Source organism: Collinsella sp. AM44-11 (assembly GCF_003467145.1).
Classification (GTDB): Bacteria; Actinomycetota; Coriobacteriia; order Coriobacteriales; family Coriobacteriaceae; genus Collinsella.
This window is the reverse complement of record NZ_QSFE01000002.1, coordinates 115,035-159,221: the sequence shown is the minus strand read 5'-3', so window position 1 is coordinate 159,221 and position 44,187 is coordinate 115,035. Positions and strand designations below refer to the sequence as shown.

The 44,187-nt window shown below is 58.8% G+C and carries 33 protein-coding genes and 1 pseudogene (1 of these 34 cut by a window edge); 13 read left to right on the top strand and 21 right to left on the bottom strand.

What is annotated here, in order from left to right; translation table 11 throughout:
* The 6 genes from DW943_RS02080 to DW943_RS02055 all read right to left on the bottom strand — a co-directional run.
* On the bottom strand, positions 1 to 769 hold a 769-nt coding region (locus DW943_RS02080), incomplete at its 3' end, for a DUF4430 domain-containing protein (RefSeq protein WP_199572728.1).
* Between the two features lie 432 nt (positions 770 to 1,201).
* On the bottom strand, positions 1,202 to 2,965 hold the full coding sequence (locus tag DW943_RS02075) for an AarF/ABC1/UbiB kinase family protein (protein WP_117862043.1): 1,764 nt from the start codon (positions 2,963 to 2,965) through the stop codon (positions 1,202 to 1,204).
* Positions 2,966 to 2,973: 8 nt separating this feature from the next.
* Positions 2,974 to 3,390, bottom strand: coding sequence for a hypothetical protein (locus DW943_RS02070; RefSeq protein WP_117862042.1), 417 nt, complete (start codon positions 3,388 to 3,390; stop codon positions 2,974 to 2,976).
* A gap of 148 nt (positions 3,391 to 3,538) precedes the next feature.
* Complete coding sequence (locus tag DW943_RS02065; protein ID WP_117862041.1) at positions 3,539 to 5,062, bottom strand: C69 family dipeptidase; 1,524 nt, start codon at positions 5,060 to 5,062, stop codon at positions 3,539 to 3,541.
* Between the two features lie 354 nt (positions 5,063 to 5,416).
* Positions 5,417 to 6,271, bottom strand: a complete 855-nt coding sequence (locus tag DW943_RS02060; RefSeq protein WP_117786425.1) for a bifunctional 5,10-methylenetetrahydrofolate dehydrogenase/5,10-methenyltetrahydrofolate cyclohydrolase — start codon at positions 6,269 to 6,271, stop codon at positions 5,417 to 5,419.
* A gap of 2 nt (positions 6,272 to 6,273) precedes the next feature.
* Positions 6,274 to 6,906: a cyclodeaminase/cyclohydrolase family protein gene (locus DW943_RS02055; RefSeq protein ID WP_117862040.1), complete on the bottom strand. Its 633-nt coding sequence runs from the start codon at positions 6,904 to 6,906 to the stop codon at positions 6,274 to 6,276.
* A gap of 377 nt (positions 6,907 to 7,283) precedes the next feature.
* On the opposite strand from DW943_RS02055, the gene DW943_RS02050 reads away from it, so the two are divergent.
* The 4 genes from DW943_RS02050 to DW943_RS10630 all read left to right on the top strand — a co-directional run bounded on the left by DW943_RS02050 (position 7,284) and on the right by DW943_RS10630 (position 11,508).
* Positions 7,284 to 7,886 carry a hypothetical protein gene (locus tag DW943_RS02050; RefSeq protein WP_147324152.1) on the top strand — a complete coding sequence of 201 codons (603 nt, stop codon included), beginning with the start codon at positions 7,284 to 7,286 and terminating at the stop codon, positions 7,884 to 7,886.
* Between the two features lie 243 nt (positions 7,887 to 8,129).
* Positions 8,130 to 8,723 (top strand): hypothetical protein, encoded by a 594-nt coding sequence (locus tag DW943_RS02045; RefSeq protein ID WP_117862039.1) that lies wholly within the window; start codon positions 8,130 to 8,132, stop codon positions 8,721 to 8,723.
* A gap of 305 nt (positions 8,724 to 9,028) precedes the next feature.
* Entirely contained in the window at positions 9,029 to 10,447 is a 1,419-nt protein-coding gene (locus DW943_RS02040; protein WP_117862038.1) for a phosphatidylinositol-specific phospholipase C domain-containing protein, read from the top strand.
* A 38-nt stretch (positions 10,448 to 10,485) separates the two neighbouring features.
* Positions 10,486 to 11,508 (top strand): hypothetical protein, encoded by a 1,023-nt coding sequence (locus DW943_RS10630; protein WP_117862037.1) that lies wholly within the window; start codon positions 10,486 to 10,488, stop codon positions 11,506 to 11,508.
* Positions 11,509 to 11,602: 94 nt separating this feature from the next.
* Here DW943_RS10630 and DW943_RS02030 read toward each other — a convergent pair whose 3' ends face one another.
* Positions 11,603 to 11,872 (bottom strand): hypothetical protein, encoded by a 270-nt coding sequence (locus DW943_RS02030; RefSeq protein ID WP_117564488.1) that lies wholly within the window; start codon positions 11,870 to 11,872, stop codon positions 11,603 to 11,605.
* Positions 11,873 to 12,076: 204 nt separating this feature from the next.
* Here DW943_RS02030 and DW943_RS02025 point away from each other — a divergent pair, with 204 nt between their 5' ends.
* The 8 genes from DW943_RS02025 (at position 12,077) to DW943_RS01990 (ending at position 22,675) form a co-directional block, all read left to right on the top strand.
* Complete coding sequence (locus tag DW943_RS02025; RefSeq protein WP_148326427.1) at positions 12,077 to 13,090, top strand: YhcG family protein; 1,014 nt, start codon at positions 12,077 to 12,079, stop codon at positions 13,088 to 13,090.
* Between the two features lie 63 nt (positions 13,091 to 13,153).
* Entirely contained in the window at positions 13,154 to 13,942 is a 789-nt protein-coding gene (locus DW943_RS02020) for an ADP-ribosylglycohydrolase family protein (RefSeq protein WP_117862035.1), read from the top strand.
* 32 nt (positions 13,943 to 13,974) lie between these two features.
* Positions 13,975 to 14,196 carry a hypothetical protein gene (locus DW943_RS02015; protein ID WP_089572148.1) on the top strand — a complete coding sequence of 74 codons (222 nt, stop codon included), beginning with the start codon at positions 13,975 to 13,977 and terminating at the stop codon, positions 14,194 to 14,196.
* 870 nt (positions 14,197 to 15,066) lie between these two features.
* A complete protein-coding gene (locus DW943_RS02010) occupies positions 15,067 to 16,788 on the top strand; it encodes an N-6 DNA methylase (RefSeq protein ID WP_117862034.1) in 1,722 nt (573 codons plus the stop codon).
* 2 nt (positions 16,789 to 16,790) lie between these two features.
* Positions 16,791 to 17,330 carry a hypothetical protein gene (locus tag DW943_RS02005; RefSeq protein ID WP_117862033.1) on the top strand — a complete coding sequence of 180 codons (540 nt, stop codon included), beginning with the start codon at positions 16,791 to 16,793 and terminating at the stop codon, positions 17,328 to 17,330.
* 182 nt (positions 17,331 to 17,512) lie between these two features.
* Complete coding sequence (locus DW943_RS02000) at positions 17,513 to 20,602, top strand: type I restriction endonuclease subunit R (RefSeq protein ID WP_117862032.1); 3,090 nt, start codon at positions 17,513 to 17,515, stop codon at positions 20,600 to 20,602.
* A 14-nt stretch (positions 20,603 to 20,616) separates the two neighbouring features.
* Positions 20,617 to 22,140 carry a class I SAM-dependent DNA methyltransferase gene (locus tag DW943_RS01995; protein WP_117862031.1) on the top strand — a complete coding sequence of 508 codons (1,524 nt, stop codon included), beginning with the start codon at positions 20,617 to 20,619 and terminating at the stop codon, positions 22,138 to 22,140.
* Entirely contained in the window at positions 22,130 to 22,675 is a 546-nt protein-coding gene (locus DW943_RS01990) for a restriction endonuclease subunit S (protein ID WP_117862030.1), read from the top strand. Before DW943_RS01995 ends, DW943_RS01990 begins: the two co-directional genes overlap by 11 nt.
* On the opposite strand, the gene DW943_RS10560 is transcribed toward DW943_RS01990, so the two are convergent.
* The 4 genes and pseudogenes from DW943_RS10560 to DW943_RS01970 all read right to left on the bottom strand — a co-directional run bounded on the left by DW943_RS10560 (position 22,647) and on the right by DW943_RS01970 (position 26,873).
* Positions 22,647 to 23,780 (bottom strand): restriction endonuclease subunit S, encoded by a 1,134-nt coding sequence (locus tag DW943_RS10560; RefSeq protein WP_199572726.1) that lies wholly within the window; start codon positions 23,778 to 23,780, stop codon positions 22,647 to 22,649. The two genes, DW943_RS01990 and DW943_RS10560, sit on opposite strands and share 29 nt — an antisense overlap.
* On the bottom strand, positions 23,777 to 24,700 hold the full coding sequence (xerA, locus tag DW943_RS10785; protein WP_158566067.1) for a site-specific tyrosine recombinase/integron integrase: 924 nt from the start codon (positions 24,698 to 24,700) through the stop codon (positions 23,777 to 23,779). Before xerA ends, DW943_RS10560 begins: the two co-directional genes overlap by 4 nt.
* A gap of 258 nt (positions 24,701 to 24,958) precedes the next feature.
* Positions 24,959 to 25,393: pseudogene (locus DW943_RS10780) on the bottom strand (restriction endonuclease subunit S); the annotation flags it as partial.
* Between the two features lie 142 nt (positions 25,394 to 25,535).
* On the bottom strand, positions 25,536 to 26,873 hold the full coding sequence (locus DW943_RS01970) for a hypothetical protein (protein ID WP_117862028.1): 1,338 nt from the start codon (positions 26,871 to 26,873) through the stop codon (positions 25,536 to 25,538).
* 218 nt (positions 26,874 to 27,091) lie between these two features.
* Between DW943_RS01970 and DW943_RS01965 the strand changes: the two genes are divergently transcribed.
* Positions 27,092 to 28,273, top strand: coding sequence for a cation diffusion facilitator family transporter (locus tag DW943_RS01965; protein ID WP_117862027.1), 1,182 nt, complete (start codon positions 27,092 to 27,094; stop codon positions 28,271 to 28,273).
* Between the two features lie 12 nt (positions 28,274 to 28,285).
* Here the strand turns inward: DW943_RS01965 and DW943_RS01960 are convergent, their stop codons facing one another.
* The 10 genes from DW943_RS01960 to DW943_RS01915 all read right to left on the bottom strand — a co-directional run.
* The gene (locus DW943_RS01960) at positions 28,286 to 29,275 is read right to left on the bottom strand and encodes a hypothetical protein (protein ID WP_117862026.1); all 990 of its coding nucleotides are present in this window, start codon (positions 29,273 to 29,275) and stop codon (positions 28,286 to 28,288) included.
* 174 nt (positions 29,276 to 29,449) lie between these two features.
* Positions 29,450 to 31,117, bottom strand: coding sequence for a formate--tetrahydrofolate ligase (locus DW943_RS01955; RefSeq protein ID WP_117862025.1), 1,668 nt, complete (start codon positions 31,115 to 31,117; stop codon positions 29,450 to 29,452).
* A gap of 144 nt (positions 31,118 to 31,261) precedes the next feature.
* A complete protein-coding gene (gene ruvB, locus DW943_RS01950) occupies positions 31,262 to 32,329 on the bottom strand; it encodes a Holliday junction branch migration DNA helicase RuvB (protein ID WP_117862024.1) in 1,068 nt (355 codons plus the stop codon).
* Positions 32,329 to 32,949: a Holliday junction branch migration protein RuvA gene (gene ruvA, locus DW943_RS01945; protein ID WP_117735947.1), complete on the bottom strand. Its 621-nt coding sequence runs from the start codon at positions 32,947 to 32,949 to the stop codon at positions 32,329 to 32,331. Before ruvA ends, ruvB begins: the two co-directional genes overlap by 1 nt.
* Positions 32,949 to 33,470, bottom strand: a complete 522-nt coding sequence (gene ruvC / locus DW943_RS01940; protein WP_117862023.1) for a crossover junction endodeoxyribonuclease RuvC — start codon at positions 33,468 to 33,470, stop codon at positions 32,949 to 32,951. Before ruvC ends, ruvA begins: the two co-directional genes overlap by 1 nt.
* A 138-nt stretch (positions 33,471 to 33,608) precedes the next feature.
* Positions 33,609 to 35,594 carry a hypothetical protein gene (locus DW943_RS01935; protein ID WP_117862022.1) on the bottom strand — a complete coding sequence of 662 codons (1,986 nt, stop codon included), beginning with the start codon at positions 35,592 to 35,594 and terminating at the stop codon, positions 33,609 to 33,611.
* A 117-nt stretch (positions 35,595 to 35,711) separates the two neighbouring features.
* On the bottom strand, positions 35,712 to 36,074 hold the full coding sequence (locus tag DW943_RS01930) for a desulfoferrodoxin family protein (RefSeq protein WP_117862021.1): 363 nt from the start codon (positions 36,072 to 36,074) through the stop codon (positions 35,712 to 35,714).
* Positions 36,075 to 36,175: 101 nt separating this feature from the next.
* Positions 36,176 to 39,640 carry a DEAD/DEAH box helicase gene (locus tag DW943_RS01925; protein ID WP_117862020.1) on the bottom strand — a complete coding sequence of 1,155 codons (3,465 nt, stop codon included), beginning with the start codon at positions 39,638 to 39,640 and terminating at the stop codon, positions 36,176 to 36,178.
* A gap of 28 nt (positions 39,641 to 39,668) precedes the next feature.
* On the bottom strand, positions 39,669 to 43,472 hold the full coding sequence (gene dnaE / locus DW943_RS01920; RefSeq protein WP_117862019.1) for a DNA polymerase III subunit alpha: 3,804 nt from the start codon (positions 43,470 to 43,472) through the stop codon (positions 39,669 to 39,671).
* A 175-nt stretch (positions 43,473 to 43,647) separates the two neighbouring features.
* Positions 43,648 to 44,187 carry the 3' end of a UvrD-helicase domain-containing protein gene (locus DW943_RS01915; RefSeq protein ID WP_117583969.1) on the bottom strand. Its footprint extends 3,084 nt past the window's final position, so only the last 540 of its 3,624 coding nucleotides appear in the window; its start codon lies off the right edge, out of view; the stop codon is at positions 43,648 to 43,650.

The window sequence follows — 44,187 nt, the reverse complement described above, 5'->3', positions numbered from 1 at the left end:
ACCAGACGACGGAGTCGCCGTCCTTGAGCGTGTAGCCGCCCGCGCCGACCGCGGAGGCGCTGCCGTTGACGAACAGCTGCCAGTACGCGCCGGTCGCCGGGTCGTAGGCGAGCGTGCGGCCCGCGTCGAAGGGCGACGTGATCGAGTTGAGCGCCCAGCCCCAGGAGCCGTTGGGGTCGTAGTCGGCTTTGAGGCCGGCCTGCTTGAAGAGCTGCTCGGAGAGGTCGGCCGCGGTCGAGCCCTCCTTCAGCGTGATCTGCTGGGCGGCGGCCCAGGTCTGCTGGGCGCCCTTGGCGTCGGTGCCGACGACGGAGCACGTGGCCGCGACCTCTTGGCCTGCGGCTTCGGTAGGCTGAGATTCAGCCTCATCGGAAGCGGCTACAACACTTTTGACGTCCTGTTCGGATGAATCCGGCGAAGCAGTAGAAGCCTCGGCTGCAACAGAATCGTCCGACGCTACGCCGTTGCTATCTGCGGCATTCGTCGAAGCGCCATCGTTAACCGACGCATCGCTCGCGTTAGAGCCGGTTTCAGAAACGGCACCGTCGGCAGCACCATCCGCAGGCGCTGCACCCTCGTCCGGTGTCGCAGCCTGAGCCACAGCCTCGGCAATGCCCTCGGCGCCCTCGGCCCACAGCTGAGCCGGTGTGGTGCCAAAGGCCATCGCGAAGGCCAGGAATGCCACCAGGCAGCGCTTGGCTACACCGCGTGCAATCGCGCCACGGCGATGCAACGAGGCGCGCTCGCGCTCGTCCTCAAACATATCCATTTGTCCCCCCATTGTCTGTACTTGGAGCGTTGCCTTGAGGCTGCCCCACGTCATCGCGCATGTTGCGCTCGAGTTCCCCCATCGGGGTCCCCCTTCCCTCCAGAGCCCTATGCACACCGGCGGCATACGCCGCAGCCGCATGCAAGATGGGAGGCGATCCGACTTAACCTTAACGACTCGGGCACGTCGTCCGATCTGCGACGCGAACATCCCGAGCCAAGAGGAATTACGGTTACTGGTACAGCCGGGGACTTGCACCCCAATTCTCCCAAACGCGCAGGTAAACCGCGCATTCGTGCGTCTCCGCACCACCATCTAGGCCATCGATTATTACCGTCAAAATGGTATCACGCAAAAGGGCCTCGCACGCAGGCGAAGCCCAAGGTAAAAGCTATTGTTTGCGATAGGAAAATGCGGTGACGGTCGCGGCCTCTAGTGCTTGCCGCCGTGACTGTTGAGCCAGATATTGCGGCCCAGCATAAGCGCCAGCACCAGTGCGCTGACGTAGCCCATAAAGCCAATGACCGGGATACCAAACACAACCGGCTCGATGCGCGCGTAGTACACCACCGACGAACCGATAAACAGGCCAGCAATCACAATTGCCATCGACATACGGTCGATAATTCCGCCCAGCTGTCGCAGCGCTTTATCGCTGCTCATGATCTGCGTGTTCACCTTAAGCTGGCCGCGCGTGAGCATACGCGAAGCCAAGCCCAGATACTCGGCCGCCTCGAGCGAACCTTTTGCCGCGCGATAGCTGCTCGCGGCAAGATCGCGTCCCATATCACGCACGCGCGCATAGGTGCTTTTTTCGTTTTTGATGTGCGTCTGGATAATCTGGATCATGTTGACATTGGGCATATACTCGGTCAGCAGACCCTCGAGCGTCACCATGCCGCGGGCGAACATCGTCACCACGCTCGGCAGCTCAACGTCGTTTTTGCGCGCCAGGTTTAACAGCGAGGTCAAAAACTCGCCGATATCCAGATCCTTCAGGTCAAGGCCCGCAAAGTCAGCCACGATAAAGTCAAGATCGGACAAAAAGGCCGAATGATCGAGCTCAGCCGAGTCGCCACGCGTCACGGCGAAGCGCATGAGCGAATCCTTGAGCTTGGGCACGTCACCCTCGGCCACGGCGAAAATCATGTCCTTGACGATACCGCGATCGTGACTCGACATGCGTCCGACCATGCCCAAGTCGATAAAGTAAACGATGCCGTCCTTGAGAATAATGTTTCCCGCATGCGGGTCGGCATGGAAAAAGCCGTCGTCGAGCACCTGCGTCGAGTAGTCCTCGACAATCGCGGCACCGATCATTTCCAAGTCATAGCCCGCGGCCACCAAGCGTTCAGGATCGGCGATCGAAATGCCGTCGACGTAGTCCATAACCACCACGTGCTCGGTGCACAAGTCCAGATAGGATTTAGGGCACGTCACGCCATGAACGCTCTTATGGAACTCGTAGAAGTCGTTGAGGTTTTTGGCCTCGGCCAAAAAGTTGGTCTCCTCGCGAAACGAGGTCCACAACTCCTCGACTACGCCGTGCAGGTCAACGAATTGATCGGTGTTGACGAACTTGGAAACGATACGCACCACCGAGCGGATGATATCGATGTCCTGTGCCATAACCTGCTGCGCACCGGGGCGCTGCACCTTAACGGCCACGTCCTCGCCGGTCACCAGGCGGGCACGGTGTACCTGCGCGAGCGACGCGCTTCCGAGCGGATTGGGGTCGATCGCGTCGAACATCTGCCCCAGGCGCTGGCCGTACTCCTCTTCCAGACACCGGAGCACTACCTCATACGGCACCGGCTCTACATCGGAGCGCAGACGACGCAGCTCGTCGCAAAACCGCTGCGGCAAAATCTCGGAACGGTTAGCCAGAATCTGCCCCATCTTGACGAACATGGGGCCGAGTTCCTCGAGCAGGCGGCGCAAACGAACCGGCGTGAGGTTATCCCACACGCGGTACTTTTTGACCAGGCGAACAATCTGCCCGATGCGTTCGCGACGACCCGCCGGCGTGAGCTGGTATTCCTCGTCCGGCGCCATCGCGTCGGGCTCCTCGGGGACCATATCGACAGCGCGCGGCTTCTTGCGAGCGCCCGAGACGGCGGCGTCGACCTCATCGACAACCGCCGCCTCGTCACCCAAGGGATCTAGATTGTTGTAATCGGTGGTGGAATCTGCCATCTGCGCTGCTACTCGGCCTCTTCGGTATCCTTCGCATCGTCGGGCTCAACGGACTCGACGGGCACCGAGGTCACGTTGTCCTCGACCGAATCGACGATGTCGCGCACATGGGCCAGGAAGGCCGTGCGCTCGGGGGCGGTCATGACGCGGACGCGGGCAAGGATGAGCTCATCGAGCACGCGCTGGGCCGCAGTCTCGCCCTGCATGCCCAGGCGCTCGGTCAGGTCGGAGATGGTGCCACCCGCCTGCTCGAACATATCGGACACGCTGCGGGCGATATCGGGGGTGCCGGCATCCTTGCGGACCTGCTCGCCCTTGGTACCGAGGTCGTCGAGGACCTTCTTGCCGCCCTCGACGGCAACGGCGGCGGCACCGAAGCCCACGTTAATGGCGCCGTTAACAAGCTGATCGAGTTTCATAACCATGGTTGGCTCCAATCATGAACAACTGCATTGGCCTTCTTGTACCCAAGATTGAGTGAACGACACAAAATCGTTTTACCGCCAAGATAGAAATCGAGCGGGGCAAAGCCTTTGACGGCGTTTGCCCCGCTCGTTCGCTGCAATACGGCTTTTACCTAATGTTGTCGTTCATCGCGAAAGAGTTCTTCATGGCGCAGCTCGTGGTGTAGAGCACCTTGCCCAACAGGGCATCGGTCTCCACGCGCATGAGCTCGGCAAAGGCCTCGTTGGCGCGGGCGAGCTCGGCGGGCACTTCGGCCTCGGGCAGCGTGGCTACGACAGCGTCAACGTCGTGAATCTGCTTGTGGCCCATGCCGCCGACCTTCTCCTGGTAGTCCTCCACGGCGCGACCGCACTCATGGAAACGGACGTCGGCCAGCGCGCCGATCAGGCGGTTGGCCCAGTAGAAGTTTTCGGACGTCACGCGAGCCTGCGTGTCGGCAAAGTACTCGGGCATGGTCTCGACGTTGGCGTACAGCGGAACCAGCGCGTTAAACGAGTTGGAGCCAAAGGCCATCCACTGCACGGCGCGGTAGGCCGGATGCGCATAGGGGCGCAGCTGCAGCACAGCGAGCTGGCTGTTGCGGTTGATGCCGATGGGGCGATAGGCGCCACGCGTGGCGGGCGTGCCCTTGCTGCCGTAGCAGTCGTACTCCGTGCCCTGGTAGTGGCTCGAGAGTACGTACTTGATGTCCTCGATGGTCACCTTGCGCTCGGGCACGCGGCTCCAGGGAATATCGTCGCTCTCGGGCGTGTAGTCGGCCTCGGGACCGTCCCACACATCGCTGGGGTTAAGGCAGCGCTGCATATACCAGGCGCGCGGCGTGTTGTAAACGTGGTCGCTGTCGCTGTGCGAGCCAAAGGCCTCGCGCGGGTTAAAGACCGCGGCCGGACCGTCGCCCTCAACGCCCAGCGTCAAGTCCAGATGCCACTCGGCCATCCAAGCGCGCAGGTCGGCGGAGCACATGTGATCGGCCTGGGCGCCCTCGGCGTCATCCAGGTCAAAGCTGTCGATACCCAGCTGGTTGGGCATGGTCACATAGGCGTCATCGGGCACGCGCTTGGCGATCCAGTGGTGACCGCCGATGGTCTCGAGCCACCAGATCTCGTCCACGTCGCTAAAGGCGATGCCGTTGTTCTCGTAGGTGCCATAGCGCTCGAGCAGGTCACCCAGAATGCGTACGCCGTCGCGGGCGGATTTGGCATATGGCAGCACCAGGGTCACCATGTCCTCCTCGCCCAGACCGCCGGGCTGCGCCGGAACATAGCCGTCCTCGTCCTCGTTGCCCTTGGCGGGCACGTAGTCGACGAGCGGGTCGGCGCCGCGAACGCGCTCGTTGGTGGTGAGCGTCTCGGTTGCGGACATGCCCACATTGAGCTCGTTGAAACCGGCCTCGGCCCAGATGCCGTGGCCCGGGACAACATCGGGGACGCTCGTGTAGCGCATGGGGTTATCGGGCAGTTCAACGGTCAGGTGACTCAGGACGCTCGTGTAGACGCGCGGCTGCTCGTCGGGATGCACCACGCGCATACGCTTGGGCTCAAACACCCCGTTGGACGAGTCCTCGTTGCGGGCAACCAACGTCGACCCGTCGTAGCTCGCGTTCTTACCAACCAAAATCGTTGTGCACGGCATGCGCATCCTCCTTGAGCGAAGAAATCAAACGATAACAGTGTATCGCTTCGGCGCAGAAAGGGCGAAACCGCGGCGCTGGCAACCCCTGTGGTCAAAAAATGCCAAATGTGAGTACTGTCACCAATTTAGTAACATCAATTTTGCTACGTATGGGTGCCAAAAGTCTACATTTGTTCAAAAATTAGATGATGTAATTCCTCATAGGTCCAATAAAATAGGCTCTTTATCGATAATAAATATCGTTAGAGAGCCTATTTGACCTAAAGAATATGTGACTATCTTGGCAACAGTACTCATATTTGGCATTTTTTGTCCACGGGGTATAGAGCTAACCCCTCAAACAGCCCAAAACGCCTATTTCGATGCGCGCTCGGCCGCCTCGATCACGTGTTTGGCGAGGATCGCCGTCGTCACAGCGCCCACGCCGCCCGGCACGGGCGTGATGGCGTTAACGACCGGCTCCGCAGCATCAGAATCGACGTCACCCACCAACTTGCCAGCGGCCTCGTCCCAATTAATGCCAACATCAATGATCGTCTGGCCCTCTCGAACCGCATCCACGTCAATCGTACGCGCGCGTCCAACGGCGGCAACCACAATGTCGGCAGCACGGCACTCGGCAGCAAGGTCGTGCGTATGCGTATGGCACGTCGTCACTGTGGCATTGCGAGCCGTAAGCATGGCGGCAACGGGACGGCCAATCACCAGCGACCGACCAACGACCGCGACCTTGGCCCCATCCAGCTCAACGCCGTAATGATCCAGCAAAGCAAGCACGGCTTCGGCTGTGCAGGGGGCAAAACCCTCGCCGCGCCCCGAAAGCGTGGTGAGCAGCGAAGTCGGCGTCATGGAGTCAACGTCCTTGGCAGGATCGAGTGCCGCGGCAACCGCGTCCTCGTCAAGGCCGGCGGGCAGCGGGCGGAACATCAGGCAGCCATGAACAGACGAATCGGTATTGATGTCCTCGATGGCCGCCAACAGCTCGTCCTGCGAAACATCGGCGGGAAGCAAAACGCGGCGAGCCTCAATGCCAACCTTTTCGCAGCGCTTGAGCGCACCGCGCTCGTAGGATAGGTCGTCCTCGCGTTCACCCACGCGCACGATAGCCAGCGTCGGCACAACGCCGCGCTCGCGCAAAGCCACGCAGCGAGCAGCAAGTTCCTCAGTCAAAGCGCGAGCAACGGGGGCACCCTTCAGCAGTTCAGCCATGGCTATCCCCTCTTCCTTGCGGCGTCGGCGGCGCGGCGCGCCAGCGCATCGGCGCGCGGCAACCACATGTCGAGCAACTCATCACACGCCGTCTCGAGCTCCTCAGCACGAGCGCGATCCTTCATAGACGTGGTGTTCGCAAAGAGCGTCAAGCTCGCGCCCCGCATAGCGGAACGGCAGAACACGGCGCCGCACGCCACATCGGACAGCAGCTGACGCGAACCCTTGTCGGCCATGTCCTCGAGCAGCGCCAGTGCACGCCCGCAGGCATCCATAATGCGATACGGCGGCATAGCGGCCACATGCAGCGCATCCTGAATCGCGGTCGCTCGAGCCGGATCGCCACGCGGAATACCGTACGCCGCGGACAACTGCCCATATGCACGAACGTCCTCGGCAACCAACTCGACAAGCTCCTGGGCCAACTCATCTGCCTGGGCAAATGCGCGCGTCAGGTCATCCGCGCGATCGGCAAGCGCAGGATTGGTCGCACCATAACGAGCGACCATTCCACAAAGCGAGGCGCCCAGCGCGCCCACAAAGGCGCTCGCGCTGCCACCGCCGGGAACCGGCTCGCGTGCGGCAAGTGCCTCGGCAAACTCTCGACAGGTTTTATCCATCATCTCTTGGCTCATACGCACGCACCTTCAAGTCATATACATCGGTCAGGCGGCAACCGCCGACCAACCGCATCGAACACGTAATGGTGCTAAGTCTAGCCCATAAGCACATGGGCGTCAGCGCACCTGGCCATCGCGGATTTCTATGACGAACGATAGGCCATGCCAACGCAAACATGGGACACATGGCCCACGTTTCGAGACTCCCGGGCAGCGGCAACTGGGGCATACATATAGGTAAGGAGCCCCATGTTGGGGCAACGCTCATCACGGCACCGGACGACGAATGGAGGAATCACCGCACAGCAAACAAAGTCATCATGTGCACGCGCAACCGCCGCCCCAGCGATCCGCGGCACACGATGTCCCTGGCAGACAAGGAGGACGCCACCATGAAGAAAAAGACCCTATCAATCCTTTCCCTTTGCATCGCCCTCTTTGCCGCATTTGCCCTTGTCGGCTGCGGCGGGAACGCATCGGGCGGGGGCAGCAGCGCATCCAAGAGCGAGGGCAAGGAAAAGGCCCCCGTCGCCAAGAAGACCGACTTTATCTGGTTTAAGGTCGAGATGCCCGAGGGCGTCGGCGTAAGCGACTCCGCCGGCAAGAATGCCGACAGGGTCCAGCTCACCTTCCCCGAAGACGAGAACGCCTCGGCCGATCGCTTTATCCCCGTTTGGAAAAAAGCGATGACAGCCGAGGAATCCCACGCCGACCAGGCAGAAAAGAAGGGGGATACGTTCCAGTGGAAGGATGGCGGGTCCGTCGAGTATAACGGCAGGACGTGGCTCGTCGGAACATACGAGGACAACAGCGGCATCTCAACCATGCTTTTTACCGACGTTGAGCCGGGAAGCGTCTACGTCCTCATCTCGAACTTCGACCAGCACAAGAAAGAAGCCGAGACGCTCCTCAACTCCATCGAGTTCCCCGATGACATGGCAGAGGCAGTTTCCGAGGCGCGCGAAGTCGAGATTTCGAGCATCGAGCTCAAGTAACGGGACACCCGCACGCGCCTACGCGCACCTGCGCACATGCGCCCCATTAAAGCAACGGGCACCCAACCCCGGGGAGGGCCGACAGGCATCGGCCCTCCCCTCTTTTGTGCCCGCGTATATTGCCACTTGTCGGCGCAAATCCGGCCCTCAGAATGGGACACATGGCCCACCCGAACGAGCCGCTCGCGCGTACAGTAAAGGCAGGTAATCCATGGGCGGTTACAGATCGAGGAGGACACGACCATGAAAAAGAAGGCCTTTGCGATTCTCACCCTCTGCATCAGTCTCTTTGCCACAGTTGCTCTGGTGGGCTGCGGTGGCAGCGGCGACGCTACCGGCAGTGGTGGTGGCGGCGGAGCAGAAAAGCCAGCCGTGGATATGAGGACCGACTTCATTTGGTTTAAGGTCGAGGTCCCCGAGGGCGTCGAGATCACCGACGTCGCCGGCGACACCGCCGACAGGGCCCAGTTTAAGTTCACCGAGAGCGAGCACGCCAGCGACCGCTTCATCCCCGTCTTCGACACTGACAAGAACGCCGACGAGCTGTTTGACTACGAGGCAAAGTGGAAGGCCAACTCCGGATGGACCGAGAGCGATCCCGTTAAGTACAACGGCAAGACCTGGCGCAGCGCCTACTTTACGCACTCGGGCGGCGTGACGACCGAGTACTTCACCGACGTTGACGGCGGCAGCGTGTACGTGCGCATCGACAACGTCGAGGAACACAAGGACGCCGTCGAGACCATGATGAAGTCTCTGGAGTTTGCCGACGACATCGCCGAAGCCAAGACCGAAGCCATGGACGTCAAGCTCGACGACATCGAGATCAAGCGCTAAACGACTGGCGAGCGCAGCGGGAAACACGGGCACAGTGCAAACAAGCGACGATACCCCAGCGCTTCGCACCAAGGGAGGATCGGCTCGCCGATCTTCCCTTTCTTATGCCGATAGCCGGCGAACGCGAGGGTGCCGGACGCCGGAACCGCCCCAAATGTGGCAACAGTACGAAAACGACAAACACCTCAACACGTCCGCCCACCGATTTATTGCGCCGCGCAGACAATTAAACCAGCATCTTTAAACATCTGGGCAGTATAGTGACCAAAACTATCGCATAACCGCACGCTGCGAATGGAGGAGTTATGACCGAACACCATGCCATCAGCCGCCGAGCATTTACGCTGGGCTTAGGTCTTGCGGCGCTGTCGCCGCTTGCAAGCCTGCCAGAAACCGCGGCACCGGGCATTCCCCTGCGAGCGGCATTTGCAGACGACACGCCCAAACCGGCGGAGCACCTCGGTAATTTCGTCATTCGCCTTCGCCCCGCGGGCTATTTTCGCACCGCGAGCGTCAACCAAGACGGCAACGTTCGCGGCAACGTCTGCCACCTGTTTAACGACGGCACGTCCAGCAAGCTCATCCTTGAGAACGTAACGACCAAGAATGACGATACAAACTGGTATGCTATCCGCACCTTGCTCAATTTCGAAGAGCATAAAAAGACGGGCTACAGCATTTGGTCGGTCGACGACGACTCGGACAAAGATGGAAAGGTCATCCACGTATGGGGCGGCGAGTATGACAACAAGCCCAGCCGCGCTTTTGCGTTCGAGCGCCAATCAAACGGAACCTATATCATCCGAGACCGCACGGTCGAGAAAGAAACCGAGAAAAAAGACATTAAGTACTTGGCAATAGAATCGAACGGCAAAGACCAGGACAACAATAAGATCTGCCATAAGAGTAAGAGCATTCCGTGGGAGCTCGAACTTATCGGTTACGACATGAAAAAGAACGATGCCACGGTTAGCAGCCTCGACTGGATCACGTACAGCAGCTACGTCGATGGGCCATGTTGGATGAAATACGTCGACGACAACAAGTTCCTCGACGAGCTGAGCATCCCGGGTACGCACGATTCGGGCACCTGCAGCGTGGACAACGACACTGAGCCCCAATCCTCGCAAGTAAAATGCCAGCAGGATTACATTCCCACGCAGTTGCTCGAGGGAATCCGCTATTTTGATATCCGACTCGGAAAGGGCGACGACCCCGGTATCGACCACGGGATTTTCTACCTACTCAAAAAAGACGGGAACTATCTGCATCTCTCCGATGTCATCGGGTACTTCAAAACGTTTTTGAACGAAAACCCGTCAGAAGCGCTCATCATGCTCGCATCGCGCGGCAACGATGAGGCTACCGACGAAAGCATAACGACGGCCTTCGCCAAGGTTATGGCCGATAACCCCAACCTGTTCTACACATCGAGCCGCGTTCCCACGCTACACGAGGTGCGCGGAAAGATCGTTCTGCTGCGTCGATTTAGGCTCGCCGGCAACAGTGTAAGCGGCCATACGTGGGCCTCGACCTTGCCGAATGGGATGACAAGATCAAGGCTCACTCCGACAGCACCACTATGTGTCTCGTCCAAGACGCGCGGGGCTTTGAAGCCGCGGGGGAAACAGGCGACAAAGAGCCCTATTGCACCAAGGTATACGCCCAGGACAAGTACAAACTCACGGGAACCGACAAGCTCAGCTGGGTCGATAATGCACTGAAGGAAACGACCGGGCGCACGCGCAACAAGGTGGACGTCGTGGACGATGGCGGGGCCAAGGTGCAAGCGCAGGAGCGTTGCTGGCCTATCAACTACACCAGCTGCACGGGCTTGTCGCACGGAGGCAATCCTTTTACCTCGGCACGAGTAGTCAACGAGCATCTGTATAAGAGCCCGTACATCAATCCCAGCGGCATCGAGGATACAAAGTCAGATTACCTCAAGCACATTGGCATCATCGCATCCGACTTTGTTGATGCGGCGCTGGCCCGGAGCATCTACCAGCGCAATTACGATACGCAGCACAAGCAGACAGCTTCGTGCTACCTCCCAGCCCGCATGCACATGACATATGGCGACTCGTTGAGCGACGCCTCGCTCCAGGACGGCAAGACCGTTGGCGAGGGTCATTTCCGCCTCGTCGACAGCAGCAACGTACTCAACGTGGCGGCTTCGGGCCATGCGTTTGCCATCGAATATGTGGATGTCGACGCCTTGGGCAACGAGACCGTTACGGAGCTGCGGGGCTCCGTGTCCATCGATATCGATCCACGCGCGCTGACGCCCCATTTTGAGGGACTCGAAGGCCTTAAGGCCGGCGAAGACGTGCGCGCCAAGATTGCGGCATCACTCGAGGGCAAGCTCGAAACCGATGCCTGCACGGCCCAGCTCGAGTTTGTGCACGACGCGAACGGCGCTCCGGGAACGGCGATGGCCGAGGGCGAGGCATTTGCCGCGGGGACGTATTGGGTGCGGGCGAACGGTCTCTTGGGCAACGCGGCGCAAAACTACACGCTTGCCACCGACGGAGCCGCAAGCTTTACCGTAGCGGCCTCGGGCGGTGCGGGCGGCAACGGCGCCGGCACCGACGGTGGCACGGGCTCCAACGCAGGTAGCGCCGACAAGAACGGCAAGGGCAAAAGCTCGGCCGGAAAACTCGCCGACACGGGCGACGGCTCTGGCGTTGCCGCCGGGCTCGCTGCCGCCGCCGTGGCGACGACGGTCGCAGGTGCAGCAATGCTTGCCAGTGACCGCGAAGACAGCGAAGGCGCTAGCGAATAGGCAAGCCAGCCTTTTAGACACATCGACTCAATCGGGGGCGCAGAACACCGTTCTGTGCCCCCGATTTTTACCTTGGCCCGAACGCCGCTTTCGACTACATCACCATGTTCAGCGCGTTAACAAACTCCTGGGCCTTCGCACGACTGCTCAGGCTAAAGACACAAGCGGTCAACAGCCTGTTACGTAGAAAAACGTCGCGGCCCTTGATCCTGTTGACCCCAGTGATGTCCTTAAGGTAAACAATCTCGGTGTGCTTGCCACCAAACGTGCCCTTCTTGAGCACCTCAATACGGTTAGGGTAGATCTTGACGTCTTTAAACCTACCCGAACCTTTGTCCTGGAATAGCAGCGTGTTCTTGTCCATGCATGTCACTCCCGTGGGGTTCGCTAAAACTGCCTTTATGGTCACATTTTAACCACCGCAAGGCCCCCATGCGAAGGTGCCAGACAACGCAGCAATTCGTGTCCGCGCGAGGCTTTAAACTAAATGTAATAAAGATGCATTCCTCAAGAGGAAAGTCGGGCGATATTGATGGGTGAACTGGTAAACCGCGGGGAATCGACAATCGTGCCAGAAGTTTTTTACAAGCAGGTTTTCTCGATTCTCAACGCCGCTCGCAACAAGGCATATACCGCCGTTAACTTTGCGATGGTTGAGGCATATTGGGAGATCGGCAAGAGCATTGTTGATGAACAGGGCGGAGAGGAGCGCGCAGCATATGGAGAGGCATTGATTGCGGGCCTCTCCAGAAGGCTTACCGCGGATTTCGGAAGAGGCTTTGGCATCGCAAACCTTCGCAATATGCGTCAGCTCTTTCTTGCGTTTCCAATTCGCGACGCACTGCGTAGCGAATTGAGCTGGACTCATTACCGCAGGTTGATGCGCATTCCCGACCCTGATGCTCGCGCCTGGTACATGAACGAATGCGCCAATTCTCGCTGGAGCACGCGCCAGCTCGAACGCCAGATCAACACCATGTTCCGAGAGCGCCTACTTGCCAGCAAGGACAAGGAGGCCGTCACCCAGGAAATCCAAAAGAGCGCCCCGGCTCGTCGCCCCGAGGATATCATCCGCGACCCATATGTACTGGAGTTTTTAGGTTTCTCGGACGATACTGCGTTTCGCGAGAGCGATCTAGAGCAGGCGCTCATCACGCATCTTCAGAAGTTCCTGCTGGAGCTTGGCCGTGGTTTCGCTTTCGAGGCGCGCCAAAAGCGCATCACCTTTGATGGGCGCCATTTCTATATTGACCTTGTGTTTTACAACTATCTGATGCGCTGCTTCGTGCTCATCGACCTTAAGACGGACGATCTTACGCACCAGGACCTGGGCCAGATGCAAATGTATGTGAACTACTACACGCGCGAGCTCATGAACGAAGGCGACAATCCGCCCATAGGCATCGTGCTCTGCGCGGACAAAAGCGATTCGATCGTCGAGTACACGCTGCCCGAAGACAACGACCAAGTGTTTGCCGCCAAATACCTGCCGTATCTTCCAAGCAAGGAAGAGCTGGCGCGCGAGCTGAGTGCCGAGTACCGCGCCATCAACGAAGCGACTAATAGCGAAGCGCAAGGGTAGCGGCACGTTGCGACCGATACCCCCGACGGCGCTCCACATCACCCGGGATAAGAGGAGCTTTCCATGACAGACAGACCGAAAACAACACTGCGCGACTGCATCTATGGGCTTGCCGTCGGTGACGCGCTGGGCGTTCCCTACGAGTTCAGGCCCCGCGGTACGTTCGAATGCACGGACATGATCGGCTACGGCACGCATGGGCAACCCGCCGGCACCTGGAGCGACGACACATCTATGACGCTTGCTACCTGCGACTCGATTAGGGAGCTCGGGCACATCGACACCGCGGACATGCGCGACAAGTTCGTAAGCTGGATTGCCCGTGGCGAGTATACGATCGACGGCGTTTTCGATTACGGCGGTACGACCGCCCGCGCCCTGCGCACCGGCAAAGGAGGCTCCGGCGAGCGCGACAACGGCAACGGATCGCTCATGCGCATCGCTCCCCTGGCGTTCACCGATGCGACAGACGAAGAGGTCAGCAAGGTCTCCGCGATTACGCACGCCCACAGAACGTCGACCGACGCATGCATCATATTTGTCGAGCTGATGAGGGATGTGATGAACGACGTGCTCCCCTCGTGGGCGCTCCATCTGAAAGGCGTGCCTGAGCAGGAGATCAGGTCGGGTGGCTTCGTGCGCGACACGCTTAAGGCAGCCACCTGGTGTTTCGTCAACACTAACAGCTACGAAGATTGCGTGCTTGCCGCCGTCAACCTAGGCGACGACACCGACACCACCGCAGCCGTCGCCGGCGCCCTCGCCGGCGCAGCATACGGCATGAACGCAATTCCGCAGAAATGGATCGACACCCTGCGCGGTAAAGAGTTGATTGAGAGCTGCTTGTTTTAGGGCGCCATTCAAGAAATAAGGTAGGAGGCATCATGGAGAGGAAGATCGCGAATATCGATGAGTTCCAAATGGGCGAAAACGAGACCCCGATACTCCCAACGGGACTGATGGAGGAAGAAAACCTTTACGTCCTTCCCGACGGGCGCTACCTCCCCTGCGGGGTCTACCGGACCGAAGATGGCGGCTCACTCATTTATGAGCCATCCGGGCTCAGCTTCTTCGGGCAGATGCTTGCTCAATTCAAAGAGAGCTAAAGGCTTGATTGCCCGTCAGATCGACACTGCTCCAAACCAGGGGGTGGATAGGATGTCTCCCACCGCGGCCTGTGAGGTAAAATCTTGACCGCCGCGGAATCCGCCTGCGGGCAACGCTCCGATCTCCGATTGGGGTGAAGCCTATGAACTTGTTTCTTGAAATCCTGCGCCTCTCGATGTATGTGACCGGCATTGCCCGGAACCTCTACTCGATCTGGCGGGAATATAAGCAGTAACGGATAGCGAAGGGAGTCATAGAAAAGGGTCGGTTGCAGCCGACCCTTTAAGACGATAGCACCTGCGTTGCCCGCGCTTCCAAAGTTGACCGACTGAGGAGCGGGTTCCGCGGCACACCCTGATTTTACCCAGCGAGGCGGCTCTTTTGCAGCCGCTCCACTGTTTATTTACATCTACCGCCACAAGCAGATATCGCGCGAACGAGAACAAAGAAACAGCGCCGGCGCAGCCAACAGAACAGACAATCCATTCAACCAAAGAAATGGAAAAGCACCCGCGGTCTCGCTTCTTCACCCAGGTCTAGGCACTTTTCTTGGCACCATCGCACCACATCCGCCATCGCTTCCGGCTTAGGACTGTGCCCCACTGAAATGCAATGGCATGCCGCACCCATTCATCTTCACCTGCGAATAGACCAAAACGGCAAATGCACGCTGCTCCGATTCACTCCTCACGCCTTTAACCGTCACCAAGTCAATAACGAGTGGGCACGACCAGCAGGTCGGCCATATCAGTGTAAGACGAATTAATTTTTGGTTATAAATAACCTGAGTTTATATCTGGTTATCCATAACCCGATGTGTTATAGTTCAGTTAACGGTTATTGATAACCATCGTTTGAAAGGATTCAAATTGTTTAACACCAGTGCACAGACAAAAGAAATCGGCTGGACCCTCATGACCCGTCTCCGCGGTTCATTGCCCTCCGAATATCTCTACCCGCTCGTATATCTCGCACGTTTCGTTCAGAAAACCGGCAGATGTGACAACCACGCCGAAATGATTGAGCTCGCATCCCAGGGAGACGGCGATATCGCTGCACTGCTCAGTCACGCCTACAAGCGAATTGCCGCAGACGGATCATTCGACGAGCTCCTTGCCGCTCTTTCCACTTTCAGCGAAGAAGCAATCGATAAATTCCTTCAGGACGGCCCGATCAGCCAGGGAATCTTTGGCGGAGAATCCTCGACCCCCGAGGGAATCGCGCATCTCGCACTTGCTGTTCTGGATATTAAGTCCGGTGAGAAGGTCATTGACTTCGGCTGCGGAACAGGCAACTTCCTCGAAGCCGCCGCATCGAAATGCCTCAATGCCAAGCTTATGGGCGTCGAACTCAATTCGAACACCCTTGCCATCGCAAAGCTCCGTTCCAAAGTCAAGGGTTCGCAGATTTGCTACGCCTGTGATGACATGTTCCGCTATTTCGACACCAGCATTGATCACAATCCTGTAGATAAGGCGTTCTCCAACTACCCCTGGGGCATGCAGACCAAGATGTTCTCTAAGAGTTCTAATTACATTGAGAAAGTCATGAGAGGCCAGGAACGTTACAGCCGCCCGTCGTCATCCGATTGGGTCTTCAACCGTCTTCTTGTCGATTCCCTTAAAAAGGACGGGACCGCCGCCGCAGTCATGTCGAACGGCGCATGCTTTAATGGCACGGATAAACCAGTTCGCGAATACTTCGTTAAGAACGGCTTCATTAAAGCGATTGTCGCGCTACCCAAGGGGGTCTTTGCTCCCTACACGATGATCCAAACGTCGTTCGTCATCCTTACCGCAGGCGGCTCCAAGGGAGTCCGCTTTGTCGATGCAACTGATTTGGGCACCAATGATCGCCGCAGCTGCTCAATTGACGAAACCGCCATTGACGCGATTGTCGAACGCCTTGGCGCCGATTCCGAAAAGAGTGTTTTCAAAACACTTGATGAAATTGCGGCGCGCGACTTCGATCTCTCTGCAAAGCGTTATCTCGAAAAAGAAATCGAGGTCCCGAATGGAGTTGAGCTCGGGAGCGTCGCAAAAATCATGCGAGGCGCAAGCGTTCGCGCAGCAGAACTCGATGCACTTGTCTGTGACGAAGACACCGGACTCAGCTATCTCAACCTGGGAAATATCTCTGATGGGTCTATCGACGACGACCTTCCAAATCTCTCCACGCTCGACACGAAACTTGAGAAGTATCGTATCCACAACGGCGACGTCCTCATCTCGAAATCCGGCGCCCCGTTCAAGGTTGCAGTTGCCGAGGTCCCTGAAGATCGAAAAATCATCGCGAATGGAAACCTGTACGTGTTGAGCGTCAACAGGGATAAGATTGATCCGCACTACCTCGCCGCGTTTTTCTCGAGCCCTTCTGGCAAAGAACTCCTTGCCCGTGAAGCAGTCGGCACCACCATACCCAGCGTGCCCATCAAAGCTCTCTGCAGCATCAAGGTGCCCCTCGAGGACGCCGATCGTCAGAAGACGATCGCCGATGCCTATCTCGCCAAGACAGACGAGATCAAGTTGTTAAAGCTACGCCTATCTCGAGCTCGCCAGGAACTTACCGACCTTTTCGATGAGGAGGGTTAGCCTTGGCGCATCTCACCATTCAGGAGCTCTCCGACCTTTGCGACGAGATGATGGGGCGCATGGGTCTCGAACTACTGCCCGCCATAACAAAGGCAAATCGCGAAGACACCCTTGAGGATCTTTTGGCATCCCTTGGAATGTCCGACCTTCTCGTAAGTGAAAACGATCCCTATGAGGAACGCTTTCTGGGCAAGATCCTCGTTGTGGGCGCCAGCGTTGTTAACGTCGACAAGTTGCGCAGCATCGCCCGCAAGAAAGGGTTCGACCCGGATCGATTTGAGTTTCAACTCGAATACTCCCGACTCAAGCACTTCAACTTCGGCAAAATACGCGGCTCGATGGGCTACGCCGCAATCCTTGCTGGTCCCATGCCTCACAAGACCCCGGGCGCCGATGAAGCTTCGAGCTTCATCGCTCGCGTCGAGAACAATCCAGACGACTACCCGACACTCATTAAAATGCAAGCGGGAAACGACCTCAAGATCACCAACAACAGCTTCAAGCAAGCGCTTGGGCAACTGTCGCAACACGAGCGCCCATAAAAAGAAGTCGATTTAAATAAGCAAGAGAGCCTCGCCACCAATTGTCATTCTGGCGCGATCAACCGATAAGTCAAATGGCAACTAACGGGTGTCAGATATACCAATATATGCAAGATTAACTGCTAGAATGCAATGGTGGACAGGCTCACCAACGTCGAAGAAGCATAAGGTAAGGAGTGCGCATGATTGCTGTCGACTACAGCTCCTCAACGTCATTTAATGAGGATGCTTTCGAACAAGGCATCATTGACCACTTGCAAACGAGCCTGGGATACGAGCACCTCTATGGACCTGATGTCGCTCGTTCCTCCGACATGTTTGACGACGCCTTCCTACCTGACGTTATTGGACCCGCTCTTGAGAGCATTAACCCCACGCTCAATCGACGCGCGATTGAGGCCTCAATAACTAGACTAAAGGAAATCGAGGGCAGCGACCTCATCGCCAAGAACAGCATCTTTATGGACATGCTCCAGAACGGCGTGGAGACAAGCTGGTTTGACGGCAAAGAAGAGCATACGGACATCGTGCGCTTGGTCGATTACGACAATCCCGAAAAGAACTGCTTCCACGTTGTTAACCAGTGGACCTACATCGAGTGTGGCACCAACAAACGTCCAGATGTCATCGTATTCGTCAACGGGCTTCCGCTCGTTCTCTTTGAATTGAAGTCACCCGCTCGAGCCGACGCTGACAGCGAAGATGCCTACCAACAGATTCAAAACTACAAACGACAGATTCCATCGCTTTTCGTGTACAACGCCTTCTGCGTCACCAGTGACATGCTTCACACCAAGGTTGGCACGATCACCGCCAACGAGTCACGCTTCGTTGAGTGGAAGAGCGTCGATGGGAGCTACGAGGCCACCCAATACGCAGATTGGAAAACCCCTCTGGACGGCATGTTCCCCAAGGAGCGGCTCATCGACATCCTGAAGAACTTCATTCTGTTCTCCGAGGACGCGAAAATCCTCGCGGGATACCATCAGTACTTCGCGGTGAACAAAGCGCTCGAGAGCGTGCATGAGGCCATCGGCGGCGACGGCAAGGGCGGCGTCTTCTGGCACACGCAGGGCTCGGGCAAGTCGCTTTCAATGGTTTTCCTTGCCCATCTGCTCGAAGAGAAACTCGACAGCCCGACCATCGTGGTAATTACCGACCGCAACGACCTCGACTCGCAACTGTTCGCGCAGTTCTCCAGATGCTCAGATTTCCTGCGCCAGACGCCCGTTCAGGCGCAGAGCCGCGCCGATCTTGCGCAGCAGATCTCGAGCCGCCGCGCCAACGGCATCATTTTCACCACTATGCAGAAATTCGAGGAGGAGGCCATCGCCCTCTCCGAGCGCAAGAACGTCGTCGTGATGGTGGACGAAGCGCACCGCGGGCAGTACGGGTTCGAGGAGAAATACGACCGTGACGGCAAGAAGCACACGGGCACCGCGTTGCTCATCCGCCGCGCCCTTCCGAATGCGACCTTCGTCGGCTTTACCGGTACCCCTATTTCTGCCGAAGATCGATCGACTCGCGAGGTTTTCGGCGATTATATTGACGTCTACGACATGACACAGGCAGTAGAGGACGACGCAACTCGACCCGTGTTCTACGAGAGCCGCGTCGTCGCACTCAAGCTGGATCAGGGCATCCTTGCAAAAGTTGACGATGAGTACGAAAAACTCACCGAGCAAGCTAACGCCGAAACCATTGACGCAAGCAAGCGTAACTTTGCAAATCTGGACGCCGTTCTAGGTGCACCAGAAGTCATTGATGCCTTATGTCAGGACATCGTAGAGCACTATGAGACCAACCGTGCGCACGAACTCACCGGCAAGGCGATGATCGTCGCGTATTCGCGCCCCGCCGCCATGGCTATATATCAACGTATATGCAAACTGCGACCCTCTTGGAAGGACGAGGGCAAGCTCGGCGTTGTCATGACCATGGGCAATCAGGACCCCGAGTGGTGGTTCGACGTTGTAGGCAATAAGGCCCATGTCAAGGAGATGGCAAAGCGCTTTAAGGATGATGCTGACCCGCTCAAAATCGTAATCGTCGTAGACATGTGGCTCACCGGTTTTGACGTGCCGAGCCTTGCCACCATGTATGTGTATAAACCCATGCGCGGGTATAACCTGATGCAGGCAATCGCACGCGTAAACCGAGTGTATAAAGACAAGGTCGGCGGATTGGTTGTTGACTACGTAGGCATAGCTAACGCCCTCAAACGCGCCATGAAGGACTACACCAAGCGCGACCAAAAGAAATACGGCGACATGGATATCGGGAAAACCGCCTATCCTAAGTTCCTGGAAAAACTGGCGGTCTGTCGCGACAAAATGTTTGGTTACGATTATTCGGAATTCATGAGCACCGAGTCCGCCGCACGTCGAAGCGAACTCATAACGGGTGGAGTAAATCATATCCTTGCACCCGGCGACGAAGAAACCACCCGCGACTTTGTTGAGCAGGCAGGAGTCATGCTCAAAGCCTATGGACTCGCCAAAAGTCGCGCAACAGACATGCAGCGCATCGAGGCTGGCTATTTCCAGGTTGTTCGAGAGCTCATCCTTCAGCTCACCGAGCAGGGCGGCACTCGCAGCAAAAACGGGGGCATACTTACCCTTAAGCAGGTAAATGAGCGCATCAATGCACTGCTCGAACAGAACATCGTCCATACCGACGGCGTAATAGACCTGTTTAAGGTGGAAGACGAAACGGTTTCGATTTTTGATCCCAAGTTTCTGTCGAGCCTCTCGCGTATGAGAGAGAGGAACTTGGCTTACGAGTTGTTGAAAAAACTCATCGACGATCAGATCAAGGGCTACCGCAAGAAGAGCGTAACGCAGGCAAAGAAGTACTCAGAACTCATGCAAAGCATGGTAAATAGCTATCTAAATGGACAGCTCACAAACGCTGAGGTATTCGAAGAAATGCTCAAGATGGCGAAAGAGATGCTTTCCGAAAACCAAAAGGCAAAGGAGCTTGGGCTTAGCGAAGAGGAGTTTGCGTTTTACGAAGCGCTAACACAACCGCAGGCAGTCGCCGATTACTATCGCGAAAGGAATGACGAGTTGGTCGCCATCACGCAAGAGCTCGCTGTGAAGATGCGCGAAATGCGCACGGTCGATTGGCAGAAGAAGCAAAGTGCTCGCGCTGCTATGCGTGTTGCAATTAAGCGTCTGCTCAAACATCATAAGTATCCGCCAGAGGGCATGGAGTCGGCACTGGCCACCGTGATGGATCAGTGCGAACTCTGGGCCGACAATGCAGCATAGGAAGTTAAAACAGCATGGCTAAAAGCAAAGCTAAGGACACCAAGAAGAACACGGCCGATGTTGGCTTTGAAGACCAACTATGGAACGCCGCAGATGTGCTGCGTGGCAACTTGGACGCTGCCGAGTACAAAAACGTCGTATTAGGCCTCATTTTCCTGAAGTACCTCTCGGACCGCTTCGACGAGCGCTATCTAGAGCTCGTCGCAGAGGGTTACGGCGACGAGGAAGATCGTGACTGCTACATGGAGCAGAATGTCTTCTTCGTTCCCGAAGAAGCACGTTGGGCGAACATCGCACAAGCTGCACACACACCCGAGGTTGGCCAGATCATTGACAATGCCATGCGCGCCATCGAGCGCGAGAACGACAAGCTCAAAGACGTGCTGCCCAAAAACTTCGCTCGTCCCGAACTAGATAAGCGGCGCTTAGGCGACGTCGTTGACTTATTCACAAACGTACAAATGACCGATAACGAGAGCGAGAAAGACCTGTTAGGGCGCGCATACGAATATTGCCTGCAGAAATTCGCATCAATGGAAGGCAAAAACGCCGGCGAGTTCTATACACCGTCTTGCATCGTGCGCACGCTGGTGGAAATCCTCCAGCCTTTCCACGGTCGTGTGTACGACCCCTGCTGTGGTAGCGGAGGCATGTTCGTGCAGTCCGCCGCCTTCGTCGAACACCATGGCGGCAACGTGGTACAGGACATCACCATCTTTGGCCAGGAAAGCAACCCTACCACGTGGAAGCTCGCAAAGATGAACCTCGGTATTCGCGGTATCGAAGCCGATTTGGGCAACTACGCAGACACCTTCAGTGCCGACCAGCACAAGAATGAAAAGTTCGATTTTGTACTGGCAAACCCGCCCTTCAATCTTAAGAACTGGGGCGGCGAAGCGCTGCAGGAAGACGTACGTTGGAAGTACGGCACACCGCCCACGGGTAACGCCAACTTCGCGTGGATGCAGCATATGATTTGGCATCTTAACGGCACAGGCAAGATTGGCCTCGTATTGGCAAACGGGTCGCTCTCAAGTCAGACGAGCGGTGAGGGAGATATTCGGCGCGCTATCGTAGAGGACGATTTGGTCGAGGGCATTGTAGCCATGCCGGGGCAGCTGTTCTACAGCACCCAAATTCCCGTATGCCTGTGGATCCTGAACAAGAAGAAGGCTCAGTCCGGCAAGACGCTATTCATCGATGCGCGCGAAATGGGCACCATGGTCTCTCGCAAACTGCGCGAGTTTACCGAAGAGGACATCAACAAAGTTGTATCCGCATTCGACTCCTTCCGCGAGGGCAAGTTCGAGCCCAAGAAGGGGTTCAGCGCCATAGCGGATTTAGATGAAATCGCCAAGCAAGATTTCATTCTGACACCCGGCCGCTACGTAGGCATTGCTGAAACCGAAGACGACGGCGAACCATTTGAAGAGAAGATGGCACGCCTAACCAGCGGAATATCAAAGTGCTTTGAAGAGTCCAACCGCCTGCAGGAGCAGATTAAGAAGAATCTGGAGGCGATTGGATATGAACTTTAGCGTTGCGACTCTTGGAGAACTCAGTCTCGGCGACGGAAAATACGGTATCGCCGCTTCGGCAGTTGATTATGATGCGGAATTACCTGCATATCTTCGTATTACGGATATCAACGACGACGGCACCCTGAATTGGAACGACCGCAAATCGGTAGACAACCCCGCCGCTTACAAATACATGCTGAGAGATGGCGATATCGTTTTCGCCAGAACGGGCAACAGTACCGGAAGGAATTATTACTACGATTCTCGCGACGGCGAGTTTGCCTTCGCGGGCTTCTTAATTCGCTTCTCGCTGGACGATAAGAAAGTTAATCCTCACTATGTCAAATACTATGCCCAGTCGAAAGCTTATTGGGACTGGGTGGCCTCTTTTACCACCGGCAGCACCAGAGGCAATATCAATGCTAAAACTTACGCACAGATGCCAATCCCCCTGCCCGATCGCCCGACGCAAGACTCAATCGTTACACTATGCGACTCTATCTCGAATAAAATCCGACTCAACACTACGCTAAATGGCTATTTAGCTGCGTGAGATCGACCTTCGAGACATCGATTTCGCCCGACATTAGCTTGGGCAAAAGGACATCACGCAACTGTGCAAGAAAGCGTGACTCTTTAGCAGTTGCCAGCAGCTGTTCGTAAATCGGCTTGGTTGATAGATAGAACTCGCTGAGCTCCAAATCGTCAGGCATTGCAAAAGGCATTGCTTTGACGGTTTTGGAATTAACGGCCGTTGCGATTGAAGATGTGCTTCCCAATTTCCCATAATCAAATGAACGCAAATAAGGATAAGCGTAAGCTAGCTTTCTTTTGTCATCAGACGCAAAGCAGGCAATCGCCTCATTGGTTGTCATATTGCAACCGGCGATCTTAACTCTGCCGACCGTCAACTTAAAGCTGAGAAGTACCGAGCCTGCTGGAACCCTTCTTACGTTTTTGCCGTTTACTGCGGCGTCAGTAAGGTATTCAGAGCTATCAAGCGAATATGTCCCCGCTTCGCCCATATCCTTGATTGAAAGCCATACGTGATTATCGGCTTTGACATCAGAGAACCATTCCGGCTCTTTCCTTGGTGGGGTCTTGCCTATTCCGATTTCGTAATACGAGTCGGCTCTTCCTTCGGTCCAGTTTTCGTTTGGTGATAGTGCAGTAAATTGAGCCAACAAAAGCTCTTCTAAATAGCCATTTAGCTTAGCGTTTACCCCGATTTTGGCATCAATACTACCAATGACTTCGACGACTTGCCTTTGCTTCTCAAGCGAAGGCAAGTCGATTTCTTGCTTCGAAAGCGTTTTAACAGAAAGCCCAGGTTGAGCCGATTGAGCGGACAGCCGTCCTAGGCTCATAGTTGACAGGAGATAGGCAAGATAGTGCGAATCATTGGATTCGTTTGCAACGGCAACGACTGCGTGTTCGGTCATGTAAGCCTTGCCAGAATGAAAGCGGACATTACCGCAAGCGGCGCCTTGGCGACCGATAACGGCACATTCTCCATCGAAGTTGTAACGCTCTGCATATCCACGAAGACCATTGCCGCCGATTACCGGGTATGTCCCCGACTCCTGAACCTCAGCGGCTTTAATGCTCTTTCCGCTGCTTAGGCGTTCACAGATCTCTCCAAGTCGTGCACGCGTCATTCCAAGTACTTTCTATGCGAAGCCTTCACGTTGTTCTGGTTCACCATGGCGTAGTGCATGGTGGTGTCTATTTTCGCATGGCCTAGCAGCTTTTGCACCTGCTCTATAGGCATTCCTTTGTCGATAGCATGGGTGGCAAGCGTACGGCGAAACTTATGCGGATGAACGCGATTGACGCCGGCGGTTCTGCCCAGGTCGCGCAAGCGGAGCTCTATGCTCCCAACCGTAATGCGTCGAGCCGAGGAATCGAGCGCGACAAATAGTGCAGGACTCTTGTCAGCTCGGCTTGAAAGATATTCCGTAAGATGAAGCTTAGCGCGCGCATCGAAGTAAACGGGGCGCTGCTTATTTCCTTTTCCCATTACAAGGCATTCTCGCTCGTGCAGATTGACATCTTTCCTGTTGAGACGCACGAGCTCGCCGACACGCATGCCTGTCGAAGCAAGCAGATCAACAATGGCAAGATCTCGTTTGGATTCACAGGCGTCTCGCAAGACCTCCAGTTCCTCATCGCTAAGCACCTCTTTGGTTACTTGAGCTGTTTTGACGCGACGAATGCGCCTTACAGGGCTTTTTACAATGTAATCCTCATCTTCAAGCCACGAAAAGAAGCTCGACATAATGCGGCGTATATTATCGATTGTGACTTTACTAGAACCGCGATTCACCTCGTAATCATTGAGATAACGGCGCAAGTCGTCGCTCTCAATCTGCGTATAGGACTTAGCAAGCGTTGTGTTCATATGCCGTAAGGTTGCCTCATAGTATGCAATGGTTTTAGGAGAGCACCCCTCGACCTCTTTAGCGGTGAGAAAGAGCGCGAGCAGATCTTGTCCTGGTTCCGCTTGTTTCGGTCCAAGTGCCCGTCTAAGCGTAATGGCTAGATGTTTGAGCTGGTGCGGGTCGAGAAGGCCCTGCATTTCTGAAAGCACGGTATTGATGACAGTTTCCACGCTGTTCCTTTCGTCGAGTACGATAGCCACAGTGTGGACGGCGCGTTGTGCATAGTGAAGTAAATGGCTATTTAGCTGCGTGAGATCAACTTTCGAAACGTCAATCTCTCCCGACATAAGCCTGGGTAGCAAAGCGTCGCGAAGAGCGGCAAGTTTTGTGTTTTCGTCTTGGTTGCTGCGGTAAGCAGCAAAAAGATCTTGCAAGTAGCCAAGCTCTTCCGAGCTCGGCATCTCCAACTCAAGGGACTTTAAGTTTCGTTGGCTAATTTTCATTTGCACAGCACCTGTAACGATTTGGTTTATCGCCGTACGCTTCAGCGCAACATAAATCGCTTCGAGCGAATACTCGCCTGAAGACGCAAGGATGTGCGCATGGTTGTTGACCCAGTATTTTCCCCAAACATACTGTAGGATTGGCTTGCCTTCGGAATTGACAACCGTGCCATCTTCGCCAAGAAGAACTCTTATCTCATCGAATAAGAAGTCATCAACGTAGTCCATGATTGAGGTTGCGCCATAGTAAGGATAAGGGCCCTTTCGAGCCTCGCGATCTCTGCTGTTTAATGGGATTCTCTTTGAGTCTTCAAGTGCAACAATGTCGCCAAATCTAACTGTTTTCGATTTCGTTTTTAAGGCGGATTCAAAACGAGCCGTGGCCAGTTCTAGTAAATAGCCATTTAGCTAAGTCTCTACGGCAGCTCGGACGCCACGTCTCGCCGCAAAAAAACGGGGCAACTCGCACCCCTGCGAGCTGCCCCATACCCCCGGCTTTCACGCCACAGCGCTAACCAGCACCACTCCCCTACTTACCAAAAATCGCAGCGAGCAATCCCTTACGTTTAGGCTTCTCCTCCCGATAAGAACCCTCAGCTGCCGCTGCAACCTGGCGCGGTTGATCGCCACCTCCACGGCGCACGATCTGGTATAGGAAGGGCGATTTAACGTATTTGACCTCGATGGGCGTGGCATGCACGGTACTTTCGCCGGACAGATGCAGACTCGGATTGAGCGACGCCACCACATGCGTCTCGCGCTTGTCGCTAAACACCACCGCTGCCGCGCGGCTCGTCTGGCCGTTTACGGCAATGCGCACCTGCTCGCCATCGCGGCTGTCCGTCGCCGGACGATCGACAAAGTACACCGGCACCATCACCAGGCCGTCCTTATGCTTGCGGGCCTTGCGCGCCCAAGTGCGGATGCTCTTTTTATTGAGCCCCAGCACCGCCTCGGCATCGTTGCCGGCAATGTCGAGCGCCAACTTATCAATGACCACCTGGTCCTTGGTAGACGCATCGACGGAGACAACGCGAAAGTCACCTTCCTGCATGGCCGGGTCAAACGGCCCAACCTTGGCAAAGTCCCACGGCTCCAAAATGCCCATAAGGCGAACATCCAGATAGTTTGCCCGCGGATACGCCCAGTCGAGCACCTCGTAGTACACCAGGGTTTCCTTGCTCAGGCCCTTGCCCGGGAAGCTCGCCATCATACGCAGGTCCGCCAGCGCCATGGGGAAATAGAAGAGCATCATGTCGTTTTGGATCGCGTCTTCCACATCGTGCCCGGCAAAGGCATCCGGGTACTGGCGCACCAGCTGCAGCGCGTTGGCACGTGCCTGCTGCGGTGAGATTTCGCAGGGAATACCCTGCTCCGGCACATACTCCGCACCCACGCCCATGGTCAGACGTTTGCTAAACGTACCGGGCTTGAGCAGGTCGGCAATGCCGATCTTGTTGCCGCAGGACGGGCACTCAAACACACGCTGCGTTGACTCACCCTCAAAGGACGCTCCGCAGAAGGGGCAAGGAATGCTCACATGTGTGGCCTCTTGGAACTCCTGCGCCGTGCCGCGATCCTCCCACAGCAGGTGTTCCTGGACCGACTGATTGCGCCAGTGCGAATTGAAGAAATACCAGTCCGGGTCCTCCGGGCGCTCGAGTTGCGACACATGCGTGAGCTTGAGCGGTCCATCCACCACCGTCAACGGCGTATGGCGAATGCCCAAAGCGCTCTTGGGCTCTCCGGCGTCCGCCTGCCACGGAATGACCGCGCCGCAATAGGTGCACTCAAAGCTGCGCTTAGCCTGGTGCGAGTACATAGGGCCGCCGCAGTTTTGACATTTAATGGCAAACATCTCGTCCATGGAAACGTCCTCCTTTGCACAGGGGCTGTCGACGTTAAGTATGTCGAGCAAACAGGCACATGCCCATACCCATGTGGCCCAAAATGGACCACCCAGGCAGACGAGAAGGCTCGCTCGTTAACACCGGCAGACCATTGCTGCATTTTCTGAGCATCGGTGCACAGCGCCTCCGCGCGAGCTACACTATCCCCTTAAACATGATTGTGAGGACGACCGCTATGCTATTTGTAAATCGGCTGGTACATACGCTTGTTCCCGGCAGCGAGGGCGAGCCGGTCGATACCTCCTGCCGCACCAACGCGGGCTTCGCCGCAAGCCTCATCTGCATTGGCCTCAATATCACGCTGTGCCTGGCCAAGGGCATCGCGGGCCTGCTCGCCGGCTCTGTCTCGCTCATCGCCGACGCTTTCAACAACCTCTCCGATGCCTCGAGCAACATCGTAAGCCTGCTCGGGTTCCGCCTTGCCAGCCGCCCGGCAGACGAAGGCCACCCCTATGGCCACGGCCGCTACGAGTACCTAGCCGGTCTGTTCGTCGCCGTCCTGGTTTGCGCCGTCGGCATCAACCTGATCCTCGAGTCGGTCACCAAGATCATCAAGCCCTCCCCCACCGCCTACACGCTGGTCTCCCTAGCCGCTCTCGTCTTGTCCATGCTCGTCAAATTCTGGATGGCCGCATTCAACCGCGCGCTGGGCAACCGTATCGATTCCGAAACACTCATTGCCACAGCACAGGACTCCAAAAACGACGTCATCACCTCGGGTTCGGTCTTGATGGCGGCGCTTATTTCGCAGACGACCGGCTTTGACCTCGATGGCTGGGCAGGCCTGGGTGTGGGCATCTTCATCTGCATCAGCGGCATGGGTCTAGTGCGCGACGCCATCAGCCCGTTGCTGGGACAAGCGCCCGACCCCAAGCTCGTTCAGGCAATCCGCGACAAGATCATGTCCTATCCGCAGGTCTTGGGCACACACGACCTGATGGTGCACGACTACGGCCCCGGTCGTCAGTTTGCCAGCGCCCACGTGGAGATGCCCGGCGAGGGCGACGCATTTGAGCACCACGAGATTTTGGACACCATCGAGCACGACATCAAGCGCCAGATGGGCATCGGCATCACGTTGCACTGTGACCCCATCGCCACCACCGGCGACGACCTGCGCGGCTGGGTCAAGCGCGGCATCATGCAGATCGACCCCGCGCTCTCCATCCACGACCTGCACGAGCACGACGGGTTCGTTTCGTTTGACCTTGTGCGTCCCGACGGCTTTGACATATCCGACGAGGAGCTGCTGGAGCTCGTCACGCGCATCGTGCACGAGCGCCGACCCAATGCCTCATGCGTCGTTACGTTTGACTCGGGCTTTAGCTCGCCCGACCGTCCGGCCGAGCGGCTGTAGCCCGCTTAACAGCTAGTTTCCCTGAGCGCCCGAGATGCCGTTTTGCAGAGCGTTCCAGGCATCCGTCGCCATGCCGCCCAAGTTCTGAGCGGTGTCGCCCAGGTTCTGGGCCGTGTCGCCCAGCTCTTGGACCTTATCCCCAAGCTCCTGTGCCTTGTTGCTCAAGTCCTCCAGCGTATTGGAACTCGAGCTGTCGGTACCGCTTTGGCCGTCGGGCGAGTTGCCCGAGCTATTCTTGTGCGTGAGTTGAATTTCGAGGTTGCCGCTGTCGTTATAGTAAGCAGAAGTAACGACCCAGTTGGCATCGATGACGGGCGTTGAGCCATCATCAGTCAGGACCACGGCATTCGAAAGATTGGCGCCGCGCGACTTGAGAAGTTTCTTGGCGTTGGACCAGTACTGCCCCGGGATATCGCTCAGATCGACGGTGCTAGACGAGGCGGACTCGGTTTGCTCGGCAGCGGTATCGGCCGTTGAACTCCCTCGTTTGTTGAGCATGCCCGACACAATGGCAAACACAACCGACAGCGCAAAGAAGATCGCCAGCACGATGAGGATCTTCTTGATCACGCTCGACGAACGCGACGGCTTCTTCTCCTCGTCCTCGCCATATTGCGGAATCGACTTGGGGTACTCGCGATACGGCTCGCGCGGCTCGTGGCGAGACTGCGCCGTGCGAGGCATATACGTCGTCTGCTGAGGCTGCGGAATGGGATTTTGTGGCAGGTCATCATAGGGATTCGGCGTCGAGGCGGCATAAGAATCCTGCGGCGCGTAATCAAACGGGTCCGGAGCTGCATTGCCATAGGGGCCTTGCGAAGATGCAGCGTAAGAATCCTGCGCCGTGTCGCCATAGCCCATAACCCGGGTGGGCTCGGCAGAAGGCTGCGTCGCGGCGGGGTCGGTATAACCGGGGTTGGGAACAACGCGGGTCGCATCGGCGCTATCGCCAGCCTGCGCGGAACCGTAGCCGCCCATCACGGTTGTCTTGTCCTGATCCATGCAACGTTTCCTTTCCGTCGCCTGTAAGCATCGAGTTATCCATGCATTCTACCCGCGCAAAAGCCTATGATGGGCAAAGCCATCGGTATCTACAAGACAAGCGCGGCTAGAAAACAAAGGCCCCGCCGTGCTGTGGGGCACGGCGGGGCGGACAGACGACTATGCGCAGCGGGCTTAGAACAGGCCGGTGATGTTGCCGTCGTTGTCGACGTCGATGTTCTCGGCGGCGGGCACCTTGGGCAGACCCGGCATGGTCAGAACGCTACCGGTCAGCGCGACCACAAAGTGAGCGCCAGCAGAAACCTTGAGCTCGCGCACGGTGATGCGGAAGTGCTCGGGCGCGCCTAGTGCCTTGGCGTTATCGCTAAAGCTGTACTGGGTCTTGGCGACACACACCGGCAGGTTGCCAAAGCCGTTCTCGCGCAGCTCGGCGAGCTGACGCTTGGCAGCGGGCGTAAAGTCGACGCCATCGGCGCGATAGACCTTGGTGGCAACGGCCTCGAGCGCCTCGGCCACATCGGCACCGTCCTCGTAAGCAAACTTGAGCTCGCTCGGCTGCTCAATCAGGCGCATGACCTCATCGGCCAGGTCGAGCGCGCCCTCGCCGCCCTTGGCCCAAACCTCGGAAAGCTTAACGTTGACGCCGAGCTTCTGGCACTCGGACTCGATAAGCGCAAGCTCTGCCTCGGTGTCCGTCGGAAAGCGGTTGATAGCGACCACGCAGGGAAGACCATACACGCTCTGGATATTGTCAACATGGCGCAGCAGGTTGGGCATGCCGGCCTTGAGTGCCTCGAGGTTCTCCTCGTTGAGGTCGGCCTTGGCGACGCCACCGTTGTACTTCAGCGCACGAGCGGTCGCGACGACCACGACGGCGCTGGGGCGAACGCCCGTCATACGGCACTTGATGTCGAGGAACTTCTCGGCACCCAGATCGGCACCGAAGCCGGCCTCGGTAATGGCAACATCGCCAAAGCGCATCGCCATACGCGTGGCCATGATAGAGTTGCAGCCGTGGGCAATGTTGGCGAAGGGACCGCCGTGGACAAACGCGGGCGTGCCCTCGAGCGTTTGCACCAGGTTGGGCTTGAGCGCGTCCTTAAGCAACGCGGCCATGGCACCCTGGGCCTTAAGGTCGCGGGCACGGACGGGCTCGCCGGCAAAGCTGTAGCCGACGACGATCTCGCCCAGGCGCTCCTTGAGGTCGTTAATGCTCGTAGACAGGCACAGGATTGCCATGACCTCGGAGGCGACGGTGATATCGAAGCCGTCCTCGCGCGGCACGCCCTGGGCCTTACCGCCAATACCGTCGATAACATGGCGCAGCTGACGGTCGTTCATATCGACGACGCGCTTCCAAGTGATGCGTTTAACGTCGATGCCAAGCTGGTTGCCCTGCTGAATATGGTTGTCGAGCATGGCGGCCAGCAGGTTGTTGGCAGCACCGATGGCATGGAAGTCGCCGGTAAAGTGCAGGTTGATATCCTCCATGGGGATGACCTGAGCCCAGCCGCCGCCGGCAGCGCCGCCCTTAACGCCAAAGACGGGGCCGAGCGAAGGCTCACGCAGGGCCACAGCACTCTTGACGCCGCGACGGCGCAGGCCATCGGCCAGACCGATGGTCGTGGTGGTCTTACCCTCGCCCGCAGGCGTGGGGTTGATGGCGGTCACGAGGACGAGCTTGGCCTGGTGATCAGTTGGCTCATTAAGCAGAGAGTAGTCGACCTTAGCCTTGTCGAAGCCGTACGGAATCAGGTGCTTTACGTCGACACCGGCGTTCTTGGCCACCTCGGTAATGGGCAGCGGTGTGACGGAACGTGCGATTTCGATGTCAGTAGGCATGGACGGTCCTTTCGTTACCGGATGAGAAAAAGACCAATTCAGCATAGCACGGGCGCGCAATAGTAAAACGCCCATAACCGATGAACGGCGATATGTTTACCCGATGCCCGGCGATAGCCCAACAGCCCGCCAAAACAAAGCGCCTTAAACGGTAGGTTCAATCCCCAGGTGCTCAAAGGTGCGAAGGGTTGCCTGACGGCCCTGCGGCGTACGAATCATCAACCCGCACTGCAGCAAATAGGGCTCATAGACATCCTCGAGCGTGCCCGGGTCCTCGCCCACCGCGCTGGCAAGGGTCGTAAGTCCCACGGCACGACCGGAGAACGTCTTGGCAAGCGTCTCCAAGATACGAATATCCATCCAGTCCAGGCCGAGCTCGTCGATCTCGAAGAACTCGAGCGCCTGACGGCAAATATCGAGCTCGATGGGGCCGTTGCCACGCACCTGCGCATAGTCGCGCACGCGCTTGAGCAAACGGTTAGCCAAGCGCGGCGTGCCACGCGAGCGTGAGCCGATCTCGAGCGCGCTCGGATGGTCTATTGTCACACCCAGGATGGACGCCGAGCGCGTCACAATCTGCGCGAGTTCTTCGACCGTGTAGTAATCCAGGCGATATGAAATGCCAAAGCGGTCGCGCAGCGGGCCAGTCAGCATACCCGAGCGGGTCGTTGCCGCCACCAGCGTAAACTTGGGGATATCCAGGCGAATCGATCGTGCGGCCGGGCCTTTACCGATCACGATATCGAGGGCAAAGTCCTCCATCGCGGGGTACAGGACCTCCTCGACCGAACGGTTGAGGCGGTGGATCTCGTCAATAAACAGCACATCACCCGGCTGCAGGTTGGTAAGGATAGCCGCCAGGTCACCGGTGCGCGCGATGGCAGGGCCACTCGTGGTCTTGATCTGAGCGCCCAACTCGTTGGCGATAACGGTGGCCAGCGTGGTCTTGCCCAGGCCCGGAGGGCCCGAGAAGATCACGTGGTCGAGCGTCTCGCCACGGCTCTGTGCCGCTTCGATCAACACGCGCAGGCTCTGTTTGATGTGCTCCTGGCCGCAGTAGTCATCCAAGCGCTGGGGACGCAGGGTACGGTCGACATCAAGGTCTTCGGGTGTCAGCTCCGAACCCACCATGCGCTCGCCATGCGCCATGGATGCCGCCGGCGAGTTACCGGGCGTCGCCCACAGGTCCTGAGAGTCATCGGCTTCCCACATCACGCATCCATTCCGAGTCGCTTAAGCGCCGCGCCGAGCAGATCCTCGACACGCATATTCTGCCCATCATACCCGCTCAGGGCAACATCGGTCTCCTGCGGGCTAAAGCCCATGGAAAGGAGCGCCGCACGGGCATCATCGATGGCCGAGGGAGCGGCAGCGGGCACGGGCATCGCAACCTGTCCGGGAATCACGTCGACCGGTACAAAGCCCTTGTCCTTGGCAAAGGTGCTCTTGAGCTCCAGGATCAGACGCTGCGCAGTCTTTTTGCCCACACCGGGAACCTTGGCCATGCCCTTGTCATCCTCGGCCATTACCAGGGAATACAGTTGCCCCACGGTATAGGTGGAGAGCACAGCAAGCGCCAGGCGCGGACCGACGCCCGAGACGGACACGAGCCGATCGAACATCGTGCGCTCGTCCTTGGAGGCAAAGCCAAAGAGCGTCATGGCGTCCTCGCGCACCTGCATGCGCGTGTAGAGGCGCACCTCGCCGCCGGGCGTCGGCAACGTGGCCGCGGTGCTGCCCGAGATGCCGAGCTCAAAGCCCACGCCCGATACATCGACAACGGCCGAGCTCATCGTGGCCTCGACAAGCGTTCCATGGAGCTGGGAGATCATCAGTATCCGGTTCCTCTCTGTTGATAGAACTCGCCACCGGTAAGCGCCCGGGTGCGGCTGAGGTTAACGTGGCAGATGGCGCAGGCCAGGGCATCGGCGGCATGGTCGGGATTCGGGTCGTGATCGAGCTGTGTGAGCGTGCGCACCATGTAGGCGACCTGCCGCTTATCTGCGGCACCGGTGCCCACCACAGCCTGCTTGATCTGCATAGGCGTGTACTCGCCGATCTCGAGCGCGCACTCCGAAAGCGCCACGAGTGCAGCACCGCGGGCATGCGCCGTAGGAATTGCCGAGCGGACGTTGGCGCCAAAGTAGATGCTCTCGATAGCAGCGGTATCGGGGCGATAACGCTCCACGACACCCTTGAGGTCGCGGGCAATATGCGACAGGCGCACCGCGAGCGGACTACCCGCGCTCGTCTCGATACAACCATAGGCACGGCAGCGAACCTCGCCGCGTCGCTCCTCGATAATCCCCCAACCCGTATGGGCCAAACCGGGGTCGATACCCAAAATGACCAAGCCGACCTCCCCTCGTCACCAGCAAAGCACAAGGCAAGGCCCCGCACATCATTCACGAACGTCTGTTCTAGAATAACACAACGGGGCCAAGACGCTTAGTTGAAGTATCGGGGTTGGGAGCGAATCCCAACCCATATGTTAGTTTTGGCTGAAGAATGGGAACTGCCTCGGATCAACCGGCGGATGCGGCATCGGGCCACCCTGAGGACCACCTTGCGGTCCGCCCTGGCCGCCCATCATCTTATCGATGGCGTCCTGAACCTCGCCCTCGAACTTTTTCATTCCCTCGTGTAAACGACGCTGACCGTCTTCAGAGCGCAACTCCTCCATTTGTTCGGGCGAAATACCCAGTAGCTCGCCCAGCACGCCCATCATCTCGTTTCGCACGCGCTCGCTAGTATCCTCGTCAGCAAAACGGCGCACCTCGGCGCGCGCCAGCGAATCGACCGTCATACGCTCCTTGCCGTTAAGCCCCAGGTCGGACCACGCGAGCATATACGGCCAAGCACGCTCGGCAAACGAACGGGCCGAGACAATCGGCGTCGTCGGCAGCTGGCGGCGAGCCGCCTCTCCCTGACGCACGAGCATCAACAGCAGCGAGCAAGCCTCGGGCTTGCCGGTGGCCATTGGGATGTCGTCGAAGGGTCGGTTGCGGTCCACGTGCGACTCAAGCGCACCATCGACCTCGCCCGGCTCAAGCCCGCCAAGCAGCTGCGCCGCGCGGTCGAGCATGTCGACCGGACCGTCAAGCGTCGAGAGCGCTTGCGCCAGCACGCGCTCCATGCAATCCTCCACCGCGTTGAGCGTCACGAGCTCCTGCGGCACCACGGCAGACGTACGGTTGCGCACGCGCGCCACAAACTCGAGCGTCGACAGGTATACGTCGCCAAAGGGCGCGTAATCGCCCTGGTAGCCACCGCAAAGTGCCGGTGCCGCCAACGCGTACTCGGTCTTGGAAAGCGGGCTCAACGCCATCGCACCCAGCTCGAGCGCTGTGTCCTCTAGCATGAGACCCAGCGTGCGAGAGCGCAGGCGCTCGGCGCCGCCCGCCGACACATCGCGGTCGAGCACACGCGCGGCATCCGGCGCATCGCGCTCAACCGTGCGAATATGTAGGCGCTCGGCAATCGCGCGGACGGCGGCACAGCGAGCAGCCTCGGCCTCCTCCTGCGCCGGCGTAAAGATGCGGTTGCGTCCCAGCACCAGGCCGACCACATTACGCGGACCCAGGGCGTCAACGGCAAGCGCCGCCAGCAGGGACGACGGCAGATCGCCCTCGAGCGCCACCACGGCGCGCGACGTACCGCGGGCGCGGGCATTATCGCGAACGGCGAGCACCAGCGCCTGCCACAACCACTCCTCGGAACGAAACTCGGGCAGCTCGTGGTCCTCCAAGGCATCGAGCATCACACCGCGCTGAATCTCCTGAACCAGTAGGCTCTCTTCAAAACATGGTGCTTGGGCCACCACGCGACCGCAGTCGTCGAGCACAAACGAGCCACCGGTATACACCGACTCGTCGTACGCACCAACCGGCGCCATGCAGGCAAACCACACGCTGCGCTTGGAGGCGATCTTGCGGTAGGCTCCGCTGCGCACGGCGGCGATCGCGGCGGTCTCGCGGTCGGTCATATCGAATGCGTTGAACTGGAAATACGCAATGAGGTCGACGCCGGTCGGCAGCATCTCGAGCTCGCGGTCCAAGTCGAAGATCACGGCGATGCGCACGCCGTCCACGTCGAACACCGGCGGCGCCCAACGCGCGTCGTTGTTCTCGCCACGCTGCAGGGCAATGCTCGAACGGGCCGGCACCACATGGCCGTCCTTGAGCATCATGTAGTCGAGCAGGGGCTGGCCCTCAAACGAAACCGCCGCGGGCACGATGCAGATCATATCGAGCTCTTGGATACGCTCGGCGACGCCGGTCAAGCCGGCAAGCATGTCGTGCTCAAAGTCGGCAGCGCCCACCAGGCCGCCGGGCAGGGCCCCCATAAAGAGCGGAGCCGGCACGCACAGCACGCGCGCACCGCGCTCGTGGGCCAGGCGCGCCTGGTCCTCGATGCGACCGCAGATACCCTCAATATCACCCAGGCGCATATCGATCTGTGCAAGTGCGAGCTTCATGGCTCAGCCCTTTCCGTCGTAAACCATCGTTGTCGTAGTAAAAGCGCCGGCCGCATGATGCAGTCGGCGCTCGCATGTGCATATGCTAGCTATGATACCCCGAGCGGGGGCGCGCTCCTAGAACGTCGCGGACCACAGCCCGTGCAGGTTGCAATAGGCGTAGACGGTACCGGTCTTGGAACCGCCGGCAAAAAACGTCGCGGGCTTCATGCCGGGCTGGAGGTAGTGGACCTCCAGACGGCCCTCGGCCTCAAGGGCGATCCACTCGATGTAGTGCTCGGGCACCATAGGATGCTCGACCGAACCCACGCGTGCGCGGATCACGTGACCGTCGCGCTCGCTCTCGACGACTGGCACGTGCTTCTCGTGCGCCGCGTCCTCGGTGTTCGCGGTCAGCTCCGTGCAGCCGGCAGGGGTTGCAACGTCGTTGCCAAGGGCGGCAATGAGCTTGCCGTCGGGGTCCTTAAAGAATTTTGCCATGATGTTCTCCTTTGCTGATGTGCCGGTGTTCTCGATGCTTCTTATGCCCAAAGGCAGGCAAACCATCCACGGCATGGCAAATGAACACATAACGAGCGAGACTAGCGCCCGTCGCCGCCGAGCAGCGCCAGAACATCCTCGCGGGTAAACAGCGCCGACGAGATGCCGTCGCCGCCGAGCACGCTATTGACCAGGTCGCGTTTGGACTCCTGCATCTGCATGATGCGCTCCTCGATCGTGTCCTTGGCGATGAGCTTGTACACGGTCACGGTATGTTGCTGGCCAATACGGTGCGCGCGATCGGTCGCCTGGTCCTGCGCGGCCACGTTCCACCACGGGTCGTAGTGAATGACCACGTCGGCTGCCGTCAGGTTAAGGCCCACGCCGCCCGCCTTGAGCGAAATCAAAAAGACCGGAACCTCGCCCGCTTGGAACTGCGCGACCATCTTGGCGCGGCTCTCCTTAGACGAAGTGCCCGTGAGCTTAAGAAAGCCGATGTCCTCCTTGGCCAAGCGCTTACCGATGATATCGAGCATGCCCGTGAACTGGCTGAACAGCAGAATGTGGTGCCCGCCGTCGAGCGCACCGTGCACGAGCTCCATGCAAGCGTCGAGCTTGGCGCTCCCCGCCTTGTAGTCCTCGTAGTGTAGATGCGGGTCGCAGCAGATCTGGCGCAGCTTGGTAAGCTCGGCGAGCACCTTGAGCTTGTCTTTCTTAAACTCGGATGCCTCACGGTGCTGCACCTGCTGGGCGATGCGGTCTTGGTTTGCCAGGTAAAGCTTGCGCTGCTCGCCGGTGAGCTGAGCCACGACGGTGTCCTCGATTTTTTCGGGCAGATCGGCCACCACGTCTTCCTTGACACGGCGCAGCACAAACGGCGACACGAGCGCCTGCAGGCGAGCGGCGCTGTCACCCTCGGCGTGCTCGACCGGGCTTTCGAAGCGCTTGGCAAACGACTCGCGCGTGCCAAGCAGGCCCGGCATCAAAAAGTCAAAGATGCTCCAGAGCTCGGACAAGCGGTTTTCGATGGGCGTGCCCGTCAAGGCAAAGCGCACGCCGGCCGGCAGGCGCTTGGCGGCGTGCGCCACCTGCGTGAGCGGGTTTTTAATGTACTGGGCCTCATCGAGCACAACGCGGGCAAAGTCCTGATCGGCATACTCGTCAATATCGCGGCGCATGAGGTCATACGACGTCACGACCACGTTGTGCTCGTCGGCGCCGGTTATCTGCACGCGGCGCTGCGCCTTGGCACCCACAATGGCGCACACGTCGAGCGAAGGCGCAAAGCGCTCCAGTTCGGCGGTCCAGTTGTACACAAGCGACGCAGGGCACACCACAAGCGTGGGCTTAGTGTCCCCCGCCTCCACGCGCGCCATGATATGTGCGATCATCTGCAGCGTTTTGCCCAGGCCCATATCGTCGGCCAAGATGCCGCCGAGGCCCAGGTGCTCGAGCGAGCCGAGCCACTGGTAGCCGTCGACCTGATAGCCGCGCAGCGTGGCCTTGAGCGAGACCGGCACCGTAAAGTCCATCTTGCCGAGCGTATCCAGACGCTCGACGGTGCGACGGAATGCGGCATCGCGATCGGCCTCAAGCGCCGGCGTGCGCGCGAGCATGCTATCGACGAACAGGGTACTCGACGCGGGAAGCGACACGCCGTCGAGCAGGTCGACAGCATCAACGCCCAGGTCCTCGGCAAGGCCAAACGCGGCACGGGCACCCTCGTCCAGGCGAATGATGTCGCCCGACGTGAGACGCGCAAACGTCTGGTGACGCTTGTAGGAGTCGAGGTAGATGGCAAGGTCTGCCGCCGAAAGACCGCTCGCGCCCAGCTCGACGTCGAGCAGGTTGCTCTTGACGGTTGCACGCACCGAAAGCTTGGGCGCAGGGCGGACCGAGACCTGGCGCAGGCGGTCGCTGAGCATGACCTCGCCCAGCTCGGACAGGGCGGACAGGCCCTCGGTCAGCAAGTGGAACAGGCTCTCGTCATCGCGTTCCTCAAATGCCAGGCCGCCCTGGTAAAAGTCGAAATACAGGGCCGCCGTGTCCATAACGCGAAACTCTGCCACCTCGTCGCGCGGCGGCACGCCCGGGCGCCGCTCTTCGAAGGGGCTGCCCGGAGCGCCCAGGCTAAAGAGATCTGTCGACCAGTCGCCGTAGGTAACCGTAATTTTGCAGGTCACGAGCCCATCGTCGACACCGATCGCCATGGCAAAGCTCGGCTCGGGCGCCACGGTATCGAGCGCAGCGGGCGCGGTGAGGTCGGTGTAGTCGCGCAAAATAGGCAGCGCCATACGACAGAACTCCCCCACCTGGTCGGCAGCGATATGAACCGGCGTGCGACAGGGCAGCAAGCGCGATAGGAACGGCGCCGCATGCTGGGCGAACGCCACATCGGTACGGCGTGCACGGCGGGTGTCAACCAGATAGGCAACGTCGCCCGAAGCAAAGCAGTATGTATCGGCCGGCAGGCGCAGATCGTAGCTGCCGCCAGCCGCCGGCGCGATCTTGGCGGCAAGGAGCGGCGGGCGCTTAGACAGCACCTCGTCCTCCCCTTCCGGAGGCATCTCAACCGCCACGTCATAGGTGCGATGCGTCGTCGTCCCCCGCGACCAGGCGGGCTCAAAGGAGACGGTCTGGCCGCGCAGCAGGTCCAGCACATATACGATGCTATGCTCGGACAACGGCAACTGGCGCTCGGCGACAAAGCCGCTGCGTGCAAAATCGTACGACGCCGAACGCGAGCTTGTGATGTCATCGAGATAGGCAACTGTCGTCACAACAAGGTTGAGCAGCTTTGTCGACACGTCTTCGAAGGCTTCGGGCGTATGGACAAACGTGAGCTTCTTGCCGTACGAGAAGGTGCCGCCTCGGACATAGGCGTCGGCCATGCCGTCGATATCCTTGACCACGTAGGACACCGAACCGCAGCGAATACGGAACTCGAGCGCCCAGCTAAAGCGGTCGGCGAACAGCGGATTGTAGTACGGCACCAATGAGGGCTCCAACGCCGCTTTGGGGGCGTCGGGATCAACGGCACCGGCAAGCTTGCGGCGCATGCTCGCCAGCTCATCCATGCGCGCGTCCGAAAGATCGGAGAGCGCCGCCATAAGGCTCGGGCTCGTGGGGACGGGCGCCGGGAAGGGAAAGTTGGGGTTGACGGCCGGCGCCTTGGGCGCGGTGCGCGCGGGCTGTTTCGGCTGCGCCGCAAACGTGCGAACCGGCGTACGCAGCCCCTCAACAGGCTCGATGCCGCTGGCGTCCAGGTACGCCAGCGCTGTGGCGATGGCATGCTTGCACATGCCGGGGTAGCGATAGGCAGCGGGACAATCGCAGTCGTAGTCGATCACCTCGTGCTCGTCCATGTCGAGCGCCACATGCGTCTTGTACAGGTCGCCGCGCGAGCCGCGCACCGAGCCCTCAACCGTCACATTCTTGGAGAAGCGCGAGCCGCTGTCCTCGATCGACAGTACGGCGCCGTTGAGCATGAGCGAACGCCCCTTCATAAAGGTGCCGCTCAGCGCCGCCTCTTTCCGGAGCGCCTGCACAAACGTCCCCTGTGCCATCACTTCCTCCAATCTCACCCGGGGTAGCTTAGATCACCGTCACTCTGCCTTGGTTACCAACGATGGCCTTGGCCTCGGCCAGCAGCGGAATCGAGCGCGCGTTGACCTTGGCAGGCACCTCGGCGCGCAGCACGCGCCCGTCCACCTGCTCGATAAAGATCTCCACGCGATCGCCACCCGGGTTAGCGGTGAGCACCGTGGCCAGGCGCGCCATATTGCCCTGGCTAAAGCGGCTGTTGGGCACCATGACCTCAAACACCTTGGGCTTGTTGTTCTCCTCGTTAAGCTCCAGCGGCACAATCTCCTGCGCGATGATCTGGTCACCGCGGTCCGAGCGCTCGAGCTTGCCCTTAATGCGCACAAAGGCGTCGGACAGCTGCGCACCGGTCTCGGGATCAACCTCGCCGTACAGGTACCCCTCGGCCTCCTTGTAGGTCTTGGGGAACACGACGACGGTGGCCTCGCCTTCCATGTCCTCGAGCTGTACGATGCCCATGGGGTCGCCGTTTTTGGTCACGCGCTTGGACACGCTCGAGACCATGCCGGCCCACCACAGTGCCTTGCCCTCGGGAATCTCCTGGTTGATGGTACCGCCCGTGGGGTTCTGCACTTCGTAGCCGGTATCGATCTGCGAAAACGAGAAGTCGCGCGCTTTGCTGAGCGCATACTCAAACGGGCGCAGCGGGTGGTCCGAGACATAGATGCCCAGAACCTCCTTCTCCTGGCTCAGCTTGAGGTGGCGGTCCCATTCCTGGCCATCCGGATCGGGCACACTCACCTCAAAGCCCGAGCCCTCAACGTCGCCAAACATGTCGAAGAACGACGTCTGGCCGCTCGCGCGATCCTTCTGGCGCTTTACCGCGGCATCGATGATGTTCTCGGGGTTGTTCTTATCCACAAAGTGCATCATCTGGCGACGCGGATACCCCGTGGAGTCGAAGGCGCCTGCCTTGATGAGCGATTCGATCACGCGGCGGTTGGCCTGGCTCGAGTCCACGCGCTCGACAAAGTCGTGCAGCGTCTTAAACGGGCCGCCCGCCTCGCGCTCGGCGATAATCGCCTGCGCCACGCCGGTGCCCACGCCGCGGATGCCGGCCAGACCAAAGCGCACGCCCTCCTTGGTAGCCGTGAACTCGGTACCGGACTCGTTGACATCTGGCGACAGCACGGGGATGCCGTCGTGACGGCATGCCGAGACGTAGTGCACGATCTTGTCGGTCTTGCCCGTATAGGACGTCAGAACGGCCGCCATGTACTCGTGCGGATAGTGCGCCTTGAGCCACGCCGTCTGCATAACCAGGATGGCGTAGCCGGCGGAGTGCGACTTGTTGAAGGCGTAGGACGCGAACTCGAGAACATCGTCCCAAATCTTCTGGGCGACCTCGCGCGTATAGTTGTTCTTGATGGCGCCGTTCATCCAGTGGTCGTAGGTGGTCTCGTCGGAGCCATCCTCCCAGTGGAGCACCGTCGACGTGAGCAGCTTGATCTTTTTCTTAGCCACGGGCTTACGGATACGCGAGTCCGATTCGCCCTTGGAGAAGCCGCACATCTCGACGGAGATGAGCATAACCTGCTCCTGGTAGACCATGGTGCCGTAGGTTTCGCCCAGGATGTCGTCCAGGCGGTCGTCGTAGGAGACCGCCGGCTCCTTGCCGTTCATACGGTTGATGTAGGACGAAACCATGCCGGCGCCCAGCGGGCCCGGGCGGTACAGGGCGATCAATGCTACGACGTGCTTGTACTCGGTGGGCTTCATGTTCTTGATCGTGGCCGTCATGCCGGCGGACTCGACCTGGAAGACGCCGGCGGTGTGGCCGGAACCCATGAGCTTAAAGATCTCGGGGTCGTCAAAGGGAATCTCTTCCTCTTTGATGTCGATGCCGAAGTTCTTTTTGATGTTTGCCTTGGCCTTGGAGATAACAGTCAGCGTGCGCAGGCCCAAGAAGTCCATCTTGAGCAGGCCCATATCGGCAACGGTATGGCCCTCGTACTGGGTAATCTCGACGCCGCCCTTGGTATCGAGCTTAGTGGGCACGTGCTCGTTGACGGGGTCGCGGCAGATCAGAACGGCGCACGCGTGCACGCCCTCGCCACGGGTGAGGCCCTCGATTGAGAGCGCCGTGTCGATGATGCGGCGGGCGTCGTCGTCCTTTTTATAGGCCTCGGCAAAATCGGGGTTAAACAGATCCTCTTTGCCGGGCTGCTTGTCGAGCACCTGCTTGAGCTTGACCTTGGGGTCGCTCGAAACCATCTTGGACAGGCGCTGACCCATGTAGACCGGGTAGTCCAGGACGCGCGCGGCGTCGTTGATGGCCTGCTTGGCCTTAATGGTCGAGTAGGTGATGACGTGGGTGACCTTCTCGGGGCCGTAGAGCTGGCGAACGTGCTCCACGACCTCGAGGCGCCGCTCATCGTCGAAGTCCATATCGATATCGGGCATCTCGGTACGCTGCGGGGACAGGAACCTCTCGAACATCAGGCCGTTCTCGAGCGGGTCGAACGCGGTGATGTTCATGGCGTAGGCGACGATAGCGCCGGCGGCCGAGCCACGGCCGGGGCCGACGCCGATGCCGTTGTCCTTGGCCCATTGCACGTACTCGGCAACGATCAAGAAGTAGGCGGCAAAGCCCTTGTCGCAGATGACTTTGTATTCGTACTCAAAGCGCTCTTTGATGTTGACGCCACCAATCTCGCGCGTGGCCCAGTCGTCGCCGTAGTGCTGGCGCAGGCCCTTCTCGCACTCGCGGCGGAACTGGCTCTCGTGCGTCTCGCCGGGATCGAGCAGCGGGAAGCGCGGCAGGATGATGGAGTCCCAGTCCAGCTCTACGTAGCACTTGTCGGCGATCTCGAGCGTGTTGTCGCAGGCCTCGGGGCAATACGGGAACATCGCCCGCATCTCCTCCTCGGTCTTCATATAAAACTCCGAGCCGGTCATGCGCATGCGGTTGGGGTCGTCGACCTTGGCGTTCATGCCAATGCACATGATGACGTCCTGCACCGGCGCGTCCTCGCGGCGCAGGTAGTGGAAGTCGTTGGTGGCAATGACTTTGACGCCCACCTGCTTGGCGATATCGATGAGCGTGCGGTCCATCTGCTCGTCGGTCAGGCCGTTGTCGGTGGTGATGCCGTGTTCCTGGATCTCGATATAAAAGTCGCCGGGTTCGAAGGTATCGCGGAAGGTCTCGGCCCACTTGATGGCGCCCTCCATGTCACCGCGGTCGATGTATTTGGGAATGATGCCCGCGATGCAGGCGCTCGTGCAGATCATGCCCTTGGCATGGCGGCGCAGGTTGTCGAGCGTCACGCGGGGCTTGTAGTAAAAGCCCTGCACGGCGGCCTCGGAAACCGTCTGCATCAGGTTGACGTAGCCCTCCTGGTCCTTGGCCAGGAGGATCATGTGGTAGAGCTCGGGCTTATGGTCGCGGGCAAGGGTCTCGTCCGGCGTAAAGTAGACCTCGCAGCCAAAGATGGGCTTGATGACCAGGGGCGGCTTGAGCTCGTCGATATTGCCCTTCTCGTCCCACATAGCCATGTCCTTAACGTACTGGGCATGCTCGCGCGGGTTTTCCTCGGGGTCGGGCTCCACCAGCTCGTCGCGGCGGTCCTTTTCCAAGAAGGCCTTGTCGTGGCTCCAGGTTTTGTACTCGGGCGTGTTGTGGTTAACGGCGTCGCAGGCCAGCGCCAAGTCGGGCACGCCATACATGTAGCCGTGATCGGTAATGGCCACGGCAGGCATGCCAAGCTCAACGGCACGGTTGACCATATCCTGGATACGGGTTGCGCCGTCGAGCATGGAGAAAACAGTGTGATTGTGCAGATGGACGAATGCCATGTGATGAGCTCCGATGCGGGTTCGTGTTCTGACTGAACGATTTTACCGCACGGCGCGGACGGCACCCGAACCTAGCCAAACCCACACGGCTCCTCACGCAGTTGCGGTGAAATGCGGACTGTTTGGCGGCTTTTTTGGCCAAAACAGTCCGTATTCCACCGCAAGTTATTGAGGGCTAGAGGCTGTAGGTGACCACCTGAGGCTCGCACGGGTTGGCGGGGTCGACTTGCTCCACGCGGACGAACTTGACGGTCACGGCCTCAAAGCCCGCCTTGTGCAGAACATCAGCGTAAACGCGCGCCTGCAGGGCGTGCTTCTCCTGCAGCTGTTCCGGCGTCTCGTCCGGTGTGCCGCCCGTCTTGTAGTCGATGACCAGCGCGCGTGACGAATCCGCCGGGTTCGTCGCCAAAGCATCGATGGCGCCCTCGGCATATGCACCGTAGCGAGCGATGTCCTCGTCCTCGCAGCCCAGCGAAAAGAACGGCACCTCGGCGCGAACGCACGGCCAGGCAAGCAGCTCGGCACGGACCGCCGACTTGAGCCAGCGATCCAGGGCAACGTCGAAGCGTTCGCGCTGTTCCGGCGTCAGGCGCCACAGGCGAGCCAGGGCGTCGGCACGCTCGGCGGGCAGCGCATCGGCACCCATCTCGATCAGCCACTGGCAGGCGGCGTGGAAGGCCGAGCCCAGCGCCATGGGATTGCCGGCGGGCTCGAC

Coding starts and splice junctions, on each gene's coding strand:
- DW943_RS02075 (WP_117862043.1), bottom strand. CDS start 2,965: ATGGCAGATTCCACCACCGATTACAACAATCTAGATCCCTTGGGTGAC.
- DW943_RS02070 (WP_117862042.1), bottom strand. CDS start 3,390: ATGGTTATGAAACTCGATCAGCTTGTTAACGGCGCCATTAACGTGGGC.
- DW943_RS02065 (WP_117862041.1), bottom strand. CDS start 5,062: ATGCCGTGCACAACGATTTTGGTTGGTAAGAACGCGAGCTACGACGGG.
- DW943_RS02060 (WP_117786425.1), bottom strand. CDS start 6,271: ATGGCTGAACTGCTGAAGGGTGCCCCCGTTGCTCGCGCTTTGACTGAG.
- DW943_RS02055 (WP_117862040.1), bottom strand. CDS start 6,906: ATGAGCCAAGAGATGATGGATAAAACCTGTCGAGAGTTTGCCGAGGCA.
- DW943_RS02050 (WP_147324152.1), top strand. CDS start 7,284: ATGAAGAAAAAGACCCTATCAATCCTTTCCCTTTGCATCGCCCTCTTT.
- DW943_RS02045 (WP_117862039.1), top strand. CDS start 8,130: ATGAAAAAGAAGGCCTTTGCGATTCTCACCCTCTGCATCAGTCTCTTT.
- DW943_RS02040 (WP_117862038.1), top strand. CDS start 9,029: ATGACCGAACACCATGCCATCAGCCGCCGAGCATTTACGCTGGGCTTA.
- DW943_RS02030 (WP_117564488.1), bottom strand. CDS start 11,872: ATGGACAAGAACACGCTGCTATTCCAGGACAAAGGTTCGGGTAGGTTT.
- DW943_RS02020 (WP_117862035.1), top strand. CDS start 13,154: ATGACAGACAGACCGAAAACAACACTGCGCGACTGCATCTATGGGCTT.
- DW943_RS02015 (WP_089572148.1), top strand. CDS start 13,975: ATGGAGAGGAAGATCGCGAATATCGATGAGTTCCAAATGGGCGAAAAC.
- DW943_RS02000 (WP_117862032.1), top strand. CDS start 17,513: ATGATTGCTGTCGACTACAGCTCCTCAACGTCATTTAATGAGGATGCT.
- DW943_RS01995 (WP_117862031.1), top strand. CDS start 20,617: ATGGCTAAAAGCAAAGCTAAGGACACCAAGAAGAACACGGCCGATGTT.
- DW943_RS01990 (WP_117862030.1), top strand. CDS start 22,130: ATGAACTTTAGCGTTGCGACTCTTGGAGAACTCAGTCTCGGCGACGGA.
- DW943_RS10560 (WP_199572726.1), bottom strand. CDS start 23,780: ATGACGCGTGCACGACTTGGAGAGATCTGTGAACGCCTAAGCAGCGGA.
- xerA (WP_158566067.1), bottom strand. CDS start 24,700: ATGCAGGGCCTTCTCGACCCGCACCAGCTCAAACATCTAGCCATTACG.
- DW943_RS01970 (WP_117862028.1), bottom strand. CDS start 26,873: ATGGACGAGATGTTTGCCATTAAATGTCAAAACTGCGGCGGCCCTATG.
- DW943_RS01965 (WP_117862027.1), top strand. CDS start 27,092: ATGCTATTTGTAAATCGGCTGGTACATACGCTTGTTCCCGGCAGCGAG.
- DW943_RS01960 (WP_117862026.1), bottom strand. CDS start 29,275: ATGGATCAGGACAAGACAACCGTGATGGGCGGCTACGGTTCCGCGCAG.
- DW943_RS01955 (WP_117862025.1), bottom strand. CDS start 31,117: ATGCCTACTGACATCGAAATCGCACGTTCCGTCACACCGCTGCCCATT.
- ruvB (WP_117862024.1), bottom strand. CDS start 32,329: ATGTGGGAAGCCGATGACTCTCAGGACCTGTGGGCGACGCCCGGTAAC.
- ruvA (WP_117735947.1), bottom strand. CDS start 32,949: ATGATCTCCCAGCTCCATGGAACGCTTGTCGAGGCCACGATGAGCTCG.
- DW943_RS01935 (WP_117862022.1), bottom strand. CDS start 35,594: ATGAAGCTCGCACTTGCACAGATCGATATGCGCCTGGGTGATATTGAG.
- DW943_RS01930 (WP_117862021.1), bottom strand. CDS start 36,074: ATGGCAAAATTCTTTAAGGACCCCGACGGCAAGCTCATTGCCGCCCTT.
- DW943_RS01925 (WP_117862020.1), bottom strand. CDS start 39,640: ATGGCACAGGGGACGTTTGTGCAGGCGCTCCGGAAAGAGGCGGCGCTG.
- dnaE (WP_117862019.1), bottom strand. CDS start 43,472: ATGGCATTCGTCCATCTGCACAATCACACTGTTTTCTCCATGCTCGAC.